The sequence below is a fragment of the Arcobacter acticola genome (assembly GCF_013177675.1).
In the GTDB taxonomy this organism is placed as follows: Bacteria; Campylobacterota; Campylobacteria; order Campylobacterales; family Arcobacteraceae; genus Aliarcobacter; species Aliarcobacter acticola.
On sequence record NZ_CP042652.1, the window covers coordinates 519,042 to 576,340 of the forward strand.

Below are 57,299 nucleotides of genomic sequence, written 5' to 3' on the forward strand. Positions count from 1 at the left end.
ATCCCATTTCATGTGTTACACAAACCATCGTAATACCTTCATCAGCTAGTTCTGTCATTACATCTAGAACTTCACCAATCATTTCAGGGTCAAGTGCAGATGTTGGTTCATCAAATAGCATAATATCAGGATTAATACATAAACATCTTGCTATTGCCACCCTTTGTTGTTGTCCACCTGATAACTGATTTGGATATTTATCAGCTTGATCTGCAATTTTTACTCTTTCAAGATAATACATTGCAGTTTCAATCGCTTTTTTTCTTGGAATTTTTCCTACCCAAGTTGGAGCTAGGATTAAATTTTCTAAAATTGAAAGGTGTGGAAAAAGATTAAAATGCTGAAAAACCATACCAACATGAGTTCTAATTTCTCTAATTCTTTTTACATCTTCTGTCATTTCTAAACCAGAAACATATAATTCACCTTCTTGGAAAGGTTCTAGTCTGTTCATACATCTAATTGTTGTAGATTTTCCAGAACCAGAAGGTCCGCAAATAACAATCTTCTCACCTTTTTTTACTCTTAAGTTAACATCTTTTAGTACGTGGAAATCTCCATACCATTTATTAACGTTTGTCATCTCTATCATATAATCTAAATTTTTCATTATTATTCCTATTTTCTATTTGTGTTCTGTATTAAATCTTTTTTCTACTGACTGTGCATATTTAGACATACTAAAGCAAATTATCCAGTAAATAATAGTTACAAAAACATAACCCTCTGTTGCGAAACCTAACCAATTTGGATCTGTTGTTGTAAGGTTTACCATTGCTAAAACATCAAATAAACCAATAATCAATACCAATGTTGTATCTTTAAATAATGCAACAAATGATCCAACAATATTTGGAATGGAGATTTTAAGGGCTTGCGGTAAAATAACTAATCCCATGGCTTGCCAATATGAAAGTCCTATTGAATCACATGCTTCATATTGACCTTTTGGAATAGCTTGTAATCCACCTCTTATAACTTCAGCTATATATGCTGCTTGAAATAAAGTAACTCCTATTAAAGCTCTTAATAGTTTATCAAAAGTCATTCCTTCTGGAAAAAATAAAGGAAGGATAACTGATGCCATAAATAAAAGTGTAATTAAAGGAACACCTCTAATAAATTCAATATAAACAACACTGATTGTTTTTATAATTGGCATCTTAGATTGTCTTCCTAGAGCAAATAATATACCAATTGGAAATGATACTACGATTCCAACAGCAGCAACAACAACTGTAAGAAGTAATCCTCCCCAATTTGAAGTTGGAACTATTTCTAAACCAAATCCACCATAAAGTAATATAAACGATACGATAGGAAATAAAATAAGAATTACTGCTCTTGCTTTAACATGTTTGAATTTTTTAAAGGCAATTATAGATACTACAAAAAAAACAAAAATTAAATTTGGTCTCCAATATAATTCTTCTGGATAAAAACCATAAATAAACTGATTGAATTTTTCATAAATAAAAATCCATCTTGCTCCATCTTTTGTGATCTCTTCTTTTGTACCACTCCAAGTTGCATCAAAAACCATCCAATCTAACAAAGGAGGAAGAGTGTTATAGATTAACAATAGTGATAAAATAGTTAAAATTGAACTAGTCACTGATGGAAAAAGATTCTCTCTTATCCATTTTATAGGGCCTTTAGTATTTGAAGGAGCAGGTTTTGCTTCTAATTTTTTATAAATAGCCATTATCTCTCCTTAATTTGCATTTTTGCATTAATAATATTCATAACTATTGATATAGATATACTAATAGCTAAATAAACAGCCATTGTCATTAGAATAATTTCAATTGCTTGACCAACTTGATTTAATGCTGTTCCTGCAAATAGTGTTACAAGTTCTGGGTAACCAATTGCTGTTGCAAGTGATGAGTTTTTCATTAAGTTTAGATATTGGTTAATAACAGGAGGAATAATAACTCTTAAAGCTTGTGGTAATACAACTTTTTTCAAAATTACACTCTCTTTTAATCCAAGAGCACTTGCTGCTTCTTTTTGACCTTTTGGAACAGCTTCAATTCCAGCTCTAACAGCTTCAGCTATATAAGTAGCTGGATAAATACTAAGAGCAAAAGCTAGGGCTAAAAATTCAGGAGTTAAAGTCCACCCACCAACAAAGTTAAAACCTTTAAGTTCAGCATATTCAAGTGATGCAGGTGTACCATTTAAAAAATAAACTAATGTAGGACCAGCTATTAAAATAGCTAGAGAAACCCAAAATACGGGAAATTCTTCACCTGTGTCATCATGTCTTTTTTTAGCCCATTTAGTAAGATAGAAAATACCTGCTATGGCAATAAAAAAAGCAATAATAACAGAAATAAAACCACTTTCTAAGATAGGTCTTGGAATATATAGACCTCTGTTGTTTAAGAAAAATGCATCCAAATAAGATAAGGACTGTCTAGGTCCAGGTAGTGCGGCTAATACAACATTATACCAAAATAGTATTTGCAATAATATAGGGATATTTCTAAATGTTTCTACGTAAATTAAAGAAAGTTTAGAAATCATATAATTTTTTGATAATCTTCCAATACCAATTAATAATCCAATGATTGTAGCAAAGAATATACTAATTACTGATACTAAAAGTGTATTTAATATACCAATTATAAATACCCTATAATATGAATCTGATTCTGTATAAGAAATTAGTGATTGTATAATACCAAATCCTGCTTCACTATTTAGGAAACCAAATCCTGTATTAATCCCACGGTTTTCAATATTTGTAAACATATTATCTAAAATAAAATATGTGAATACAGCAATAACTAAAATAGCAATTACTTGATAAATTATGGCTCTATTGTCAGGATTGTTATAAAAAGCAACGGAGTCATGAGCTTTTTTTTTGTGTTCTTTCATTTTTTTGACCTTATTATAAAAAAGAGAGATTTTAATCTCTCTTTTTTAAATTAAATATTTGTACTAATTTAAAATATTTTGTTATCTAATTGGTGCACCGTATTGTAATCCACCATTTATCCATAGAGCATTTAATCCTCTTTCAATTCCAAGTGGTGAACCTTTACCAACATTTGCTTCAAATGATTCTCCATAGTTTCCAACTTGTTTGATAATGTTATATGCCCATTTTGGATCTAATCCCATATTTTTACCAATATCACCTGTTACACCTAATAATCTTTGGATATCTGGATTTGGACTTTTTAACATTTCATCAACATTTTTAGAATTTACACCTAACTCTTCAGCATTTAACATTGCAATTTGAGTCCATTTAACAATACTAAACCATTTATCATCACCTTGTCTAACTGCAGGGCCTAATGGCTCTTTAGAGATAATCTCTGGTAATACCATTGCTGAATTTGGGTCTTTTAAAGTTGTTTTTAATGCATATAATTGAGAAGCATCAGAAGTTAAAGCATCACATCTTCCACTTTCGAAAGCTTCGATTGTTTGAGCTGATGTATCATAAGTAATAGGTTTATATTCCATTTTATTAGCTTTGAAGTAATCAGTTAAGTTAAGTTCAGTTGTAGTTCCTGCTTGGATACAAAAAGTTGCTCCATTTAATTCTTTAGCTGATTTAACACCAAGTTTTTTTGATATTAAAAAACCTTGACCATCATAATAATTTACACCTGTAAAATTTAATCCTAAAGATGTATCTCTTGTAGCTGTCCAAGTTGTATTTCTTGATAATACGTCAATTTCACCACTTTGAAGTGCTGTAAATCTTTCTTTTGCATTTAAATGAGCATATTTAACTTTAGAAGCATCACCTAAAACAGCTGCTGCTACTGCTCTACAAACATCAACATCTATTCCTGTCCATACCCCAGCTGAATCAGGAGAAGCAAAACCTGGAAGTCCTGTATTTAATCCACAACTTAATTGACCGTTTTTAATAGTATTTTCCAGTGTATCTGCTGATGCCATAGTAGATGCAAGAGCAAGAGTTGCTACACTTAATGATATTGTCTTTAATAGTTTCATGTAATTTCCTTTTGTTAAATTAAAATCTAATAAAAGTATATATGGTAATCGTAACAATAGAATAGCAAAATTGATTATTTTTTAACCAATTTAAAAAAAAGTGTAATTTATTTGTAATTAATGTAAAACTTAAGTGGTATTATTTTAATTAGATTAAAATTTAATTTAATCTAATTATATGTTACTTTTCGAGTAGGTTCGTTTGAGTCTTTTTTTATCTTATCATATAATAATTGGTGCTTTACTTTATCTTGAAATGAAATTGGTGTTCTTATTGATTTATATTCAATTAAAACATCATTTTTAAACACACCTGATATTTCAGCATAAACCCAATAAAAGCCTTGGTCTTTTCTAATGTTTTTTACAACACCACTCCAAGAACCTTTTGTTTGAATATCATTCCAAAGTTGTTCAAATATAGATTTTGGCATATCAGGATGTCTTACAATATTGTGAGCTTTCCCAATAAGTTCATCTACTTCATATCCTGAGATTTCTGCAAATGTATCATTTGCATAAGTTATGATTCCTTTTAAATCTGTTCTTGAAACAATTAATTCCCCACTTGGTACAATTGTTTCGCATAAAAAGTTACCTGATGTATATTCCATGTTATCTTCCTGTATTATCAAATGTTTTTGCAAAACCTTCTAAATCTTTTTTCTTTAAATCACCATTATAAACAATATCTTCTGGTTTAATATCTTTTTCATTTAAAACTTTTGGCACTGCATCAGCATTTGCTAATACTTCTAAATGAGCACTTAGCTCTTCTTCACTATATGCCATTTGCATATCAGCACTCATTACATGAGGAATAGCTTCAATTACTTTTAGTTTTTTTAATTCTTCAGCAACTCCAGCACCTTCGATTGTAATTATGATTCTTCCTAATTCATCATGCATATGATAATCACATACATCACAGTTTTTTAAAGACTCAACAACTTCCTCTAGGTATTTTGGTAAAGTTTGTACAACTATGCTTGAAATATTCATTTATAATCCTTTTAATTTAATCAATTTTATAATAGTTTATTTGTTTATCATCACTTGTTACAATTATTTCATTTTCATTTAAAAATAAGATATTTGATAAAGTAGCTTTATTTTGTGTTAGCTTATATAAGTTTGCTTGACTTGATGTATCAAAAATAGTTACATTGTTTTCTTCATCACTAGCAACCGCTGCTAATTTTGTACTAGGACTTAGTGCTGCTGCATATACTAAAAATGAGTACTCTTTATAATAAGCATTCTTTGTATCAAGATTATAAACAGCTGCTCGTCTATCTTGTCCTGCTGTTAGTATTAAATTATCTTTAATATCTACTTGAAAAACATTATCTAAGTTTTGATATCTAAAAGTTTTAATAATATCGAAATTTTTTGAATCAAGCATATTTATTACTCCACTTTCATCACAAACTACTAATTTAGTTTTATCTTGTGTTAATTTAAAGTTTGAAAATTTTGATTGAGATACTTGAATTTCCTTTATGATTTTTTTATTTTTAATATCATAAAGATATATTTGATTTGAAAGTAAACCATAAATTATATGATTTTCATCCAAAAATTTAGCACGAGCTATAAATTGTCTTTGAGTATCTTTTATAATACTTTCAAATTTACCATCTTTGTAAATATCAAGATTTCTTCCACCTTTTTCACCTTGAGAAAGAATTAAAATATTATCATTTAATATATCAACACTATAGATTTTTGAATCAATAATATCTCCTAAAAAATCCTTTATTTTAGGCATTTTTATAGAATCAATTTTTTCTTGAGTTTTTATATCAAAGATATCTACACTCGAAGCTGCTGTTGATACATAAAGCTTGTCATTATTTAAAACTAAATCTATTACTCCTCCACTTGCTATTAGTGAACTACTAGGTGTTAAATCTTTTGCATTTATATTTGAAATAAATAAATTTAAAATAAAAAAAATATATAAAAAGTCTTTAAGTAATTTCATTTTTTTTCCTTTTTACGAAACTATTTTTATAGCATTTGTTGGACAGGTTTTTATACAAAATCCACAAGATGTACAGTTGTTGTTTATACTTGGTCTAAACATACCTAAAAAATCAATAGCATCATCAAAACATGGATCTTTACAAGAAAAACACATTGTTTGATTCCATGCTAAACATGATAGTACATCAATCTCTATTTTAGCATTTATATGTTTTTTATATTCTAATTTTAGAACCTCATTTGGACAAGCATTTGCACATTCATCACAATATGTACACCCACTTGAAGTAAAATCAAGTTTAGGAGTAAGATCTTCTTGTATTACAATAATATTTTCTTCGCAAGCTGTACTACATAACCCATCACAAGATATACAGTTTGAAAAGAAAATAGTTTCATCTTGAAAATATGGAGGTCTTAAAATTATCTCTTGCTTCTCTTTTTTAGAAAAAGATGAAGAAAGAGAACTAAAAAGTTCTCTTCGTTTCATTATTTTTTCTTTACTGTATCTAAATCGTCAGTTAAAACTTCATCCCAAGTTGAATGGTTTTTCCCATCTTCTCTTGTGTAGTTAGCTTCAAAAGTATTTTCAACAGCTAAATCTCCTGTACTTTGAGGAGCATGACAAGTCGTACAATTGTATCTTGCATTAGACATTGTATCTATTGGTTTTATTGAAGTTTCATTTTTCATATTATCAACTTCTTTTATAAAATTACCATCTTTAACTATATTTTTTGGTCTAAAATCAATATAGTGTGATTTTGGAATTGGAGTTGCTCCCATAGATTCAGCAACAGCTGGTTCATGACATCCCATACACGCATTATTATTAGGTGTAATTTCTAATAAACCTTCAACATCATGGGGAATCATAGGAGGTGCATTTTGATATGCTCTTTCTATTTTATATCCACTCATTGGCTGAGAAGTTCCATATTTTGTTTCAGCTGGAGCAGCTTTCTCTTCTGACATTAAGTCCACTTTTCTTAAACCAAGTGAATCTTCATCTATTTTTTTTGGCTCACTAGCAGCAAATAAAACTGTGGCAGTTATTGTTGCTATAAAAGTTAATATACCTAATTTACCTAACTTCATTTTGTTCTCCCTTTTTTAAGTTTTTTATTGAAAAATTAAGAGCATCATCATCACATACTTCCACACATCTTCCACAATTTGTACATTCTCCTGATAATACAGGAATAGAAGTTTTTGTAACCATATGTAAAACTTGGTTTTCAGGACAAACTTCTTTACATTTCATACAAGCTGTACAGTTAGGTGCATTATGATGAACTCTTATTAAACTAAATTTTCCCACTAGTGAATAAAATCCACCAAGAGGACATATATGACCACACCAGCCATTTTTTAAAACAAACAAATCAAAAAGAAAAATTATAAGTATCGCAGCCCATCCAAAACCTAAGCCAAAAATGATTCCTCTATGAACCATTGAAATAGGCGAGATTAGTTCAAAAGCTGCAACTCCCATAAAAAAAGAGATAATAAAACTAATCGCAATTACCCAATATCTTATATTTCTTGAAGCTGGTTGTTTTTTCTGAATTTGATTAAATCCAAATTTTCTTCGTAAATAGTTTGCTAAATCTGTAATCATATTTACAGGACAAACCCAAGAACAAAAAGCACGACCACCAACAATCATATAAAAAATTGTAATAAAAAAAGCTCCCAAAAGAATGTCAAATGATAAAGCAGCACCTGCAAATAGCATTTGCATAACTGCGTATGGATCACTTAAAGGAATAGTATTTAATACTAATGATGAACTTAAATTTCCCATTAAAAAATTTATTCCATAGACATTTGCAATAATATATAAAACCATTATAGAAATTTGTGTAATTCTTCTTGCGATTAAGAATCTATATTTTTTGTAAATATTACTTATCATTTTAATAAATCCTCCATATCACTACTACTATTCAAAGAATTAACAGCACTATCTTTACTAAGTTCTGTTTTAGTTGTTTTACTAGTTGCATGTTCTAATCTTTCTTCATCACCTTTATCCCAGCCTTTGATGTAATAATCTCCTGCTCTTCCAAGAGCAACTTCTCTTGGTAATACAAAAATAGCCGCTTTTTCAGTAACACAAGCTTTTTCACATAAACCACATCCTGTACAAACATCTGCATGTACAATAGGTTTTAAAAATGCGTGTTTACCTGTTCTTTCATTTTTTGTATATTCAACTGTTATAGCTTTTCCTAAAAGTGGACATGCTCTATAACATGCATCACATTGGATTCCCCAAAAAGCGATACAAGAATTATCATCAACAACTGCTACACCCATTTGGGCTTTGTTTATATCTAATTTTTTTTCTTTATTTTGTACAGATAAAATATCAAGTGCATCTGTAGGACAAACAGGAACACATGGAATATCTATACACATATAACAAGGAATATCTCTTGGCTCAAAAAATGGAGTTCCAAGAGGTTTGTTATCCCCTGGTTTTGCTAATTTTAATGTATCAAAAGGACATGCTTCTACACACAATCCACATTTAATACAAGTAGCTAAAAAATCATCTTCTTTTAGAGCACCAGGTGGTCGCAATATTAATGAACTAGCTTTTACTTCATCAACAAATGCACTCCATGTTAAACCACCAAGAACAGCTAAACCTGCTGCTCTTGCTATCGTTAGAAAGAATTTTCTTCTTTCATTTGTTGTTTGGTTTCCTGATGTACTCATCTTTTTCTCTTTTCTTTCTTGAGGATTAATATTGCTCAAAACAATATACCCTCCTTAATTAAGCTTGGTAAATTTTTACCGCACATTTTTTAAAGTCTGTTTGTCCAGATTGTGGACAAGTTGCATCTAAACAAACTTTATTAATAAATACTTTTTCATCGAACCAAGGTACAAATACTAAACCTCTTGAAGGTCTATTTCTTCCTCTTGTTTCAACTCTAGCTTTTACTTTTCCACGTCTAGATTCAACCCAACAAAGTGCACCTTGTTTTACACCATATGCTTTTGCGTCTTCAGGATGCATATAACATAGTGCTTCAGGTACTGCTCTATAAAGTTCAGGTACTCTCATAGTCATAGTTCCTGAATGCCAGTGCTCTAAAACTCTTCCTGTACATAACCAAACTGGATACTCTTCACTTGGCACTTCCGGTGGATCCATATATGGTCTTGCAAATATTTTTGCTTTGTTTTTTAAAGATTTTTTAGTTTTATCATTAATTCCTAATAAATCTCCTTGAGCTAATTCTTTTGCTAATGTTCCGTAGAATGCAAAATCACCATTTGGATTTGCTTTTTTAGCATAAGGGTCATATTTAGTATTAAATCTCCATTGAGTTTCTTTACCATCTACAACTGGCCATTTTAATCCTCTTACTCTATGGTAAGTGTCAAAATCAGCTAAATCGTGTCCATGACCTCTTCCAAAGTCAGCATACTCTTCAAATAAATATTTTTGAATAAAGAATCCATAACCATTAAATACTTTTCCATCAGATCCAATAACTTTTCTTGAATCTCCTGAACCCTCTGTATTATCATATCCAGCTTGAATTGGATCTTTTGGATCTAATTTATAAGATTTTGCTTTTTCATTTGCAAATAAGATTTCATACATAGTTGTATCTTCTTTATATCCCATTGCCTTTGCAGCTTCAATTACATCAGGTAGTTTTGTTTCACCTTTTGTACTTGCAAGTGATTGTTCACCCCATAAATCTTTTACTGTAAATCTTTTTGAAAGTTCAACCCATTGCCATGTATCAGACATTGCATCACCAACTGGTAATACTTGTTGTCTCCAATGTTGAGTTCTTCTTTCAGCATTTCCATAAGCTCCCCATTTTTCATAAATCATAGCAGATGGTAAAATTAAATCTGATACTTTTGCAGAAATTCCTGGATATCCATCTGAAGTTACAATGAAGTTATCCATTTCTCTTGCTGCTTTAATCCAATGTGTAGCACTTGCTGTATCTTGGTATGGATTACAAACATTTACCCATGCAAATTTGATATTCCCATCTTCAATATCTCTATGAATTTTCATAATATGTTGATGACCTTTTGGATTAATAGTTCCAGCAGGAACTTTCCAAGATTTTTCTGTTATTTCTCTATCTTTTGGATTAGCAACCATCATATCAGCTGGTAATCTATGACAGAATGTTCCAACTTCTCTTGCAGTTCCACAAGCAGATGGTTGACCTGTTAATGAGAAAGCGCCAGAACCTGGTTTAGCTTGTTTATTTAATAAGAAGTGAACGTTATATGATAAAGTATTTACCCATGTTCCTCTTGTGTGTTGATTCATTCCCATTGTCCAGAAAGAAACCACTTTTCTATTTTGTTCAATATATAAATCAGCTAAAGCTTGTAATTTTTTCTTAAATTCTTCAATATCTTCATCAGGGTTACCTTTTGATATTTTAGCAACATAATCAAGAGTATATGGCTCTAATGATTTTTTGTATTCTTCAAATGATATTTCCCAGTGCGCAAGACCTGTATTTTTGTTTACCATTTTATCACCAGCTTTATATCCATAAGGAGCTAGTGCTGGAGCTTCATTTTCAGAAACAATTTTTTCCATTTCTTTTGAAATAGTTTCCATTTCTTTTGCAGTATATTTACCATCTACGATTGATTTTTCATCAGATCTTCTCATTCCATAACCCAGATTTACTGGACTTGCTGCAAATATGATGTTTTCTTTAATAAAAGGCCAATCAATAGATTCAGGATGATTATAAACAATTTCTCTTGCAATATAATTCCATAATGCTAAGTCAGTATTTGGAGTAAAAATAATCTCAATATCAGCAATATCAGAAGTTCTATGTCTATATGTAGAAATATTTACAAGTTTAACTTTATCCGGATCTGATAATTTTCTATCAGTTACCCTAGACCATAAAATTGGGTGCATTTCTGCCATATTTGAACCCCATGTTACAACTGTATCAGTAAGTTCGATATCATCATAACAACCAGATGGCTCATCTATACCAAATGTTTGGTAGAATCCAACAACCGCAGATGCCATACAATGTCTAGCATTTGGATCAAAAGCGTTTGATCTAAATCCAGCTTTCATCATTTTTAAAGCTGCATATCCTTCCATAACTGTATATTGTCCAGATGCAAAAACTCCAACACCTTCAGGACCTTTTTCTTTTAATGCAATTTTAATATGTTTTTCCATCTCATCAAAAGCTCTTTGCCATGAAATAGGTGCAAAATCACCTTGTTTGTCAAATTCACCTTTTGCATTCATTCTTAATAATGGTTGTTTTAATCTATCTGCACCATACATTATTTTAGCATTAAAATAACCTTTAATACAGTTAAGACCTCTATTAACAGGAGCTGCTGGATCCCCTTTAACTGCTACTATTTTACCTTCTTTAGTAGCTAGCATAATCCCACAACCAGTACCACAGAAACGACAAGCTGCCTTGTCCCATCTCCATCCACCTTCAGCGGCTTGAGCTTGTGCTTGTAAATCAGCTGGTACAGTCATACCAATTGCTGCTGCTGCACTTGCTGCTGCTGAACTTTTTAGGAAGTCTCTTCTTGAAAGCGACATATTTTCTCCTTTTATGAAATATATAATTGTTTTAACATGGTAATTGTAACAAGTATAAATTACAAATTGGTTGACCCAAGTCAAGTAACTTAAGTTTAAATTAAGATAGAATTTGTCTTATTTAAAGATATGGAGAGTAAAATGGGGTTTCATAGTTATATCAGAGCAGTTGGCACAGGTCCTAAATCAAATAGAGAATTAACAAAAATAGAAACAATTGATGCAATTGAGTCGATTTTGAATCAAAATGTTCACTCTGAGCAAATTGCAGCTTTTTTATTAGGTTGGAGAGTTAAACTTGAAACAATAGAGGAATTAAAAACTACTTTTGAAGTTTGTGATAAATATATAAAAAGAGTAAAAATACCAAACTCTATAGAGTTAGGTTATCCATTTGATGGGAAAGCTGATAATCCTTATTTATTACCTTTGATTGCAAAATATCTAAAAAAATTCGATTTAAATTTAGTTGTTAGTGGAGATGAACTTCAACCTGCAAAAAAAGGTTTAACACTAAAAAATCTTTATGAAAATATTGATTTTGATGATAATATCTACTATTTTGATAGAGCTGATTATTTCAAAGAATTAAGTGCTTTAACAAAAATTAGAAATATTTTGGGTTTAAGAACAGCTTTTAATACAATTGAAAAACTGTTAAACCCAGGAACTTCAGACTATGCAGTAAATGCAGCTTTTCATAAGCCTTATGTATCTAAATATAATCATCTTTTTGGTGAAAACTACAAAAATCTAATAATTGTAAAAGGAAATGAAGGAACACCTGAAATCTTTTCAAAGTGTAAATATTGGCAAACAATTGATGGCAAAATAACAGAGTATACGATTGATCCTGAATATTTTGGAATAAACTACAAAAAATCAACAGATATTATCTCTTTTGAAGAGTCACTAAATATGACAAAAAATCCAAGCGATGATTTAGAAAGATTAGCAAAATTAAATGCTGCAATGTTTTTAATCGCAGCTCAGAAGGCTGATGATATTAAAACAGCTTTTGAGATGATTGAATAATATATTTTAATTTAAAGAATTGGAAAAATCTAAGTTGTCGTAAATATTACGACAACTTAAATAAGGTAAAATTATTAATTTAATTCAACCGGAACATATTTTATACATCTCGCAGTAAAAAATTCTCTATTATAATTTGGAGAAGATAACATATGGTTTTCAAGTGTCCATTCGTTTGATTTTTCAATCGTTACACTTTGTGAAACTTTTCTTACAGCTCTGTTTTCACATATAATTTTCCCATTGTTATTGAAAGTATTTTCAACTTCATAAATACGGCTTGTTGTTACAAAATAGTGCATTCCAATAAAAATTCCAAGTATAATAAATACTATTGGTATTGATTTTTTCCAAGTGCCATCTTTTACAAAACTTCTTGAACTAACTATTATTGTAATAGCTAATATGAAAAGGGCAATTCCTAAATAACCAGCTTCAAGTTTTAAAAATAATTCCATGATATTAATTCCTTTTTAATTTAGATATTTTTCTTCCCAATCTTTAAATTCATCACAAAAATATTTAATTCTTACTTTTTTAAATTCTCTCGATGAATAAAGTGGCATATTTGATTTATATTCAATTTCATTTGCGATGTTATTGATTACTTCTTGGGTGTCTTCTTTTGTTTTCCCATGTATCATTGTAAATAAATTATAGTTCCACGTTGGATATTTAGGTCTTAAATAGCAGTGAGAAACAGCAGAAAAAGAAGCAGCGATTTTTCCTATTTCTTCACCTTTACTTCCTTCTTCAATATCCCAAGCAACCATAGCATTTGCACCAAAACCTGCATGTCTATGATTTAAAATAGAAGCAAATCTTCTCATAACACCTGTTTCTTGAAACTCTTCTAATACTGAAAAAAACTCATCATAAGAGATATTTAGTTTTTCAACTATTTCTTTAAAAGGCTCTTGTGTTATTTCTATATCGTTTTGAGCTTCTTTAATTATATTGTAATGATAATCATTAAGTTCCATACCTTTAAAATCAGTACGAGCAACTTTCTCTTTTTTTTCAGCTTGATTTGTAGTATCAAGTTTTACTGATATTTTAAAAAGTTTTAAGGTAGGTAAAATAATATAATCTTTTGCTTTTGTTAGTTTTGCTAAAGTAGCAATTGTGTCTTCTAAGGTAGATTTAGAATTTGGAGCAATTGCTAGAGTAAACCAAATATTATAAGTATGATTTCTTTCATAATTATGTGAAATTCCAGGATGAGAATTTAGTATAATTACTGCATCATCAATATCTTCTGCTGCTATTTCAAAAGCCACTAGAGATGAGGTATATCCTAGTTTTTTTGTATCAAATATTGCTGATGTTTGTCTTATGATTTTATTTTCTTTTTCTTTTTGTAAGATTTTTAATACTTCATCTTCACTTATATTTAACTCTTTTGCAATTTGTTCAAAAGGTCTTTTCACAAGAGGGAAGCTTTTTTGTATTCTATATAGTATCTCATCTTTCATATTTTTCTCCAAGAGCAAATTTTCAAAAAGTATAACAACTAAATTTTTTTTATGCCTTGACATGAAACAACTTATTTACTTGATATGAATTAAGAGTTTTATTTTTTAATTTAAATATAATTGTTTTTAATATATTGAAGGAAAAACCATGAGAAAAAAATTATTAGTACTTGCTTTTTTTGTAATATTTATGTTTTTAGGAATTATGGCTTTAAAAGATTCCATGCCAGAACCTAAAAATGAAAGAGTTTATACAATCTTACAAAAACACATGCCTTATACCTTAGAAAAAAGAGTAGGGGGATATTCAATCGTTAGTAATGAAACGGGTGTAAAAGAAAAACCACCTGCAAAAGATTTATTTCTAAGACTTGAACAACTTGAACAACAATGGGGAAAAGAGTTTTTGAAATTAGAAAATAACACTTTGATTATATTGGACAAAGATAAAAATAAAGTGGATAAAATAGATTTAAAAACTAATGAAGAGATAAATTGGGTAAAAGAGTATTTTAGCTTTTGATGCTTCACTTAACACGAGTCAAGAAATTAGAAATTTATTTTAATTATAATCAAAAATAGAAAACTAGGAGTTTAGATGAAAAACAAATTAAAAGAGATGTATTTATTTAAGGACTTATGCGATGAAACCTTAAATAGAATAAATGAATTTACTACATTTTTAAAATTGTCAAAAGATAATATCTTATTTTATGAAGGAGAAGAATCAGAATATCTTTATTTATTAACAAAAGGTATTGTAAAACTTTATAAAACTTCATCAAATGATAAAGAAATAATTCTAAAATATTTTCATGCAAACGAATTAATAGCAGAAGTTGCAAATTTTGAACATATTCCTTATCCTGCAACTGCTCAATCTTTTACGGATACAGAAGTTTTACGAATAAATTTTGCAAGTTTAAAAGATATAATCTATTCAGACCCTAAATTGTCTTTTTTAATCCAAACCTCACTTATAAAAAAAATAAGAAATCTTGAAAATCTTGTATCTTTGCATGTAGTCCTAGACTCAAAAGAGCGAATAGCGAAATATTTATGTGACCATACAGAAGAGTTTTTTAATACAAAAAATATAATTGTTGCAGAAATTCTAAATATTTCCCCCGAAACATTATCAAGAATGCTAAGAGTATTTAAAAATGATGGCTTAATAGATAATAAAAATAAAACAGTTGACAAAGAAAGATTAAGCGCTCTTTTTTTATAAAAGAGTTCTTATGTCTGTATATATTACAAAGTATAGGGGATTATTATACAAAATTCTGCCCCTTTATACTCTTTTTTTAAATAAGTATATTTTACATTTTGAACAGTAATTTCTGATTTTAGATGTTTAGTAATTATTTGATTACTCATATATAAACCAATTCCTGTACCTTGCTCTTTATGTTTTGTTGTAAAGTAAGGTTCAAATATTTTATCGATGTATTCTTCATTTACGCCATTTGCATTATCTTTTATTTTTATAATATAAAAATCTTTTTCTTTTTTTAAAGAAATAAAAACATACTTATCCAAAGATTTATTTTCAAGTTTATTTAGAGCATCTTTTGCATTATTTAAAATATTTATTATTGCTTGGATAAAAATATTTTCATTGTAAAGTAAAGAGGTATCTTCATCTAAATTTTGAATTATTTTTATATTTGAACTTTTGTAAGCATCTTTTACTAAAGAAAAAGCTTTTTTTAAACTATCTTTTAAATTTATTTTATTCTTTATATAATCATTAGAGGAAAAGAAATCTCTAAAATCATCAATAGTTGAAGATAAATATTGAGTATGATTGTTTATTTTTTCCATATTATCAATAAATTCTTTATCATCTAGTATATTTAATTCTTTTTTTAATTTTGCACCAGTTGCAATAGTTGAAATTATAGATAAAGGCTGTCTCCATTGATGGGCAATATTTCCTAACATTTCTCCAAGTGATGCAATTTTTGATTGATGATATAGTAGTTCTTGATTATGTATTTGATCTGAAATATCTGTTAGATTACCTATAAAATGAGTTATCTCTCCTTGGTCATTTTTTTGAATGGCAGTGTAATCAAGAACCCATTTTAATTGTTTGTTTTTTGTAATTATTCTATATGGTTCATGTTTAAAATAGCTTTTATTCTCTTTTATTGCTGTTTCAACTTCATATAAAACTCTTGGAATATCATCTTTATAAATATAATCAATAAAGGGAATATTTGCTGTGATAAATTCGTTTCTTGAATAATCAAAAAGTTTTTCTATACTTAATGAAACATATTCAATTGGCCAGTCTTTCCCATTTTTCCATTTAAATAAGGTAGAATCTCCCTTATCAAAAAGAGATAATAGAACTTGTTGTGATTTTGTTAATGATAATGTTAGTTCATTTAATTTCTTTAACTCTTCTTCTTTTTTTTCTCTTAGTGTTATATCATGTCCAATCCCAAGTATTCCTATTATTTCACCATCAAGATTTTCCATTGAAATTTTTGCTGTGTCAAAAATAAATTTTTTATTAGTTGTTTTATCACTTATTGACTCTTCTGTTCTAACAATTTTTTTTGTTTCCATGGCAATTTTATCGTTTATAATAAATTGATCTGCTGTTTCTTTATCTACAAAATCATAATCTGTTTTCCCAATAATTTCAGATTCTTTTTTATTAACAAATTTTTCAAATTCAGAATTACATCTTAAATAGATTCCATTTTTATCTTTTAACCAAACTATATCAGGTATTGTATTTAGAATGTTTTCTAATAAGAGAGTTTTTTCTTCTAATTCTTTTGTATTTTTTTGAATAATTTCTGAGTATCTATTTTTCTCGATGGCTTTTGCCACAACATTAGCATAGGTTTCAATTAAATTTAACATAAATGTATTAGGTGCTTTGACTACATTATTATAAATAGCGAAGGTTCCTAGTACTTCATTTTGTGAAGAAATAATTGGTTGAGACCAACAAGCATGTAAATTTGCTTTTTGAGTCAAATCTAAATAATCTTGCCAGTTTTCATGTGTATTTATATTTTCTACAATTACTCTTTCTTTTTTGTAAGCTGCACTTGCACAAGACCCAATTTTCTCACCAATTTTTAAACCATTAACAGCATCATTATAAAATTTTGGTAAAGAAGGAGCAGAGCCTGTAAGTAAGTGTTGTTTTGTTTCATCTAAAAGTAAAATAGAACAAGTTATTTCAGGATTTCTTTTTTCAACTAGATTTACAATTTTATCTAATACTTTTTGTAATGAGTTTTCAATAGCTATATATTCTAATAAATTTTTGTTATCATTATAGATAATTTCATATTGCTTTTTTTCTGTAATATCTTCAATAATACCCCAAACAACTTTTTTATTATTGCTATCTGTAAAAGAAAATCCACTAATTATTATAGGATATCTTGTCCCATCTTTTTTAATATATTCTTTTTCATTTGGACCAAATTTCCCTGTGCTTTCTAAATCTTTTATTTGTTGTTTCTCTTGTTCTTCATATTCATTTGGAGTAATATCGTAAAAACTAAGTGAGAGGAATTCTTCTTTTGAGTAGTTTAATGAGTTTAATAGTGATTGATTAACTTCAAGAAATTTACCTGTTTTATGCTCTATCATGGCCATTCCTAAAGGAGATAGCTCAAAAAGTATTCTAAATTTCTCGTCTGAAGGTTCTATTTTTGGTATATTTTCAATCACTATTTCTTATCCTTTACAAAATATAAATATTATTACATATTCTACTACGATATGCATAAAAGTCATATCTTATAAGGATATTTGAGTGTTATTTAAACCACTTAACTTTATCTCTTAATGTCACAACTTCCCCTACAACTATAATAGCAGGTGTTGGCATATCTTTTGAAAGTTCAACGATAGTTTCTAAAGTTCCTACAACAACTTCTTGCTCAGGAGTACTTCCTTTTGAAATTACAGCACATGGATAATCTCTTCTTTTCCCTAAGTTCATTAGTTTTCTAGTTATAAGTTTGATATTATGGAATCCCATTAAAAATACTATTGTCTCATCGTTTAAAAAAGTTTGCCATTCTATTTGAGAGATTTTCTTTTTTGGTGTTTCATGTCCAGTTACTACTCTAAATGAAGTTGTAATCCCCCTATGAGTCACTGGAATTCCTGCATATGCAGGTACTGATATAGCAGAGCTAATCCCTGGAATTATTTCAAATTTAATATCTCTATCATAAAGATAAATAGCTTCTTCTCCACCTCGTCCAAAGACAAAAGGATCACCACCTTTTAGTCTTACTACATTTTCGTACTTTAGTGCTGCTTGGTAAATGATTTCATTTATTTCATCTTGAGGAACTGAGTGTTTACCATCTTGTTTCCCCACATAAATCATTTCACAATTTTCTTTTGCCATATTTAAAATATCTGGATTTGCTAATCTATCATATATTAATACATCAGCTTCTTTTACAACTCGTGCTGCTTTTAGCGTCATTAATTCAATATCTCCAGGACCAGCTCCTGTTAAATATACTTTTGCCATAATTACTTTCCATCCTCATATAAAAATATTCCTGAAGGTTTTTTAACATTAAATATTTCTCTATTTAAAAACCATTCTTCTGTGTGTATAACTGCTATTTTGTTAGTATCATTTACAGAAACATAAAGCTGAGGTGAAGTCTCAGACCATCTTACATGTAAAACTTTTCCATCAAAATTAAATGTATGTATAATTTCTAAAGTTTGTGTATCAACAATTTGAATTGTTGGAAAGTCTTTTCCAGAGTAAGTAACTGCTAAATATTTTTTATCAGGACTTAAACTTGTAAATACTGGAAGACCTTGAGTTTGTATGTTTTTTACAAATTTAAAATCATTATCATAAACTAAAACTTTATTGTCTCCAACTGCGGGAACAAATATTTTATCTCCACCAATTGACCAAAATCCGAAATGTGGAACTTTTAAAACCATTTGTCTATTTTCATCTAAGAAAACATCAACTTTTTTGTATTCCATTTTTTCTAAATCAACAACTCCGAAGAATTTTGAAGTAAAAAATCCAACTATATATTTCTCATCTTTTATCATTGCATCAAAAGGAAGTTCACCTACATCTTTAAATTCTTTATGTAATTTAAAGTTTGGATTGCCTTTTCCTGCGTTCATATCTTTGAAAACAGAGATTATATCATTATCCATCTGTGAAAATATAAGGTAGTCTGTATATATTTTAATCCCTACGTTTTTTGAGTTAGTTTCTATTTTATCTATTGGTTTTAAATCTCTATCTAATATATCTACACTTTTATCATCATAATTTGCAACTGCAACATAATTTGCTCCAATTACAAAACCAATTGCTGATTTTGAAGTTTTGTATTCTGCTAATATTTTTTCAGAAATAGGATCAAATTTTACAACATAACCATCCCTTGAAATAACATATCCATCTTTTCCATCAAACTTCACAACACCATGGTTCATATTGTGCATACCTTCTATATTGGTTCTTTTTAAACCGTCATAAATAGTAGCTAATGATTCACTTTCTCTCTCCACAACAAAAAACTTCTCTTTAGCCCAAGCAGAACTCATTGCAATTGATGCAATTAATAATATATTTAATAGTTTCATTTTTCTCTCCTAATTTCTTCGTTTGTTAAATAACATGATGGATCTTCTTCCCATAAATCACCACTAATTGCAAAGGCACGTGAGCGTGAGCCACCATTGCAAATTTCTATATATTTACATTGGGCACATTTTCCTTTAATTTGTCGTGGATGTTCTCTTAATTTATTTAAAATATCATTTTTAGTAGAAGTCCAAACTTCATCAAAAGGTGTTTGTAAATAGTTTCCAACAATAAAAGGAAAAAATGGGTCAGGTTTTACATTTCCAGCCCAATCCATATTTCCAAGTCTATAACCAGCTGAATTTCCACCCCAAGCTTTTAGTTTTTTCTCTAAAGTTTCTACAAATTCTGGATACTCTTTTTTAAATCTATTTAGAAGCATGATTGCATCCATTTCCATATTTCCAGTTACCAAATCAATGTTATTGCCATTTTTATAATATTCAAAAGCTTTATCAATGATAAATTCAACATACTGCTTTCTTTGCTCTTTTGAAATATCTATTTCTAGGTTATCTTTTCCTCGACCTGAATAAACAAGGTGAGAAATGTAAAGTTTATCAACATTTAACTCTTCACATAAATCAAACATGGCATAAAAACTATCTTGTGTTTCTTTTGTGATTGTAAATCTAATTCCAGCATTTCCACCATGAGCTTGAATTAGTTTAATGGCTTCAATTGATTTTTTATAAGCACCTTTTTGACCTCTAAATTGATCATGTACTTCCTCAATTCCGTCGATTGAAATTCCAATATAATTAAAAGTGCTTATTATTTGATCTACGTTTTTAGGACTTACATAAATTCCATTTGTAGATAAATATGTCATGATATTATGTTCTTTCATAACCCTTGCAATATCAAAAATATCTTTTCTTAAAAGTGGTTCACCCCCTGAAAATATTACAAAATTAACTCCGCCTGCTTTTAATTTTGAAATAGTTTGTTCAATTTCTTCAAAAGTTAAAGTATCTTTTTCATTTGCATCAGCTTTGCTATAACAATGGTGACAAAGAAGATTACATCTATTTGTAAAATTCCAAATCATTATTGAACCATTTAATGTTCTTGATTTTTGATCTTCAAGAGTTGTTTTAATTAAGTTTGATAATCGAAACATTTCTTTAATCCTTTTTTGATTTGAATGACATTATGAAATTTGTAATTGCATCAAGTTGCTCTTGTGAAAGTTCATCTTTAAAACTTGGCATTACAGATCTTTTATGACCTAATTGTTTGTACATAGATTTGGGAGCTATTATATGCCCTTGAATTTCTGCAACTGTTCTTCTGTTTGCAATCTCTTCAAAAGAAGGCCCAAAGGCAACAGAGGTTTGATGATGACATCCCCAACAATATTGTTTAAACACTTTTTCTCCATCTTCTGTTGAAGCATTTAAAGAATTGAGAAAAAATATTAGTACAAGAGGTAAAATAAATCTAATACTCAATTTGTACTCCTTTTTTTAATATAGGTAAATCTTAACATAAAGGGGGAAGTAAAGGCTTGATAGGTATCAATAAATTTTGAATAAAAATGGGTAAAATTAAAGATATATTTACAAAGGAAAAATGATGAAAAAATTTTTATTTTCAATGGCATGGGTTAGCTTATTATTTGGAAGTGATTATGATGTTGGTTTAGATGCTTATAAAAATAAAGAGTATAAACAAGCCTATGAATATTTTCTAAAAAGTGCAAATACAGGAAACTCACAAGCTGCCCATAATATATCAATTATGTATAATAATGGGGATGGGGTAGAAAAAGATATAAAACAATCAATATTATGGTTACAAAAAGCAAGTGATGGGAAAAATCCTTATGCCATGACTCAATTAGGAAGTAATTATATGAATGGCTTTGGTGTAACTAAAGATTATAAAAAAGCTTTTGCTTTATTTACAGAAGCTGCACTTTTAGATAACTCACAAGCAGCTTATAATTTAGGATATATGTATACAGTAGGACTTGGTGTTGGTATTAATAATAAAGAAGCTATTTCATGGTATGAAAAATCTGCAAGTTTGGGAAATGAAGATGCATTAATAAACTTAGGGTTTATGTATATTTCTGCGCAAGGTGTTCCAAAAGATATGAAAAAAGCTGCTATGTATATTAAAAAAGCTAAAGATAATGGAAATGAAAAAGCTACTTCTTTGTGGGAACAATTTGAATTAGAAAAAGAATTATAGGATTTAAAAATGGAAATTGTTATGTCTTTAGTATTTGCAAGTGTTCTTTTGGTTTTTATGATTTATCCAGCTATTAAAATTGTGGAATTTCTAGAAATAAAAATGACAATTACAGATAAAATGTATAATATTTTAACTGTCTCAATTACAATACTTTTAGCACTTATAGTGGGTGCTGGTTTATACTTTATTTAATATTTATAGATTTTAAAATATCTATAAACTCTTCTTTTGATTTAAAATCATAAATAGGGTGGGTTAAAAATGACTCATCCTTATATGATGCAAAAAATATACTTGGAAAATTTGTTGTATAAAATAGCTCTATTGGATATGAAGTTTTGTGTTCTACAGTTATTAAAACACTTATAAAGTTTGTATTTAAATAGTTTATATAATCTTGATTTTGGAAGTGCTTTCTTAATATTTCATTTGAGTTTTTATCTTTACTTGAAGCTATAAAAAGCATCATATTCTTTTTTTCTTTTTGAGCAATTTCTAGGGCTTTATCGTAAGAGCTGTACCATGAAATATTATTTTGTATATTGTTTGAAAATAGGTTTGAAAGAAGTAAGATTAAAATTAAGATTATTTTATACATAAGATAAAAAATACCCATCTTAAATAGATGGGTATTTAATTTTTCCTAATTAAGCACCAGGAATATGTTGTCTGTGTTCAACAGAGTATGTGAATGTAGGAGTTGTTAAGTTGTTAATATATTTAACAAATTTACCACTATCTGATTCATAAATACCAATTCTTCCAGTAGTCCACTCTGAAATCATAGTCCATTTACCGTGATTTGCAGGCTCTGCGTGTAAAAGTCTAGGTTGAACAGGTTCTGCAACTTTTTCACCAACTTTATCAGTATATTCTACAATTTTATCTTTTCCAATTTTTGGATTAGATTCAGGGAATGTTACAGTTTTATATTGTGTTGCATCCCAAGTTTGTAATACTTTTTTAGTTTTAGCATCAATTAACTGACCTTCAGTTTTACCAACTTTAACGATTTTATCAGTTTCTAAAGTTTCTTTGTTAATTAAGTAAACTTCATTATAAGTTTCAGGAGATCCTAAAACTGTATCAGCCCAAATATATGGAGTATCATGTGCAGTTCCAACAAATAATCCACCACCTGAAGTTTCAACTTTTTTAACAATTTCCCAATTTGAATCCCAAATTACAACAGAACCAATGTTCATAGAAACAGTTGCGTGTAATTGTTTTCCCATTTTTTTGTTAAACCATGAAGATCCTTGACCTGGATGCGGTTTAGATTTTTCACCTGTATAAACTTTTGCAGCTAAATTTTTCTCTTTAAAGTCAACGATACCCATTACGTCACTTCCTTGAGAAGCAATCATATAATATCTACCAAAATCTTCACCTTCATCTTCATTTAAGAATGCATCATGAAGAACTTTACCAATATTAGGAACATCTCCTACAATTGGGAAACCTGGTTTTGAATAATCAATTAAATATACTCTACCTGCATCTTTTAATGCCATAGCAAAATAAGGACCATAAGGAGTATCAGCTAAAGATGCAACCCTTGATGCTTCAATTTGTCCATCTATATTAATAACAGCTGATGTATCATAAGCTTTTAATGGTTCTAAAGTCATAGCATCACATAAAACTGCTCCACCTGGAGTATAGTTTCCTGCAATTACATATTTACCATCTGGAGAAACTGCAAGTCCTCTTGATTCAAATCCAACTTGAACAGATGCAATTGCTGGTTGACCAGGAGCTGCAATATCAAACATTGTTAATCTTCCAGATCTTGAAATTGAGTATGCATATCTTGGATTTTGTTTATTTGTAACAGTAACGTGAACAGCAAATCCAGCTTTATGTCTTGATAATACTTTTCCGTTAGTTGAGTCAATAAAGTCAACTAAAGATGCATCTCTTTCTGTTGCAAATGTAATATCAAGTACTGATTTTGTATCAACTGCATTTGGATATTTTTTAGCTAATTCTTCTCTATCTGTTAGTTTTGTCCAAGTACCTTTGATTTCTTCTAAATTTAATTTAAAGTTTGTATTATCTTTCCAATCCATTAACCAGTCAACCATACCATCAGCATCATCTTTGCTGAACATATGTTGCCATTGAGGCATTGCTGTATTTGGAACACCATTCATAATAGCATCTCTTAATACATGTCTTTCTTTTTTCTTTAATGCATCTGGTCTTAAATCAGAACCAACTCCACCTTGGTGAATTGGACCATGACAACCTTGACACTCTTTTTCATATACGTTTGGAAAATTCATAGTTGAACTTCCCGCAAATAAAGAACTTGCCGCTAATACTGAACACGCTGTTAAACTTAATACTCTACCTAATTTCATAATGTCTCCCTTACCTTTTTTTAATGTAAATTCATACCTTATTACCTATAAATAGTCTCTTTAAAACACCACAGTTTGGCTATTTATTCCTACCTACCTGAATCAAGAGCCTTAGCTCTTAATTCTTATTTTTGTTCGTCTTCTAATCTTTTTTTCTCTTGTTTATAAATCCAAAACATTGGAAGTACAATAAACGTGTGAAGAAATAAAGTTAATGTTAATGGACCTTGATTTAATGTTGCAAAAAAACTAGGTACCAAATCTGTCATTGGTTCAAACATAATATTCTCCTTATTTTTCGTGAATTGGATTTTTTGAAGTAGTTAATAAATCTTTAACTAAATATATAAATCCAACAAATGTCATAATCCCAGTTGCAAGTCTCCATCCTAGACCTTGAACAAACCATACCATATCTTGAGATACAAAGAACGCTTCCCAAGTTGCTCCCATTTGAGCTCTTTCAACTAGTACTTGACCATATCCAGCTATTGTTAAAGAAACAGTCATACCTAAAACACCAAATGTGATTAAGAAAATTGCCATTTTAGAATCAAATGTTGCTTTCATAACTTTAATACCATTTTTACCTTGAACACCCATATAGAACATACCAATTAAAATTGTTGCATAAGCCCCAAAGAATGCTAAGTGACCATGTGCTGACGTAAACTGCGTACCATGTGTATAAATATTAACTTGTGGTAATGTATGGAAGAATCCCCAAACACCAGCACCCAGGAAGTTACCAAAAGCATTTGTTACAAACCATGCAAAAGCAGGAGAGTTATTCATAACTTTTGCATCTGAATGACCTTCACCTTCTTTAATTCCAGTTTCTTTTCCCCAGTCATAAACAACGTGAACAAACATAGCAATTAAAGGAACAGGCTCAAGTGCTGAGAATAATGCTCCAATTTCCCACCAGTACTCAGGAGTACCAATCCAGAAATAGTGATGTCCAAGACCTAAGATTCCAGAACCAAATAACATTGAAACTTCAATCCATAGCCACATTTCAACTACTTCTCTTCTAGCACCAATGATTTTAATTAATCCATAAGATAATAAACAACCAACAAATACTTCCCATGTAGCTTCAACCCATAAGTGAATTACCCACCACCACCAGTATTGATCAACAGAAATATTATCTGTCCAGAACATACCTGCTAAATATAAACCAGCAAGTGCTAAAACGTCAGCCATTAATACTGTAACAATACCTGTTTGTTTACCTTTCATTGCAGTTGCAAAAAGATTGAAAACAAATACTAAAACAACAACAACAATACCAATATCAGCCCATCTTGGAGCTTCAATATATTCTCTACCTTCATTAATTAACCAAATAGTTGATTCAGTTGCAGGCCCAATTTGAACTAAAATATATACTAAAACAACAACAGTAACTGCAGCAGTTAAAACATAAAATGCTAATTTAGCTAATTTGATTCCAACTGTTTCAATACCTGTTTCTTCAGGTAATAAATAGTAAACAGAACCAATCATTGCATATAACATCCAAACAACTAAAGCATTAATATGCACCATTCTAGCTACAGAGAAATCAAAGATTTCAAAAAGAAAACTTGGATATAAAAACTGAGTAGCAGCAATAAGACCCATTACTAACTGAGCACCAAATAAAATAGCCGCAACTGTAAAATAGTTAATCGCTAATTTTTGAGATTCAAATTTTAGATTATTTACCATGAATTGCTCCTGTTACACCATCTGTTGACATTCTTGCAAAGTTTCTTGGGAAACCATTTGTATCAATTGATGACATATGTTTTAAAAATGCTACAAGCCCCATAGCTTCTTTTTCTGTAATACCAAGATTTGGCATCATTCTTTGATGTGTTGGGTATTGTGATGGATTTTGTAAAAATTTAGACATAGCTTCTTCTTTCGTAGCAGAATTAGTCATTCCTAAATATGAACCATTTGGTCCCCATGCTGGATCTAACCAAGATTTAGTTAAATCTGGAGCATAATAAGCACCATTTCCAAGTAATGTATGACAATTCATACAGTTTTTAGCTTGAGAACCTAATTTACCTAAGTGTAGAAGTTCTGCAGCTTCTTCTTCAGTCCAATCATCTCTACCAAAAAATTTCTCTTTTTCACCAATAACTGGCACCTCATGACCTCTTTTTGTATCCATTTCGTAAGTAATTTTATAATTAATTACCGTTGGACCTGGTACTCTTTTTGTAACACCAGCCTTAAGATCTGCATCTGTCCCCATACTAATTTGATCCATTGAATCAAATGTTAACCAAATTAGTAATATTGAAGCAAAACCAGTTACCCACGCAGCTGATCTTCTCCAAAATGGAATACTAGTCCATACTGAAACAACTTTTTTTGACACCTGTTCCTCCTAAAATTTATTGTTCATATCTTTGCTCAGATCTTATATTCAAATAATAATATAAGTGTGGAAGAATCAAATAACACACCATTGTTACCATTAAAGCTTTAATAGTAAAATCATTACTTTGAATTTTGTCTGCAACAAAATACATACAATATGTTTGTAAAGCCCAAAAAATGTATGCAAAAGGCATATACACTTTTTTTAATCTTTCCATTTTTACTAGCGTATAAATAGCTACATAAAACAGTCCAAACAGTAAAACAAAAGATGAAGATAAAAAGATAGGTAAGAAATCGTCAAGGGCAATTTCAGGTCTTATGATTAAGATAGGTTCCATTTTTTTCTCCTTTTTTTGTTCATACTAGAACTATGGAAAAATTTTAGTCTAAACCTTAGAAGAAAAAAATGATATATATCAATATTGAAAGAAGTATAAAGAGTATTTAGAAAATAGGAGCCTAAATAGGAAAAATCTTATTTAGGTTTGCAAGAATTAAGTAATTTATCAAGCTCATTTTTTAAATCTTGTAGTTTTTTAGTGGTTTTAATTAAGTCTTCTTGTGTTTGAATAACTATACCTTCGCTTTTATCAATTTGTCTTGATACTTCAGCTGAATTATTCAATTCATGAATGATTGTATTAAATTCATCATTTATCTCTTCAAGTTTAATTGAAGCATTTTTTGATTGTTCTACTGCGTTTGTTGAGTACGTCATTGCTGAGTTTATTTTATTTATAAAACAGTTTATTGTATCAGTTGCTTCTTCTATTTCTTTTTCAGCTTCAATTTTTATAGGTTCAAGGATTTGGTTATCTGAATTCTCTGCAAGTTTTTTTGAGTATTCAAAGAATTTCTTTACATTTGCTTCCATGGCTTTTAGTTGAGAAAAACTATAGATTATTAAAAGAAGGATAATAATAGTAAATGAATATTGAATAGATCTTATATAGTCAGTCTTTTTTTCATTATAAACTGTATACATAGATACTAGAATATCAACTTCATTTAACAGGGTATTATTTGTTTTATAAATGGAATGAACAGTGTTTTTTAAAAGATCTTCATTTGATAAATCTCTTTTAATAGTAATCTCTTTAAATTTACTTATATTTGAATAAAAATTATTCCATAATATTTCAACTTTAGAAATTTGATTTGCAATTTCATCATTTGGTGCACTAAACACACCTATTAAATCATTTCCATTTTTTAGTGAGTTAAGATTATAAATAAATTCAATAGTAGCTTCATCTAGTTCATTTTGTGATTCATTATTATGATAAAGATAAAATATATTTTTAGCAATTTTTTGAGTTAACATTCTTTGCTTTCCAGCTATATTTATAACAAGAGAATCTTTTTTATTTTTTTCATTTAAGTAAATAGTTGAAATAATAATACTAATCATTAAAATAATGAAAAATATACCTATTGATTTGATTTTATTGCTTATTGTATTTTCTTTCATACTCCAACTCCTTTAAAAATCGAAATTAACGCATCTTTATTGATAATTATTACATCACCATTTTCCACTAGGATTACACCATTTCTTGTTAATCTTTTTAAAACTCTTGAAAGAGTCTCCGGTTGGATATGAAGCATAAATGATACCTCTTGTCTTTTTAACTTATTAAACATATCTACATCTTGGTTTAACATAAAAGCAACTTTTGCAGTTGCATCAAAAACTAATTCCCTATTAACAATACATTGTAATTGATGAGTTTTTTCTAAAAGAATTTCTAACAATTCCATAGTTAAAATATTTTTTGATAAAAAATGTTCTTTGAATTTATCAAAATTTATTGATAAAATTGTTGAATCTTCTATAATTTCTGCATTTGAAAAACAGTAAATTTCATTCTGTTTTATAGAAGTTAATTCACTAATCATAGAGTTTTTATAAATATGGTATAAGAAGATTTCATTATCAAACTTATCAATTTTATATATCTTTATTAGACCATCAACTAGGAATAAAAGATTGTTGTTCTCGTCGCTTTCATAATATAAAATTGAATTACTTGAGTATGTAGATTCACTAGAAATTGATGCTATTAAATCAATTTGTTCATCATTTAGATTATTAAAAAAACTTATTTTTCTAATGCTTTGCTGAATAGACACGGCTCTCCTTAGTAATTGTTTTATTTAAGCAATTGTATATTATGCTTGTAGAAATATAAATTAAACGATAGAAATAAGGTAAATTAATGAGCTTTAAAAAATATATAAAAGCAGTTGGAACAGGGCCTAAGGGTAATAGAGAATTAGAAGAATCTGAAGTAATAGATGCAATTGAAGCTATTTTAGAAAATAGAGTTACACAAGCGCAAATTGGGGCATTTTTAATTGGATGGCGAACAAAACTTGAAACAGATGGTGAATTAACGGCAGCTGTAAAAGCTTTAAAAAAATATATGAAATTCTCAAAAGTAGAAAATTCACTAGAACTTGGATATTCTTTTGATGGAAGAGTAAATAATCCATTTTTATTTCCACTTTATGAAGAAATCTTAAAAAATTTCCATGAAAAAAATAAAGATATCACACCTTTACATCTGGTGATTTCAGGAGATTTAGTTCAACCTGCAAAAAATGGACTAACTACAAAAGAAATTTTTGACTCGCTTGACGTGGGTCAATATGTGCACTATTTTGATAGGGTAGAATACTTGAAAGAGTTAAGTTTATTAACACCACTTAGACATGAGCTTGGATTAAGAACAGTTTTTAATACTGTTGAAAAACTTTTAAATCCAGGATTAAGTGAATATGGTGTTACAACGGCTTTTCATAAACCATATGTGAAAAAATATTTAACAATGTTTAAAGAATACTACAAAGAAGTTTTAGTAGTAAAAGCAGCTGAGGGAAGTCCTGAAGTTTTTGGAAATGGTAAGTATTGGAAAGAAGTAGATGGAGAAATTACAGAAGTTTCATTTTCAATAAATGATTTTGGTATCACATATGATAAAACTTATGAAGATATCTCTTTAGAAGAAGCTTTAGAAATAGTTAAAAATCCATCTGATGAGGTTTTAAAACTAGCAAAATTTAATATTGCCTTATATTTAGTATTTGCATCTCGTGTAGATAATTTAGAAGATGCTTGGAAAAGGTTAAATTAATTTTACCTTTTTAAGTTAGGTTATACTATTCTAAGAGCTATAAAAAATAGGAATAAAATATGTTAATAGATGGATTTGGAAGAAAACACGATTACTTAAGAGTTTCAGTTACTGAAAGATGTAATTTTAGATGCCAGTATTGTATGCCTGAAAAACCTTTTTCATGGGTACCAAAAGAGAATTTACTTTCTTATGAAGATTTATTTAAATTTATAAGTGCTTCAATAGATGAAGGTATAAAAAAAGTTAGAATTACAGGTGGTGAACCTCTTTTAAGAGAAGGTTTAGATGTATTTGTAAAAATGATTTTTGATTATAAAAATGATATTGATTTAGCTTTGACTACAAATGGATTTTTACTACCAAAAGCAGCTCAAAAATTAAAAGATGCAGGTTTAAAAAGAATTAATATTTCATTAGATTCTTTAAACCCTGCAACTGCTGCTAAAATTGCTCAAAAAGATGTTTTATCTACAGTTTTAGAAGGAATTCAAGCAGCAGATACAGCTGGTCTTAAAATCAAAATAAACTGTGTTCCAATTAAAGGAATAAATGACGTTGATGTTGTAGAAGTTTTAGATTTTTGTAAAGAAAAAGGTTATGTTGTTAGATTTATCGAATTTATGGAAAACCACCATGCAAAAGATGGTGCAAAAGGATTAAATTCAGATGAAATAAAAGCCTTAGTTGCTAAAAAATATCCAAACTTTAAAGCAGTCCCAAGGGATACTAGCTCACCTGCTCAATATTATGAGCTTGAAGATGGATTTCAATTTGGAATTATTGAACCACATAAAGATGATTTTTGTGCTGCTTGTAATCGAATTAGATTAACAGCAGAAGGGTTTTTAATACCTTGTTTATATTTTGAAGATGCAATGAGTATAAAAGATGCTATTCAAAATAATAACGTAGATGAAGCGGTTGCAATATTGAAAAAAGTATTAGCTGGAAAACCAGAGAAAAACAAATGGTCAGTGCAAGATGATAATGAAGTTTCATCAAGAGCATTTTATCAAACAGGGGGATGAGTTCCCTTGTTATGGACTTATTACTTAAGATTAATAAAACATTAACTTTCTATTGGATAGCATTCGCAAATTATAATATAAGACTTTTAACTTAATATAATTTAATTTTTTATTAGGAGTTATTGTTATGAGTGTTGATTTAATAATGCAAAATATTCTTAACCCGCCAATATTATTCTTTTTTTTAGGAATGCTGGCAGTATTTTTAAAATCTGATTTATCTATTCCTCAACCACTACCTAAATTCTTTTCCCTTTATCTTTTAATCGCTATTGGTTTACATGGTGGATATGAATTATCTAAAAGTGGTTTAACACTTGATGTTATGAAAGCTTTATTATTAGCTGTATTTATGGCTATAATAGTGCCTATTTATAGTTTTTTCATTCTAAAAATAAAACTTGATGTCCATAATGCAATTGCAGTTGCTGCAACTTATGGTTCAATTTCTGCTGTTACTTTTATAACAGGAATTACTTATTTACAATCTTTAGGTGTTGAATATGGTGGATATATGGTAGCAGCCATGACACTTATGGAATCACCTGCTATTATCATAGCTTTAGTATTTGTTGCAATTTTTTCTAAAAAAGATAGCACAAAAGATAATGCTAAAAATGAGCCAAGTCATACCTCTTGGAAAGAAATACTAAGAGAAGCTTTTTTAAATCCTTCAGTATTTTTATTAATGGGAGCCTTGTTAATAGGAATTTTAACAGGTGACAAAGGTTGGACTTCAATGGAGCCATTATTTGGAGCTTTATTTAAAGGAATGTTAGCTTTTTTCTTACTTGATATGGGACTTGTTGCTGCAAAAAGAATATATGAACTTAAAAAACTAGGTTCCTTTTTAATATTTTTTGCAATATTAATGCCTATATTTAATGCAAGTATTGCAATGATGCTTGCATATTTCTTTGGTTTATCAAAAGGAGATGCATTTTTACTAGCACTTTTAAGTGGAAGTGCTTCATATATTGCAGTTCCTGCAGCCATGAGACTATCTGTTCCTGAAGCAAATCCAAGTATTTACCTACCTCTAAGTCTTGCAATTACCTTTCCATTTAATATATCATTGGGAATACCGTTGTACTACTTTGTAATCAATAGTTTATGGAGTTAATATGAAAAATATGAAAAAAATAGAGATTATTATCGAATCAATTTATCTAAATAGATTAATTGAATTATTTGATAGAAAAGAAATTACAGGTTATACAATAATAAGAGATGTTGAAGGAAAAGGTATAACGGGAATAAAATCAGCAGATGAAATAACTGACGTATTTTCAAATAATTATGTTTTCACAGTATGTGATGAAGATAAACTAATGAATATCGTTGAAGATATTAGAAGATTTATAAAAAAGTATGGCGGAAGATGTATTGTTTCTGATGTTTCATGGGTTTTATAATTTTAATGCAAAATATTTTAGAGGAGAAATTTATATATGAATAAAACTTTTAATTATTCTACTATGAAAGTAGGAATAATAGGAGGTGGACAATTAGGTAAGATTATGGCTCAAAAAGCTAAAAAAATGGGATTTCATGTAACTATACTAGATCCTACACTTAATTGCCCAGCTGCACAAGTTTCTGATAAACAAATAATTGGTGGTTTTCATGATCCAGAGAAACTAGCCCAATTAGTAAATGAAAATGATGTTACAACTTTTGAGTTAGAGCATGTTGATACTAGCATTTTGAAAAAAATGTTTGATGAGGGAAAAAATATTTATCCATCACCATATTTAATAGAACTAATTCAAGATAAATATAAACAAAAAGAGTTATTAGATAAAAAAGGTATTCCAGTACCTGCTTATAAAAAAGTTGATACAAAAGCTTGCCTTGAGAGTTTTGGTTTTCCTGTTATTCAAAAAGCTAGAAAAGGTGGATATGATGGGAAAGGTGTTGTTTTATTAAAAACAAAAGATGACTTATCAAAAGCTATTGAAGCTGAATCTTTTATTGAAGAGTTAGTTGATATTCAAAAAGAAATAGCTGTAATGGTTGCTAGAAACATTGAAGGTGAAATTTCTTGTTATCCAGTTGTTGAAATGCTTTTTGATGAAAGAGTTAATATCTGCGATATTGTAATTGCACCTGCAAGAATTGAAGAGAGTCTTAGAAAAGAAATAGAAGATATTTCTATAAAATGTATTGAAGCTTTAGATGGTGTAGGAATTTTTGGAGTTGAATTATTTTTAACAAAAGATAATAAAATCTTAGTAAATGAAATAGCACCAAGACCTCATAACTCAGGACACTATACAATTGAATCATGCTTAACTTCACAATTTGAACAATTAATTAGAGCAGTTACAAACTTACCATTAGGTTCAACAAAATTAATATCTCCTTCTGCTATGGTTAATCTTCTTGGAGAAGAGGGATATAACGGTGAGCCTGTTATTGAAGGAATTCATGAAGCACTGGAAATTCCAGGATTATCTTTTCATTTTTATGGTAAAAAAGAAACTTCACCATTTAGAAAAATGGGACATATAACAGTTTTAGATGAGAGTTTAGAAGAAGCATTAAAAAAAGCGCAAATAGCAAAAGAAATTTTAAAAGTAAAAGGGAGTGTAAAATTATGAAAAAGCCATTAGTTGGGATTATTATGGGGAGTGATTCAGATCTTCCTATTATGCAAGAAGCCGCAAAAATTTTAGAATTTTTTGAAATCGAATTTGAAGTTACAGTTGTATCAGCACATAGAACGCCAGAGCGATTATTTAAGTATTCAAAAGAGGCTGAAAAAAGAGGAATTAGAGTTATAATCGCTGGAGCAGGAGGTGCAGCTCACTTACCTGGTATGGTAGCATCAATTACACCACTGCCAGTTATTGGAGTTCCTGTAAAATCTGCATCTTTAGAAGGAATGGATTCTTTATTATCAATAGTTCAAATGCCAGGAGGAATTCCAGTTGCAACGGTTGCTATTAATGGAGCAAAAAATGCAGGAATTTTAGCAGCAGAAATTTTAGGTGTAAAATATAAAGAAATAAGACAAAAAATAAAAGCCTTTAAAAAAGAGTTAAGAGCAGAAGTAGAGCAAAAAGCAGAAAATTTAGAGAATTTAGAGTACAAAGAATATTTAAAAATAATGGCAAAAAAATAAATAAAAGATAGCTTATTTAAACAAATATAAAGCAATTTTTAACTAAAATTCGCATCCACTTTATCTTAAGTGAGAATAACATATACCTATTAGGAGGTCAACATGGCTTTAGATCAGGAAGTAAAAGCAGCTTTAGTAGCAAAATTCGGTAAAAAAGAGGGTGACACTGGTTCATCAGAAGTTCAAATTGCATTATTAACAGAGCAAATTAAAATATTAACAGAACACTTAAAAGTTTTCAAAAAAGACCATTCATCAAGATTAGGTCTATTAAAAATGGTTGGTAAAAGAAAAAGATTATTAAAATACTTAAGAGCAAAAGATTATGCTTCTTTCGTAGAATTAGTAGCTACATTAGGAATCAGAGCTAAATAATTTTAGTTTTCCTAGTTTTAGAAAAAGGGTCACAGTTTATGCTGTGACCCTTTTTTTTTGATTAAAAATTCCAATTAATCCATTTTAATAACGAATATTAATAATAGTTCTTGTAGAATATAAACAAAAATTGGAAAAATATAATATGTTATTAACAAAAAAGAGTGAATATGCTTTATTATCTTTGATTTCAATTGCTAAAAGCAGTGAACCAAAGAATGTAGATGAGTTATCAAGAGAACTAAATATTTCAAAATCATTTTTAGCAAAAATTATGCAAAATCTAGCAAAACAAAATCTTGTTATATCTCACAGAGGTGTAAATGGAGGATTTGCTTTAAATAAATCTTGGGAAAATATTACAATCTTAGAAATTGTAGTTGCAGCAGAAGAGAAAACACCATCTGTTTTTGAGTGCTCACCTTCACCTGATAATTGTCCAAATCAAGTGGCTATGCTTTGTACTATTTGGCCATTATTAAATAATTTGCAACTAAAAATTAATGATTTCTTAGAAAAATTAACTTTAAAAGATATAGCTTAATGAAATTGTTTCATATTTCCCATACGGATCTAGATGGATATGGTTGTCAATTAATCACAAAAGAGTATTTTAAAGAAGGTTCTTTTTATAATGCAAATTATGGAATAGAAGTTAAATTAACAGTAAAAAAAGTATTAGAAGAAATTCTTGACTTCAAAGAAGAAGAAATTCTTTTTTTAATAAGTGATTTAAATTTAACATTTCAAGAATCAAAAGATTTGGATAAAGATATTTTAAAACTAATTGAAGATGGATATAAAATTAAACTTCAATTGTTAGATCATCATATCAGTGGTAAAAAAAGTGCGGATGCATTTTATTGGTATTATTTAGATGATAAAAGATGTGCTACTAAAATAGTATATGATTATATGTTTGAAGAATATGATGGTTTTGATTTTACTGTTTCTTCATGGCTAGAACCTTTAGTAAATACAATAAATGCTGTTGATATTTGGCTTGATTATGATATTAAGAATTTTGAGTTTGGAAAAGTTGTGATGTCTATGATTTCAAAAGTTAGAGAAGTGAATAGTATTTTATTTGCAGATTTAAATAGAGAATTTAGATTATATTTATTAAAAGAATCTGCAAAATTTTTAGATCAAATTGATGGACATATAAAACTTGATAATGAAGTTCATTTTCTAAAAAAAGAGTTTTTAAAATTAGATCATAAAGATGATACTTTAGATAACTTATCAGCTTCATACTTAGTAAAATCTTTAATTGATGTAAAAGATGATTTAACAGTGGTTTTTAATGCTCACAAAGGACTTTTAACATATTGTTTAGGTTCAATATCAATTCCTGCAAATGCATTTTTAAAAGCAAATACTGATTATGATTTTTTTATAGATGTTAATAAAAAAGGAAATGCTTCATTTAGAGCAGATGGAAAAGTTGATGTTTCACTAATGGCTGCAAAAATTGCAGCTGGGGGAGGACATGTAAATGCAAGTGGTGGAAGATTTGAAGATTTTAAAGAAAGCATTGATTACAATGAAGTAAAAAACTATGTGCAAAATAAATTAGATAAAATCTAATTTATTTTTATATATAAAATCTTACTCAACTTTCGCACATAAAACCAAGTTGCTTTTTGGTATGAATGCGTAAAACATTGATAATAAGCTCTAAATCTTTATTTCTCTTGACAATTTCTGTAGTTTGGAGCAAGTTTTCTAATATTTTTAGGAATAGTTCCATTGAAATAGCAAGGGTTTCAAGCTGACACTCTAAGTCTTTGAATAAGTTTCCTAAAGTTTGTGGTTCATTATTGATACGATTGATATAGCTTGTTAAATTGTATGCAAGGAATGATAGAGTGATTCTAGCTATTAGGGCTTCATAAATGCGGTTTTCCTCTTTACCGAATTGAAAGTATTCCCTTAGGTCTTTATATCCTTGCTCAATATTCCACCGTTTTTTGTATGTATTTATAATCTCTAAATCTGATAAATGTATATTGGTTGAAAATATTGGTATTAGATTTTCTTTGGTTCTTATAAATACAATCTTTACTCTTCCAAGTGTTTTATGTGTAGTGATAGTTGAAACATAGGAGTATTTGATGGAGTTATAGTTACCAAGTTTTGAAGTTTTATTTTGTTTTTCATGATTATATAGAGCTTCAAGTGTTTTATATTTCCCACTAAACTGCCAGATTCTATTGCTTTTTGCAACCCTTGCAATCGTATCCAAACCATTATCTCTAACCTCTTTGATAAAATTTGGTTTTGCATACCAGCTATCGACAAGTAGATAGTCTGCATATATTCCTGAACTTAAAGCTCGTTTTAGCATATTTATTGCTTGGATATTTTTACCGTTTCTCCCTTCAATTCTTCGTTTATAGGCATTGCTTCTATGGTGATATTTATTATCAATAGAATCTATAATTTGATTTTTATTATAGTTCATGGAAAAATCTAGCATCATATCGGTATGAGTATCACTATAGTTTAGTGATACAATATTTAAACCCTTAACTACTCTTTTATCTTTATTGCTCCATAAATTCTTACAACTGCCTTCTATATATTTTCCACGCTTAATTTCAACTGTGTCATCAATGATAAATACTTTTGTATCAGTTGGCTTTTGCAATGATGAAAGTTTATTGATTAAGTTCACGGATGTGAGCAACAATAATTTTCTCCAGTTGTATTTACTATTTTTTAGTAATCTATAATAAACATCTTTCTTAAAACTGTCATTACTATATTTCATAAAGGATGAGATCTTTTTATTAATAAGGAACATATATAAAAATTGTAAGATCACCATATACGGCGGCACACCTACATCACGCTTGATAAAATTACTTTGTTTTAAAATACTGCTAAAATTTATATCTCTTAAAACTAAAACTATAGGATTCTTTAACACACTCTTCATAGCAGTTTCGATAAAATTGTCAATACCCATAAAAAGCCCTTATATATTAATGTTTGTGGTGAACAATTATAGCTAAAAGTGTCTATTTATGGGGTTTAATGAAGCTTTTGAATATAGTGAGTTTATGATTTTCTATGTGCGAAAGTTGAGTAATTTAATTTAATAGTAATAATTTGACCATAAAAACCTTTTAAGCCACCATAGTTTTTGAATTCTGGTGATAATACTTGTATTTTTTTATTTTGGTTTTCATCACATAAATCTGCAGTTTTATAATACATATATGTACTTCTTTTTTTCTGGATACTACAATATAAATCTTTCAATAAACTTGCAAACTAATTTTTTATCTTAAGAGTACTTTAATGGTATTTTCTAGTTAAAAGGCTATTTTAAGCAATAATAATTAATAATACAAATATATAATAAATTATAAAGGACAAAATATGGATTGTGAATTTCCAACAGTAAATTCAAAAAGTGAAGAGATAATAGAAATTTTTAAAAATACAAAAACAATAGCAATAGCAGGTCTTTCTCCAGATGCTTCAAAAGCTTCAAATATGGTGGCTGTTTATTTGCAAAATGCTGGATTTAAAATAGTTCCTGTGTATCCAAAAGAAGATACAATTTTAGGAGAAAAGGTTTATAGAACTATTTCAGAAATTCCATTTAAAATAGATATGGTTGATATTTTTAGAAAACCAGATGCAATTGCTGCCATTGTAGATGAAGTAATAGCAAGAGGTGATGTTGATACAGTATGGACACAATTAGGTCTTGTAAATAATGAAGCTGCTTTAAAAGCAAAAGAAGCAGGATTAAAAGTTGTTCAAAATAAATGTACTAAGATAGAACATAGAAATTTATTCTAATCTATAGCTTTTGATGTGTTGTTAAGTACAAGCTTAGCAATACATCCAGTTTTCCCATCATTTCTATTTTCTAATGTTATTTTAGCTCTTAATGCATCAGCAGCATTTTTAGCAAGAAATAATCCAAGTCCAACTCCACTTTGATTTCCTATTCTTTTAAAAGGTGCAAATAAATCTACATTTTCGTTTATTCCAATACCTTCATCTGTAACAGTTATGATAATTTCATCTTTTGTTTTTTTAAGTCTAATTGCTATTGATTTCTCATTTGGAGTAAATTTTATTGCATTTTGTACAAAATTTTGTAAAATTTGATTGAATAATGTGAGTTGAATAGAAGTATTTAGATGATTCACATTTGAGAAAAATGTAATAATGATATTTTTTTGAGCACTTAGCATTCTGTAATCATTTGCTTTTTTCTTTATATACTCAACTAAATCTAATTCAATATTTTGTTCAAATTGAGCACCTTCTGTTCTTCCTATATCTAAAATTGAAGAGATCATTATATTCATATCATCAATGGATTTTATAGTAAGTTTGAGAGTCTCTTCATACTTTTCTATTTCTCTTTTTTTCTTTAAAGTAACTTCATTTTTTAACTTCATTACTGCAAGTGGAGTTTTAAGTTCATGGGCAGCTCCAATAAATAGCTCTTTTTTAAACTTCACATAGGTTTCAATTCTATTTGTTAAAGAGTTAATAGAATTAGCAAGTGAATGAAATTCTATTGGTAAGTCTTTTTTATCAATTTGTGTTAATGAATTCTCATCCATATTTGAAAGTTTTTTATTTATTTGAATAATTGGCTTTAATAGTGATTTTGAAACAGCTAATGAATATAAAAGCATTAAAAGAAATCCTGGAATTGCCAGTATAAAAAGATTTTTAAATATAACAGAATATAAAAGTTCTCGCTCTAAACTTATGTTTCTAATGATTTGTAAAAATTGTTTATTCTCTAAATCAAAAGGATATAGAAGTTTTATATAATAATCTCCACCACGTTGATAATTTTGAAATTGATAATTAAGTAAAATACTATTTGTTACTAGGTTTATAGTTAGATTATCATTTTCTACTGGTTCTAGATTTTTAGTAGATAAAGACGCTTTATAAAGTTGTTTTGCATGACTTAGCATATTTTGTTGAATATCGTCATAAACGGTACTTCTTGCATATTCATAGAAAATAAAGGATAGGGTAATAATGAAAAGTGAAGTAGCTATAATTAGTTTTGTGTAAAACTGTCTATATATACTTTTACTTTCCATCTTTTTATTAGCAGCTAATACTAGTTAGTTTTAGCTTTTGCATCTTCAACTGTATTTGGATAACAGAATCTATAACCTCTTCTTCTAATTGTTTCAATAGTAGAGATATTTAATGGTTTGTCCATTTTTTGTCTAATTTGGTTAATTGCAACTTCAATTACATTTGGAGTAACTAATTCAGGCTCTTCCCAAATTGCGTCTAATAATTGCTCTTTTGAAACAATTTGATCTCTATGTCTTGCTAAGTGTGTTAATACTTCAAAAGGTTTACCTTTTAATTCAATTTCAACACCTGCATATTCGATTTTTTCTTCATCAGGATTAATGATTAAGTCATCAATTTCAATTACATTTGTTCCACCAAATCTTAATCTTGCTTCAATTCTTGCAAGTAAGATATCAAAATCAAATGGTTTTTTAATAAAGTCATCAGCACCTGATTTAAGAGCTTCGATTTCACTTTCTTTATCATCTCTAGCAGAGATAATTACAACTGCTGTTCTTGAACTTCTGTTTTTTACGATTTTACATAATTCAATACCATCACCATCTGGTAACATCCAGTCTGTTAAAACTAAATCATAGTTTCTAATGTCAATAAAATATTCTGCGTCTTTATAGTTTTCAGCAGTATCTACTTGATATCCGAAGTCAGAAAGACCTTCTTGTAGTGTTCTATTTAGTGTTATTTCATCTTCAATAATCAATATTCTCATTTATATTCCTTAACTTTAAGTAAAGTTTAAATTTTGACGGAATTGTATCATAAAAATTCGAAAATTTAAAGTGTTTTTAAGCTAAATTTTTAAATTTATTAAATATGTAGTAAAAAAGGGAAAATTTATAGAAAAATTATCATTTTAAGCTCAGATATTATCCTTTTATTAACTATGAATGGATAGAATACGTCAAATAAAAAGTCAAGGAAAATTATGAAAAGAATAGTGTCAAGTTTAGTTGCTTCAATTGCTTTAGTGTCAACATTAAATGCTGCAGATTTTTATGCTTCGGTTGATGGTGAGAATATTACAAAAAAAGATATTACAATGGTTTTACAAGATCCAAGAATTGATTTTGATAAACTTCCAGATACTGCAAAAAAACAAGTTTTAGAACAAATTATTAATAGAAAACTTCTTTCAAAAAAAGCATTAGATGATGGTATTGATAAAGACCCTCAATATGTTGAAGCTATTAGTAAAATCAAAGAAGATTTAGCTTTCCAAGTATGGCAAAAAAATGAAGTTCAAAAAATTAAATTTACAGATGCTGAAAAACAAGATTTTTATAATAAAAACAAAGATAAATTTATAGTTCCTGAAAATTTAGAAGCCAGTCATATTTTAGTAAAAACTGAAGCAGAAGCTAAAGAGATTATTAAACAATTAGATAAAGCTACTAAAAAAGAAGATAAATTTAAAGAATTAGCAAAAACTAAATCACAAGATCCAGCTGGTAAAAATGGTGGATATTTAGGTAAATTCTCAGCAGACCAAATGGTTCCAGAATTTTCAGCAGCAGCTACAACAATGGCAAAAGGTTCTTATTCAAAAACTCCTGTTAAAACTCAATTTGGTTACCATGTAATTTACTTAAAAGATAAAATTGCTGGTAAATCATTATCATATGCAGAAGTTGAAAGTAACATTTCTCAAATTTTATTAGGAAATAGTTATAATAAAAAAGTAAAAGAAATTACTGACGAATTAAGAAAAGACGCAAAAATCGTAATTAAATAAGGAGATTAGTTTGGGTGTATTGGATGTAGTAAAACCTGGTGTTTTAACAGGTAGCGAAGCAAAAAAACTTTTTGCTTATGCTAAAGAAAATAGTTTTGCAATTCCAGCAGTTAACGTTGTAGGAACAGATTCAGTTAATGCTGTACTTGAAGTTGCTGCTAAAGTTAATTCACCAATTATAATTCAGTTTTCAAATGGTGGTGCTGGTTTTTATGCTGGAAAAGGTTTAAAAACTTCTGATGCTGCAGTTCTTGGTGGAATCAGTGGTGCAAATCATGTTCATACTATGGCTGCTGCTTATGGTGTACCTGTTATTTTACATACAGACCATGCTGCAAAAAAACTTTTGCCTTGGATTGATGGATTATTAGATGCAGGAAAAAAACATTTTGAGCAAACAGGAAGACCTTTATTTACTTCTCATATGTTAGATTTAAGTGAAGAGCCTTTAGAAGAGAATATTGAAATCTGTGTTGAGTACTTCAAAAAAATGAATGCACTTGATATGATGATTGAGATTGAACTTGGAATTACAGGTGGAGAAGAAGATGGTGTTGATAACTCAGATGTTGACAACGCGTTACTTTATACTCAACCTGAAGAAGTTTGCTATGCTCATGAAGAGTTAAGTAAAGTTGGACCTAACTTTACAATAGCAGCATCTTTTGGAAATGTTCATGGTGTTTATAAGCCAGGAAATGTTCAATTAAGTCCAAAAATCTTAGATAATTCTCAAAAATTTATCCAAGAAAAACTAGGAACTGCAACAGCTCAACCTGTTGATTTTGTATTCCATGGTGGGTCTGGTTCATTACTTGAAGAAATAAGAGAAGCTATCACTTATGGTGTTATTAAAATGAATATCGATACAGATACTCAATGGGCAGCATGGGATGGTGTAAGAGCTTATGAAACTAAATATCATGGATATTTACAAGGACAAATCGGAAACCCTGAGGGTGATGATAAGCCAAATAAAAACTACTATGATCCTAGAAAATGGTTAAGAGCAGGTCAAGAATCTATGATTGCTAGACTTGAAGTGGCATTTTCAGATCTTTGTGCTTTAAACAAAAACTAATTAAAAGAAAAAAGAGTAGATAAATTATATTATTTACTCTTTTTTTGAATAAAGATTTATATTAAAACTATATAATATATTCAAAGGAATATCCAATGAATATAACTCTAAATCAACAAAAAATCAATGAAACTCAATCTTCACTTGAAATAGTAATTTTAAATAAAATTAAATATCTTCCAATAGAATTAAAAGAACTTTTAAATAATATTAATTTTTTTAAAAAATCTTTTAATACTCATTATGATATAAAAAACAATAAATTATATGTTTCATGTTTAAAATTAAAAGATGAAGAACTTAAAACAGCATTTGCAAGTGCTATAAGATTTTTTAAAAATCTAAATATACAAGATATAAAAATTGATATTATACAATCAAAAAAAGAGCTAAGTATTCAAACTATTGTTGAGGGATTAGTTTTAGGAAATTATGAATTTTTAAAATATAAATCTTCAAATAAAATAGATAAAAATAGCTTAATTGAAATATTTATTGAAAATTCTTTCAAGAGTAAAAAAAAGCTTGAATCAGAGCTAAAAAAAGCCCTAATTATTTCCAATAGTGTTAATTACACCAAAGATATTGTAAATAGTTCACCTGAGGATTATTATCCACAAATTATGGCAGAAGATGCCATGCAAATTGCAAAAAGTAAAAATATCACATGTAAAATATTTGGTGAAGATTATTTAAAAGAAAAAAATATGAATGCCATGTACAGTGTAGGAATTGCTTCTCCCCATGAAAGTAAATTGATTCATTTAACATATAAAGCAAAAAATCCAATAGCAAAAATTATTCTTGTTGGAAAAGGTGTAACTTATGATACGGGTGGAATGAGTTTAAAGCGTGGTGATGGAATGGTTTCAATGAAATGTGATAAAGGTGGAGGTGCAAGTGTTATGGGTGTTATACATGCTCTTAGCTCTCTTAATTTGCCTTTTGAAGTTCATGGAATCGTGGGTGCTGTTGAAAATATGATTGGTGGTGATGCTTATAAACCAGGAGATATTTTAACGGCTTCAAATAATAAAACAATAGAAGTAACAAATACAGATGCTGAAGGGCGTTTAGTTTTGGCTGATTGTTTACATTATGCTCAAGAAAATATAAAAGATTTTGATTATATTTTTGATTTAGCAACACTAACAGGAGCAAGTATTGGAGCTTTTGGTGGATATACAACAGCTGTTATGGGATATAGTGAAAAATTAAAAAAGAAGATTTCAAAAGCTTCAAAAAAATCGGGTGAACTTGTAGGCTTTTTACCTTTTAATGATTATTTAGAAAAACTTTTAGAAAGCCAAGTAGCTGATTTTGTAAACACAAGTCCAAATAAAAATGGAGCAGCAATTACTGCATCACTTTTTTTAAGTAAATTTATAAAAGATAAAAATAAGAAAAAATGGCTTCATTTTGATATAGCAGGACCATCATATAGAAAAGAAGTTTGGGCTTATAACTCTTATGGAGCAACGGGAGTTGCTGTTAGATTACTTATTAAATTTATGGAAGATTTGAAATAATTATTTCAAATCTTTTTCATATGAGGGATATAGATTTATAACTGATCTTTCAAACTCTTCTTCAAACATAGTAAAACTTTTAAACTCTTTTGGAATTGGTTTACTTAGTATTTCAAAAATATCTAATCCCTCTTTTGCTGCTTTTTTTAAAGTATTGTCTAAATATTCTAAATAAGCAATATTCTCTTTTGTAGGCTCTTTTGTTGTTGAGCTAATTCCATGTCCAGGAACTAATATAGAATAATCTATTTTTTCAAGTTCTTTTAAAGATTTAATCCAATTATCCATATTTGCATGTGGCGTAGAAGGAGTTCTTTTATAAAAAACTAAATCAGAGGTATAAAGAATTTTTGTATTTTCATCATAAATCACAATGTCACTTGAAGTGTGTCCATCAAGATAAAATATTTTTAACTTATAGCCATCAAAATCTAAACTCTTATCTGTCAAAATTTGATTTGGTGCTTTTATTTTTGTTTTATCCATAGCTTCATGAATAATATTTACTAAATTTACTATATATAAATCACCATTTGTTTCTATTTCGTTTTTTGTAAATTCAGATGCGTAGATATCACCAGAAGAAAAGGCACTATTTCCCAAAAAGTGATCAGGATGATGGTGTGTATTTAGAATGTATTTTATAGGTTTATTTGTAATTTTTCTTATCTCTTCTTTTACTTGTTTCCCATATTGTTGTGAGCTTCCTGTATCTATTAAAATTACAGATTTTTCTGTAATTATAAAAGAACTATTTGCAATATCACCACCATTTTCTTTTGAGAAGTATTCTTCTTTCCCATAAAAATAGTAACTGTTTTCAGCTAATTTTATAGGCTTTAATTTATAATCAAAATCATTTGAAAATCCATATGAGATTAAACAAAAGAAAAAGATTAGAGATTTCATTTTATGTCCATATTAAATTTGTTTCCATCGATATCAAAAAACTCTATTTTATAGTTTTGAGATTCAAGTGTTGTTTCAAATATAAACCTTGGATTTTCACTAATAGATGAATAAGCATCAATATTTGCTAATACTTTATCATCAGCTTTTATAGTGATTTTATTTATATAAAACTCACTATTTCCAAATACAAGACCTGTTTCCATTGGATGAAAAATAGAAGCTTTTAGTCTAATTGAATCAGGGGTTTTAAATACATTTCCCTTTGCTTTTCCAAGAAGCTTATCAAAGTTTGTATCAGTGGATGCAACACTAGAGACTGAACATCCTCCTCCAAAACTTTTGATATTGTTACTTCCTATATGCCAAAGTCCCTTATCATCTAAAATTAAAGCACGAATTGGTGTTTCTTGAGCAACTTTTATATTTAATGATACTATTGGAAGAAGATTTACCAAATCCATATCTATTATTTTTTCTATTGGGTTTAGGTCTGCAAATAAAATTAATCTTTTAGCATTTTTAATAGCTTTTGCATCTACAAAAATAGGAACTTGTACTGGATTATCGGCAAATAAGGGAACTTTTATATTGATATTTTTATCATCAAATATATATTTATCGTCTTGTATGATTCTTTTTAAAATATCGTCAAAAGTGGGAGACTCAACAGGGTTATTTGCATAAGTGTTTTGTGCAAATAAAAAGTATATTAATAAAAAAAATATATATTTCATGATTTCTCCTTATTGTGTTTTTGCTATAGGAGGTAAATATTCAACTCCAAAACTTTCAAAGATTTTTTTAATCTCACCATCTTTATAAGCTTCATCTAATACCCCATCCACATGGTAAGATAAGTCTCTATAAGAACTTGATACGGCAGTTGCCAAATCCCATTGAGATTTCATTTGTGGAATGTCTTGAGATAAGTAGTATTTATCTTTATTGTTTTTATAATCAATTAGATATTCTATTTGTGATTTTAATCCAGCAATTGCATCAAGTTTTCCACTTTTAAAATCATTTACAGCATCTTGAAAATTTGTATAGTGTTTAATATTTCTTTGCAATAAACCTCTAGCAAATCCACTTAAATGCAAATCAGGAAGCATATCTATTTCTACACCAATAGTTTGATAAGCAAATATTGCTAGAGTTTTTATTTGAGGTATTACTTCTTTATTTGTAGCAATTATCCATTTTTCACTTTGATATGGACCTTTAATTGTTACTCTTTCATTTTCTAATTCACCTGTAGAAATATCAGTCATTCTTAGATAATCATAATCGTATGGGATTCTAAACATAATATCAGCTTTTGTTTTATGTATTAGATTCCCTCTCCAAATTGTGTTTCTTAAATCACCTGCAAGATTTTCATCAAAGCCTGTAAAATACCATAGGGGTTTTACATTTAATGAGGCTGCGACCTTTTTACCAAGCTCGATGTCAATCCCTTTTTCTACACCATCTTCAATATATGAGTAAGGTGGAAAGTTTTCATAAACAGCAATTACTATTTCTCCACTTGCTTTTATATCATCAATACTTCTTGCAAATAAATTTATTGCTAGAATTAGTGTTAGAGCAGATAATTTAAGAATATTTTTCATATAAATACTTTATTATTCTTTTGGTAAAGATACTAAATAAGCTCTAATAGCCCACATTGCTTCTTGATTTAACACACCTTCAAATGGAGGCATATAAACATTTCCATTTCTAACAGCTCCACCTCTTGCTCTTTCCATATACCACTCATCACCATCAATACCATCATCTAATGCTCTTAAATCAGGTGCAATCCCACCAGAAACAGCATCTAATCCATGACATCTAGCACAGTTTTCACTATATGCATACTTACCAAGTTTAATGGCAGCTTCATCACCTTTATAAGGATTTTCTTCTAACCATTCAGCTCCAAGTGGTTTTAAATTTTTAGTATCAATAGCTTGAGGAGTAACACTTCCGTGTCCAAAAGCTAATACAGTTGTAGCAAGTAATGCTAGTGTAATTTTTCTCATTTCTCGTCCTTTTGTTTTTGTGTAATGGAAGTATAAACAAATTTTATAGCCTAATTATAGCGACCCAGATTATTAGCAAATGGCTATAATTGGGCTATAAAACTTATATACAATTGCTCTATTAAATATATAGAGGTAAAAAAATGATACATAAATTAATTTCAATTTTATTATTAAGCATAATAAGTTTACAGGCTCAAGAAAATTTACGAATAGGTGTTTTAGCCTTTGGAACTGTAAATTGGGAGTTAGATGTTTTGAAACATCATAACTTAGATAAGAAATATGGTTTTGATTTAGATGTAGTAGAACTAGCTTCTAAAAATGCTCAATTAGTATCTTTGCAATCAAAAGATGTAAATATGATTGTAAATGATTGGATTTGGGTAAATACACAAAAAGCAAAGGGAAAGAATTTTAGTTTTTACCCTTACTCAAAAGCAACAGGTACTTTACTTGTAAATGAAAATAGCAATATCAATACTTTACTTGATTTAAAAGGTAAGCATTTAGGAATTGCAGGTGGTGTTTATGATAAAACATGGCTGTTATTTAGAGCATATAGTAAAAGTAAATATGATATAGATTTAAAAGATATTGTAAATCCTTTATTTGCATCTGCTCCAATTTTATATAAAAAAATGCAAGATGATTCTTTGCAAGCAGCAATTAATTTTTGGCATTTTAACGCAAAATTAGAATCAAAAAATATCAAAGCACTAATAGAAATAAGTGAAATATTAAAAGAGTTAGATATTCAAAAAGATGTTTCTTTTGTGGGATGGACTTTTGATACAAAATTTGCAAATGAAAATAAAGATTTAATAAATGCATTTTTAAAAGCTTCAAAAGAGAGTAAAGAAATACTAAAAAACAGTGATGAAGAGTGGAATAGAATAAAAGAGCAAATGAGTGTGAAAAATGATAAAGAGTTTGAAGCTTTGAAAAATGGTTATAAAAAAGGAATTATTGAAGAGTTTGATGAAAACAGTATAGGTGATTTACAAAAGGTATTTAAAATACTTTTAAAAGAGGGTGGAGAAAAATTTGTTGAAGATAGTACTTCTTTAGATAATAGTATATTTTGGAATTTTGATTCAAAATAGTTTAAAAAAATATCATGAATAATTCTAATAAATTTTTATCAATACTTATATTTATAATATTGTGGCAATCAATTTCTATATTAGCAAATACAGATGTATTTCCATCTGTTGTGGATATATTAAGAAGTTTTTTTAATCATCTTTTAAATAAAGATTTGATTTTTCATGTATCTATTACTTTACAAAGAGTATTTATAGCTTTTATAATTGCTATGATTATTGGAGTTTTTTTTGGAATTATTATGGGATTATTTCCAAAAATTGACTCTTTATTAGATATTTTTTTGATAATTGGATTAAATATGCCAGCGCTTGTGACAATTATAATTTGTTATATTTGGTTTGGATTAACAGATTTTTCTGCAATATTAGCTGTTATTATAAATAAAGTTCCAATAATAATTGTAAATATTAGAGAGGGAATAAAATCTATGGATAAAAAGTATTTAGATTTGGCCAAAATTTATGAAATCCCTAAAAAAGATATTATAAGAAAAATATATTTACCACAAATTTATCCATATATAATGGCAACAACAAGACTTACTATCTCATTGGTTTGGAAGATAGTTTTAGTAGTAGAGTTATTAGGAAGAAGTGATGGAGTTGGTTTTCAAATTGCTCTGTTTTTCCAAGATTTTGATATTACTTCTATTTTTGCATACTCTTTTGCTTTTATTTTTATTGTGATTTTAATAGAAAAAATACTTTTAAATCCATTAGAAATAAAAATGAGAAGATGGAGATAATATGATAAATATACATATAAAAGATAAGTTTTATCAAGATAAAAAAATATTAGAAAATATCAACATCAGGGTTAATGAAGGTGAGTTTTTATCTATTATTGGGCCATCAGGTTGTGGGAAAACTACACTTTTAAATATAGCTTCTTCTTTGGATAAAGATTTTAATGGAAAAGTTACTATCTCATCTTCAAATATAGGTTTTATTTTTCAAGACCATAGGCTAATTCCTTGGCTTACTGTAAAAGAAAATCTTTTGATAATCTCAAAAGAAAAAGATATAAATCAAATAAATGAATTATTGAATATTGTAGGATTAAATGATATTTTAGATATTTATCCAAAAAACTTATCAGGTGGAATGGCAAGACGAGTATCATTTGTAAGAGCATTTATAAATAAACCAAAGGTGATATTTCTAGATGAGCCTTTTATCTCACTTGATTATCCAACTGCAACTTCACTTAAAAAAGATTTTTTAAATTTGTGTAAAAAATTTAATACAACAGTTATTCTTGTAACTCACGATTTAAGTGAAGCTATTTATTTATCAAATAGAATTTTGTTTTTTAGTAAAAATCCTGCAAATCAAATTCTTGAATATAAAAATCTTAATAATCAAGAGTTTAATCTAAAAAAAATAGATGAAATAAAAAATGAAATTTTAGAAAAACACCCACATATATTAGAAGGATTCCTATGAAAAAAATTGTTTTAAGCGCACTACTTACTGTGTCTTTATATTCACAAAATCAAATTATGGAAGTATATAAACCAATAACAAGCACTTGTCCACAATCTTGGTTAGATGATATTAATAAAGAAGTTGATGAGGTAAAAATTGTTTCACTAACAGATGTAAAAGGTTTAAAACAACAAATAGGAATTCCCCACGAAATACAATCATGTAATACTTCAATATTAAATGAATATGTATTTGAAGGAAATGTTCCAAGTCTTGCTATAAAAGATTTTTTTAAAAATATTCCAAAAAATGCAATTGGATTATCTCTTCCTGCTTATGAAAATGAAAAAGAAGAAAAACAAGTATTTATTATGTTTGAGGATAAAACATATAAGGAGTTTGGGAAATATCATTAAAAATCCTTGAATAAAATAATTTTTATGAAGTGCTATTCTCAGGCTATATAAACGCTATAAATATGCTATTTAAGGGCTATTTGTAAGCTATAAGCAGTTGATATAATAACGAATACGGAATTTGTTTTTAAGTAAATTCTAGTAAAAAATTATTTAAGGACTGAAGATGAAAAAATTAGGTTTATTGAGTTTAGCTGCATCCCTTGCACTTACATCTGCAATGGCAGGAAATGTTGAATTAGTATCGGATTTGAAAATTTATGGTGACGCTGATGTTAGAGGAATATCTGTTAAAGGTGATACTGATACTGTAAAAAAAGATAAACAAGTAATAGACTCAAAAATCAGAGTTAATTTAGATTTTACAACATTAGAAAATGTTGTTGTTCACACAAGGATTGAGCTTAAAAATGATGCTTGGGGAAACAATGATGATGATACATTTACATGGGATGAAGCAACTGTCTTAGTACCTTTTCATGAGAACAAATTTTTATTAGCTGGACGAGTAAATGATACTTATGGTACGCCTTTTTATGGTTCAAATGGGGATAAAATCGATTTAGCTTTTTTAGGTTATACACCTATTGAAAATACTTTATTATATGCCTTTGATTTTAAAGCGGTTGAAGGCTCTAATGAAGACCAAAATACATTTTTAGGTGCAAATTCAAGCGGAACAGGAACAGGTGACTTTGATGCTTATGGTTTAGGTGGACAAGTTACAATTGATAAACTATTAGTTGGTGGAAGATATGTTTATTTACAAAATAATACAGAAACAGCTACATCTTCAGGAATTTTCAATGATGCAACAAGTCATATGTTTAATGCCTTTGCAATGGGTGAAGTTGCAGGTTTAGATATTCAAACACAAATAGAAAAAAGAGTAGGTGATAGAAGTAATTCAACAGCAGGTCAAATTGATGAAAAAATGTTAGGAGCTTATTTAAAAGTTGCTAAACAAATAGATAATCTAAATATTGGATTTGCTGCACTTACTACAAAAGATGGATATGTTTCAGGTGCAGATTTACCAGTTACATATTTAACAAATGATGATTATGGAACAGCTTCTCCTGACTTTCTCATATGGACACACACTTTTTAACTATTTTTAATTGCATTATAAACTTGTTGTTGAATTTCATCAAATTTCAAGTAGACTAATTTTCCATTTGTTCTAAGTGCAAACATATGTTTAATTATATCTCTTAAAAGTTTTTGTGAGAATTTAAATTTAATATTATTTTCTTTAAGTTTTGAATCAAACTCTTTATAAATTGAGTATGATACAAATGAAATAAGAATATGAGCCTTTATTCTGGTTTCTAGCCTATGGTATATGGGTCTGATTTTAAGATCAGTTTTTGATATTCTAAATGCTTGTTCTACTGCATATTGATTATTATAGTGTTCTATAATTTCACTTGGTGTTAGTGTAAAATCATTTGTAATAAAACCTTTTATACCATCTAATTTTGAATCATTATCAACTTTTTGATTATTGATATTAAAAGTGATATCACATTTATGATCATCGATGTTAAGATATTTAGCATAGTATGATAGTTTTAAATCTTTTTTTGTGATAGATTTTGAGAATTCAATTTTTTTCTTTAATCTTTCAAGTGCTTTATCTCTATTATGTTTATCTTTCTTAGCTCTTGCCGTTGAATATGAAAGAACTAACCTTTGATTGATATTTATGGATTGTTTATTGTCATTCTCATCAGTATATGGTATATCTTTATTAAATTTAAGTGTATGAGTTACTCCATCATTTAAAAATATCAAGTTTGATATTTGCTCTTTTAAATCATTTGATATATTTTTTATTTTGGCTGCAAGGATATATTTATATCCATTATTTTCAAGATATACTAGATTATTATTGTTTAGCATTCCTCTATCAGCTACAACTACAGGTTTATTTTTTAATTGAAATTTATTTTGAAACTTTTTAAGTACATCAACTAAAGTATGTCCCTCATATTTATTACCCTCATAAACCTCAAAGCTTAATGGATATCCTTGTAGTGTTGTAAACAATCCCAGTTGTATCTGAGGACGTGCTAATTTACCCTCTTTACTAAATCCAATACGTCTAAGATCGTCTTCACTCTCAGATTCAAAGTACAGGGTTGTAACATCATAAAATGTAAATGCAATAGTTTGGTTCATTTTTGCATAAGTATGATCAAATACACATTTTTCAATTTGTAGTTTTAAATTCTCTTCATAAAGTGTATCTAAAAATCTATAGATAGCATTTTTATCTACACTCTCTTTTTTAAAATATTCAAGATAATCAATCAAATATAATTTACTACCAGGATACAGTAATCTTGATACAACAAGATTTTTAAACATCTGAAGTCTTTTACAATCCAAATCTACACTAGAACATCCCAATCGTTCAAATAATTTTCCATAGATTAATTCATCACCTATTGGTATTAAATCATTATTTCCAAGTTCTATGAATATTAACTCTTCATTTTTATTTTCATCAAATAAAGTAGGATACATTTGTTGACGCAGTTCTTCTAAACGTTTATTTGCAACATCTAAATAAATTTGTAAATCTAAATCATTTTTTACACAAGCAATAGTTTCTATAACCTTATATTTCCTATGAACTCTATCGATAATCTGAATACTGATTGTTCCACTACTATTTTTCTTCTGTCTAATATGTAAACTCATACTAAAATTGTAGCAGGTTTTAGACTATAGGACACACACTTTTATGAATTTTATAGTCTATAAAGCCCTTTAATAAGGGATATCACTTTTAGAAAAATTGATTTTTGATAAAAATGAGAAAGTCAGGAATAATACAGAAACAGCTACATCTTCAGGAATTTTCAATGATGCAACAAGTCATATGTTTAATGCCTTTGCAATGGGTGAAGTTGCAGGTTTAGATATTCAAACACAAATAGAAAAAAGAGTAGGTGATAGAAGTAATTCAACAGCAGGTCAAATTGATGAAAAAATGTTAGGAGCTTATTTAAAAGTTGCTAAACAAATAGATAATCTAAATATTGGATTTGCTGCACTTACTACAAAAGATGGATATGTTTCAGGTGCAGATTTACCAGTTACATATTTAACAAATGATGATTATGGAACAGCTTCTCTTGATAGAGTTGGTAAATATGGAGATACTACAATTGTAGCTTTAAATTTAGAATATGATTTAACAAATGATTTAACACTAGAATCAAATTTAGCTCAGCATATTATTAAAGATGCAACATTTAGTAGTATCAACAAAGATTTAAAAATCACAGAATATGATGCAGGATTATCTTACAAACTTAATAAAAGTGCTGAACTTAGCTTAAGATATGCTCTAGGTACTTTTGATGAAAGTTCTTTAGAAGATATGCATACAGTAGTAGCTGCAGTTGAAATTAATTTCTAAAAAATAAAAGACCCAAAATATTTGGGTCTTTTTATTGATTTGTATATTTTCATAAATTTCTTAAAAAGCTGACAGAAAGTAAGATATTCTCCACATTAAGAGAATTTTTATTTTGAGAAAGTCTTAATATAAAATCAAATTATCAATAAATTTAAAATCTTTTTTGTTGTAGGTTAATAGTGGCAAATTAATTTTTAAAGCAGTTGAAGCTATTAGACTATCCGGAATATCCAAAGAGTGACTCTTCGCATATTTGTATACTAATTCTTTAGCAATACTTGAAATGCTTTCGTCAATAGGAATTATATTGAATAATTCAATGAATTTTTTTAGTTTTTGAAGTTCCATTTTATTAAAAGCACCATAAAAAAGCTCCATAGCTGTAATTACACTGATATAGTGAATATCATATTCTTCTACTTCTTTTATGGTTTGTTTATTGTTTTTTAATATTTCAATTAAAATATTTGTATCTAAAATTATTTCCAAGCTTTTTCTCTGATAGTTTGTAAATCTATATTTTTATTTTCCCATAATCCTGCAAATTCATTAAATTTGTCTTTTTTAGAATTAGGCTGTTTTTCTTCTTCTTGAGATTTTATTTCAATATAATCCAATGTAGATAAAAAATTTAAAAAACTCTCTTTTTTGCTTTCATTTTTAATATCAAGTGTTATTAGCATTTTTTACTCCTTAAAACTAGTTAATTTATTATACTGAATTTACACTTTTTATAAGTAAATTATATAAAACTTAAAGATAAATTTTAGAAGTAGCTTTATTTAAGGCTAGATACTTTCCAAAATATCACTCAAACCAAACTTTCGAAATCAGCTCATAAGATTTTATTCTATCTTCTGGATTATGTACCATACAATTTATCATTATTTCATTTGCGCCAGTTCTATCAATTAAACTTTCAAGTCTTTCTTTGACAACTTGTGGAGTTCCCCATATTGATTCTCTTGTTTTATGTCTTATGCTTTTTTCTTCCCAATTTTCCCATAAACTATTCATATCTTTTGTTGGCTTTTGTAATTGTTTATCATCACCTCTATGTAAATAAAGAAACTTTTGAAGTTCACTTGTGGCTAAATATTGAGCTTCTTCATTTGTTTGAGCACATATTACATTTATGCAAATCATTACATAAGGCTCTTTTAGTTGTTTTGATGGCTTGAAGTTCGCATAATATATTTTTACTGCATCATCCATTGAATCAGGTGCAAAATGCGAGGCAAAAACAAAAGGTAAACCTTTTTGTGCAGCTAAGGAAGCACTAAAAGTGCTAGAACCAAGTAGCCAAATTGGTATTTCTAAGCCATATCCAGGTATTGCTTTTACTCCTTTACTTCCTGCTTCATTTGATAAATAGTATTGTAAATACTTAAGCATCATAGGAAAGTCTGAGCCGTCATTATTTGGATCTCGTCTTAAAGCCAGCATTGTTTGTCTATTGGTTCCTGGCGCTCTTCCTAAACCTAAATCTATTCTATTTGGATATAAAGACTCCAATGTTCCAAATTGTTCAGCAATAACCAATGGTGCATGATTAGGAAGCATGATTCCACCTGAACCAATTCTGATTTTATTGGTTTTTGCTCCAATATAACTTAAAATTACAGAAGTTGCAGCACTTGCTATTCCACTAAAATTGTGATGTTCAGCAACCCAATATCTAGTAAATCCAAACTCTTCAACAGCCCGAGCTAGTTTTGTACTATTTTCTATGGCTTGTGATATTGAGAAACCATCTGCTACTGGAACTAAATCTAATACGGATAGTGGTATGTTTTTGTTATTCATATTTATCTCCATTTAAAATCACAGTGTATAGAAATTTCTTTTATTCTACACTTTTTTAAAAGAATTTGCTAACTACCTTTTTATCTAATTTCTAATTAAATATTTTTTATATCTCTTGGAGAGTAGGTAAATAGTCTTTTAAACTCTCTACTAAATTGAGCAGAATTTGTATAGCCTGATTCAAAAGCTGCATTACTTGCATTATATCCAGACATTAGTAGTGAATGTGCATTATGTAGACGTAATTGTTTTATAAATTGTATTGGTGATAAAGATGTAGCTTTTTTAAAATTTTTGTGCAGAGTTGCTACACTCATACTTGCAAATTTTGCTATTTCATCTATTGTAATATCATTTTGAAAATTTTGCTCCAAATATTTTATCGTAGGTACCATTTCATGTACTTTAGTATGATGTTGAACACTATTTCTTAATATATGTCCTTGTGGAGTTTTTAATATTTCATAAAAAAATTCTCTAATAAATGATTTACTTAATACTTTTATATCCATTTGATTACTTGATATATTTAGTAGCCTTTCTAAAGAGTTTTCAATAGCCTTATTCATAGGTGAAATAGTGATTATTTGTTTACTTTTTTTTTCATATTGCCAATCTTTAAGTTCATCAAAAATTTTTAGAAGTTCAGTGATGATATTTACATCAAGATTAATAATTATTCCAAGACAAGGGTTTTCAGGAGAACTATTAATAAGTTCTGATTTTACAGGCATCTTTATAGTACCTATTAGATAAGAGTTTTCATTGTAAGTATATTTTTCTTCCCCTAAATATAGATTTTTACTTCCTTGAGAGATAATGCAAATAGATGCTGGTAAAATGGTGTTAATTTTAGAAAAGGCAGTGGATATTTTAAATATTTCAATACCTTGGATTCCAGTTTTATTTATTCCTTCATTTATCCCAAGTTCTTTTATTCTATCTTTTAACATAAAATCTCCTTATTTAGATAATTATAACAATTAAATCCAATTATAATATATAAAACTAATTCAATTGATATTTTTGTGCAAGCTTTTAAGATAAATGATATATCTATAGATTTTATTACTTGTTAGAATTTAAGAATAATATTTTAAAGGAATTAAATGAGTAAAATAGAGGCGAATATATTTGGGAAAGAGGGATGGACACCCAAACGTTTATGTTCATTAAAGGGTAAAACTTACTTGATTACTGGAGCAAATACAGGTGCAGGTTTTGAAGCAACAAAAGTTTTAATTTCAAAAGGTGCAAAAGTTGTTATACTTTCAAGAAATGCTAAAAAAGTGAATGATGCAATTCATCAAATTAAACTACAATTTAAAGATGCAGATATTGAGTTTATTAAGATAGATCTTGCCTCTTTAGAATCAGTAAGGAGTGCAGCTAATATTATTAATAATAGTATAGAAAAAATAGATGCACTAATTTGTAATGCCGCAATTGCACAAGTTTCAAAACAAGTGTTTACAAGCGATGGCTTTGAGAGTCAAATAGCTGTTAATCATTATGGACATTTTCTTTTATGTGGCTTATTATTTGATAAAATAAATAATTCAAATGGAAGAATTGTAGTTGTGAGTAGCCTAGGATATAAAATGGGATTAAAAACCATTAAATTTGAAGATATGAATTGGAATAAGAATTATCATCCTAATAATACTTATTGTCATAGTAAACTAGCACAAATGATTTTTGCCTATGAATTACAAAATCGAATAAAAGAAGCGAATGCAAATGTAAAAGTTTATGTTTGTCATCCAGGAGCTTCTAAAACATCACTTATTAATGAAAATGTCAATTCAATTACAAGGTTTGTGTGGTCATTGATGGTATTGACACCAATGGTACAAACAGCATTAAAAGGCGCTTATCCAGAATTAATGTGTGCCACAGAAGAGTGTCTTAATGAGCAGGCTTTTTATGGTCCTACGGGAAGAATGAATTGGATTGGGCCAGTGGGAGAATGTAAAGTAGAATCATTTGTTTTTGATAGAAAAATTGCTTTAAAGTTATGGGATATTTCTGAAAAAAATACAGGAATTAAATGGCTTATGTAAAATAAACTTAATTAAAATGTAATGAAGAATAGTTTTAAATGAAGCATATTAAAAACTTTTATTCTACACTTTTTATAATCAAGTTTTTTAATGTTTCATTGATTTTGTTAGCTATTTGGTCATCTTTTTTAAAGGGTTTATAAAATTTATAAGAGATAAAATTTTTATTATCTTTTTCATATATTGAAATAGCAAGTGGACAGTAGTTTATATTATGAAAATTCTCTTCCACCATTTGTAAAGTAAAGCTACTTTTACAAATACCTAGATTTATTCCCTCTTTTAAAATACCTTTTTTTTCAAGAATCTGAGCCACTTCATTTGTGGCT

General features: G+C 28.4%; 66 protein-coding genes (2 of these 66 cut by a window edge). 25 read left to right on the forward strand and 41 right to left on the reverse strand.

Annotation, left to right across the window (positions count from 1 at the left end):
- From AACT_RS02695 to napA, 12 genes are all read right to left on the reverse strand, one after another.
- Window positions 1-610 carry the 5' portion of an amino acid ABC transporter ATP-binding protein gene (locus AACT_RS02695; RefSeq protein WP_283241285.1) on the reverse strand. 137 nt of this gene lie to the left of the window's left edge, so the window shows 610 of its 747 coding nt (coding positions 1-610); the start codon lies at window positions 608-610; its stop codon lies off the left edge, out of view.
- 15 nt (window positions 611-625) lie between these two features.
- Complete coding sequence (locus tag AACT_RS02700) at window positions 626-1,705, reverse strand: amino acid ABC transporter permease (protein WP_172124746.1); 1,080 nt, start codon at window positions 1,703-1,705, stop codon at window positions 626-628.
- Window positions 1,705-2,889: an amino acid ABC transporter permease gene (locus AACT_RS02705; RefSeq protein ID WP_172124748.1), complete on the reverse strand. Its 1,185-nt coding sequence runs from the start codon at window positions 2,887-2,889 to the stop codon at window positions 1,705-1,707. Before AACT_RS02705 ends, AACT_RS02700 begins: the two co-directional genes overlap by 1 nt.
- An 81-nt stretch (window positions 2,890-2,970) precedes the next feature.
- Window positions 2,971-3,987 carry an amino acid ABC transporter substrate-binding protein gene (locus AACT_RS02710; RefSeq protein ID WP_172124750.1) on the reverse strand — a complete coding sequence of 339 codons (1,017 nt, stop codon included), beginning with the start codon at window positions 3,985-3,987 and terminating at the stop codon, window positions 2,971-2,973.
- Between the two features lie 170 nt (window positions 3,988-4,157).
- The gene (locus AACT_RS02715) at window positions 4,158-4,601 is read right to left on the reverse strand and encodes a PAS domain-containing protein (protein WP_172124752.1); all 444 of its coding nucleotides are present in this window, start codon (window positions 4,599-4,601) and stop codon (window positions 4,158-4,160) included.
- A 1-nt stretch (window position 4,602) separates the two neighbouring features.
- Complete coding sequence (locus AACT_RS02720; protein ID WP_172124754.1) at window positions 4,603-4,989, reverse strand: chaperone NapD; 387 nt, start codon at window positions 4,987-4,989, stop codon at window positions 4,603-4,605.
- A 16-nt stretch (window positions 4,990-5,005) separates the two neighbouring features.
- A complete protein-coding gene (locus tag AACT_RS02725; protein WP_172124756.1) occupies window positions 5,006-5,974 on the reverse strand; it encodes a WD40 repeat domain-containing protein in 969 nt (322 codons plus the stop codon).
- Window positions 5,975-5,986: 12 nt separating this feature from the next.
- On the reverse strand, window positions 5,987-6,466 hold the full coding sequence (locus AACT_RS02730; protein ID WP_172124758.1) for a ferredoxin-type protein NapF: 480 nt from the start codon (window positions 6,464-6,466) through the stop codon (window positions 5,987-5,989).
- Entirely contained in the window at window positions 6,466-7,074 is a 609-nt protein-coding gene (locus AACT_RS02735) for a nitrate reductase cytochrome c-type subunit (protein WP_172124760.1), read from the reverse strand. The genes AACT_RS02730 and AACT_RS02735 overlap by 1 nt, the downstream gene beginning before the upstream one ends.
- Window positions 7,061-7,882: a quinol dehydrogenase ferredoxin subunit NapH gene (napH, locus tag AACT_RS02740; protein ID WP_172128499.1), complete on the reverse strand. Its 822-nt coding sequence runs from the start codon at window positions 7,880-7,882 to the stop codon at window positions 7,061-7,063. The genes AACT_RS02735 and napH overlap by 14 nt, the downstream gene beginning before the upstream one ends.
- 8 nt (window positions 7,883-7,890) lie before the next feature.
- On the reverse strand, window positions 7,891-8,703 hold the full coding sequence (napG, locus tag AACT_RS02745) for a ferredoxin-type protein NapG (protein ID WP_172128501.1): 813 nt from the start codon (window positions 8,701-8,703) through the stop codon (window positions 7,891-7,893).
- Window positions 8,704-8,761: 58 nt separating this feature from the next.
- Window positions 8,762-11,572, reverse strand: a complete 2,811-nt coding sequence (gene napA / locus AACT_RS02750) for a nitrate reductase catalytic subunit NapA (protein WP_172124762.1) — start codon at window positions 11,570-11,572, stop codon at window positions 8,762-8,764.
- Window positions 11,573-11,713: 141 nt separating this feature from the next.
- Between napA and AACT_RS02755 the strand changes: the two genes are divergently transcribed.
- Window positions 11,714-12,607: a glycosyl transferase gene (locus tag AACT_RS02755; protein WP_172124764.1), complete on the forward strand. Its 894-nt coding sequence runs from the start codon at window positions 11,714-11,716 to the stop codon at window positions 12,605-12,607.
- A gap of 74 nt (window positions 12,608-12,681) precedes the next feature.
- Here the strand turns inward: AACT_RS02755 and AACT_RS02760 are convergent, their stop codons facing one another.
- Together AACT_RS02760 and ahbA are read right to left on the reverse strand one after the other, a co-directional pair.
- Entirely contained in the window at window positions 12,682-13,065 is a 384-nt protein-coding gene (locus AACT_RS02760; protein WP_172124766.1) for a hypothetical protein, read from the reverse strand.
- Between the two features lie 15 nt (window positions 13,066-13,080).
- Complete coding sequence (gene ahbA, locus AACT_RS02765; protein ID WP_172124768.1) at window positions 13,081-14,082, reverse strand: siroheme decarboxylase subunit alpha; 1,002 nt, start codon at window positions 14,080-14,082, stop codon at window positions 13,081-13,083.
- Window positions 14,083-14,230: 148 nt separating this feature from the next.
- Here ahbA and AACT_RS02770 point away from each other — a divergent pair, with 148 nt between their 5' ends.
- Both AACT_RS02770 and AACT_RS02775 read left to right on the forward strand, forming a co-directional pair.
- Window positions 14,231-14,605 carry a hypothetical protein gene (locus tag AACT_RS02770; RefSeq protein ID WP_172124770.1) on the forward strand — a complete coding sequence of 125 codons (375 nt, stop codon included), beginning with the start codon at window positions 14,231-14,233 and terminating at the stop codon, window positions 14,603-14,605.
- 75 nt (window positions 14,606-14,680) lie between these two features.
- Entirely contained in the window at window positions 14,681-15,313 is a 633-nt protein-coding gene (locus AACT_RS02775) for a Crp/Fnr family transcriptional regulator (protein ID WP_172124772.1), read from the forward strand.
- Window positions 15,314-15,336: 23 nt separating this feature from the next.
- Here AACT_RS02775 and AACT_RS02780 read toward each other — a convergent pair whose 3' ends face one another.
- From AACT_RS02780 to AACT_RS02800, 5 genes are all read right to left on the reverse strand, one after another.
- A complete protein-coding gene (locus tag AACT_RS02780) occupies window positions 15,337-17,790 on the reverse strand; it encodes a PAS domain S-box protein (protein ID WP_172124774.1) in 2,454 nt (817 codons plus the stop codon).
- Between the two features lie 88 nt (window positions 17,791-17,878).
- On the reverse strand, window positions 17,879-18,610 hold the full coding sequence (gene cobA / locus AACT_RS02785; protein WP_172124776.1) for a uroporphyrinogen-III C-methyltransferase: 732 nt from the start codon (window positions 18,608-18,610) through the stop codon (window positions 17,879-17,881).
- A gap of 2 nt (window positions 18,611-18,612) precedes the next feature.
- Window positions 18,613-19,707, reverse strand: a complete 1,095-nt coding sequence (locus tag AACT_RS02790) for a cytochrome D1 domain-containing protein (RefSeq protein WP_172124778.1) — start codon at window positions 19,705-19,707, stop codon at window positions 18,613-18,615.
- On the reverse strand, window positions 19,704-20,831 hold the full coding sequence (locus AACT_RS02795) for a radical SAM/SPASM domain-containing protein (protein ID WP_172124780.1): 1,128 nt from the start codon (window positions 20,829-20,831) through the stop codon (window positions 19,704-19,706). Before AACT_RS02795 ends, AACT_RS02790 begins: the two co-directional genes overlap by 4 nt.
- A gap of 4 nt (window positions 20,832-20,835) precedes the next feature.
- Complete coding sequence (locus AACT_RS02800; RefSeq protein ID WP_228720523.1) at window positions 20,836-21,162, reverse strand: c-type cytochrome; 327 nt, start codon at window positions 21,160-21,162, stop codon at window positions 20,836-20,838.
- A 124-nt stretch (window positions 21,163-21,286) separates the two neighbouring features.
- Here AACT_RS02800 and AACT_RS02805 point away from each other — a divergent pair, with 124 nt between their 5' ends.
- Together AACT_RS02805 and AACT_RS02810 are read left to right on the forward strand one after the other, a co-directional pair.
- Window positions 21,287-21,907, forward strand: a complete 621-nt coding sequence (locus tag AACT_RS02805) for a tetratricopeptide repeat protein (protein ID WP_172124782.1) — start codon at window positions 21,287-21,289, stop codon at window positions 21,905-21,907.
- Window positions 21,908-21,916: 9 nt separating this feature from the next.
- Window positions 21,917-22,102, forward strand: a complete 186-nt coding sequence (locus tag AACT_RS02810) for a hypothetical protein (RefSeq protein ID WP_172124784.1) — start codon at window positions 21,917-21,919, stop codon at window positions 22,100-22,102.
- Here AACT_RS02810 and AACT_RS02815 read toward each other — a convergent pair.
- The 8 genes from AACT_RS02815 to AACT_RS02850 form a co-directional block, all read right to left on the reverse strand.
- On the reverse strand, window positions 22,095-22,508 hold the full coding sequence (locus tag AACT_RS02815; RefSeq protein WP_172124786.1) for a DUF255 domain-containing protein: 414 nt from the start codon (window positions 22,506-22,508) through the stop codon (window positions 22,095-22,097). The genes AACT_RS02810 and AACT_RS02815 overlap by 8 nt on opposite strands.
- 49 nt (window positions 22,509-22,557) lie before the next feature.
- Window positions 22,558-24,276, reverse strand: coding sequence for a nitrite reductase (locus AACT_RS02820; RefSeq protein WP_172124788.1), 1,719 nt, complete (start codon window positions 24,274-24,276; stop codon window positions 22,558-22,560).
- 125 nt (window positions 24,277-24,401) lie between these two features.
- Window positions 24,402-24,557, reverse strand: a complete 156-nt coding sequence (locus AACT_RS02825; RefSeq protein ID WP_172124790.1) for a hypothetical protein — start codon at window positions 24,555-24,557, stop codon at window positions 24,402-24,404.
- Between the two features lie 10 nt (window positions 24,558-24,567).
- Entirely contained in the window at window positions 24,568-25,992 is a 1,425-nt protein-coding gene (locus AACT_RS02830) for a cbb3-type cytochrome c oxidase subunit I (protein WP_172124792.1), read from the reverse strand.
- Window positions 25,982-26,656, reverse strand: coding sequence for a c-type cytochrome (locus AACT_RS02835; RefSeq protein WP_172124794.1), 675 nt, complete (start codon window positions 26,654-26,656; stop codon window positions 25,982-25,984). The genes AACT_RS02830 and AACT_RS02835 overlap by 11 nt, the downstream gene beginning before the upstream one ends.
- 16 nt (window positions 26,657-26,672) lie before the next feature.
- Window positions 26,673-26,999 carry a hypothetical protein gene (locus AACT_RS02840; RefSeq protein WP_172124796.1) on the reverse strand — a complete coding sequence of 109 codons (327 nt, stop codon included), beginning with the start codon at window positions 26,997-26,999 and terminating at the stop codon, window positions 26,673-26,675.
- Between the two features lie 137 nt (window positions 27,000-27,136).
- Window positions 27,137-28,132, reverse strand: coding sequence for a type IV pili methyl-accepting chemotaxis transducer N-terminal domain-containing protein (locus tag AACT_RS02845; RefSeq protein ID WP_172124798.1), 996 nt, complete (start codon window positions 28,130-28,132; stop codon window positions 27,137-27,139).
- On the reverse strand, window positions 28,129-28,794 hold the full coding sequence (locus tag AACT_RS02850) for a Crp/Fnr family transcriptional regulator (protein ID WP_172124800.1): 666 nt from the start codon (window positions 28,792-28,794) through the stop codon (window positions 28,129-28,131). Before AACT_RS02850 ends, AACT_RS02845 begins: the two co-directional genes overlap by 4 nt.
- 86 nt (window positions 28,795-28,880) lie before the next feature.
- Here AACT_RS02850 and AACT_RS02855 point away from each other — a divergent pair, with 86 nt between their 5' ends.
- The 9 genes from AACT_RS02855 (at window position 28,881) to AACT_RS02895 (ending at window position 35,921) form a co-directional block, all read left to right on the forward strand.
- Window positions 28,881-29,798, forward strand: coding sequence for a glycosyl transferase (locus AACT_RS02855; RefSeq protein ID WP_172124802.1), 918 nt, complete (start codon window positions 28,881-28,883; stop codon window positions 29,796-29,798).
- 59 nt (window positions 29,799-29,857) lie between these two features.
- Entirely contained in the window at window positions 29,858-30,829 is a 972-nt protein-coding gene (gene moaA / locus AACT_RS02860; RefSeq protein ID WP_172124803.1) for a GTP 3',8-cyclase MoaA, read from the forward strand.
- Between the two features lie 127 nt (window positions 30,830-30,956).
- Complete coding sequence (locus AACT_RS02865; RefSeq protein ID WP_172124804.1) at window positions 30,957-31,952, forward strand: sodium-dependent bicarbonate transport family permease; 996 nt, start codon at window positions 30,957-30,959, stop codon at window positions 31,950-31,952.
- 1 nt (window position 31,953) lies between these two features.
- Window positions 31,954-32,244, forward strand: coding sequence for a P-II family nitrogen regulator (locus tag AACT_RS02870; RefSeq protein ID WP_172124805.1), 291 nt, complete (start codon window positions 31,954-31,956; stop codon window positions 32,242-32,244).
- A gap of 36 nt (window positions 32,245-32,280) precedes the next feature.
- Window positions 32,281-33,432 (forward strand): 5-(carboxyamino)imidazole ribonucleotide synthase, encoded by a 1,152-nt coding sequence (locus tag AACT_RS02875; protein WP_172124806.1) that lies wholly within the window; start codon window positions 32,281-32,283, stop codon window positions 33,430-33,432.
- Window positions 33,429-33,956 carry a 5-(carboxyamino)imidazole ribonucleotide mutase gene (gene purE / locus AACT_RS02880; protein WP_172124807.1) on the forward strand — a complete coding sequence of 176 codons (528 nt, stop codon included), beginning with the start codon at window positions 33,429-33,431 and terminating at the stop codon, window positions 33,954-33,956. Before AACT_RS02875 ends, purE begins: the two co-directional genes overlap by 4 nt.
- Window positions 33,957-34,058: 102 nt before the next feature.
- On the forward strand, window positions 34,059-34,331 hold the full coding sequence (gene rpsO, locus AACT_RS02885) for a 30S ribosomal protein S15 (protein WP_172124808.1): 273 nt from the start codon (window positions 34,059-34,061) through the stop codon (window positions 34,329-34,331).
- A gap of 145 nt (window positions 34,332-34,476) precedes the next feature.
- Window positions 34,477-34,875: an RrF2 family transcriptional regulator gene (locus AACT_RS02890; RefSeq protein WP_172124809.1), complete on the forward strand. Its 399-nt coding sequence runs from the start codon at window positions 34,477-34,479 to the stop codon at window positions 34,873-34,875.
- Window positions 34,875-35,921: a DHH family phosphoesterase gene (locus tag AACT_RS02895; protein ID WP_172124810.1), complete on the forward strand. Its 1,047-nt coding sequence runs from the start codon at window positions 34,875-34,877 to the stop codon at window positions 35,919-35,921. Before AACT_RS02890 ends, AACT_RS02895 begins: the two co-directional genes overlap by 1 nt.
- Window positions 35,922-35,946: 25 nt before the next feature.
- On the opposite strand, the gene AACT_RS02900 is transcribed toward AACT_RS02895, so the two are convergent.
- Window positions 35,947-37,305, reverse strand: coding sequence for an IS4 family transposase (locus AACT_RS02900; protein ID WP_172124157.1), 1,359 nt, complete (start codon window positions 37,303-37,305; stop codon window positions 35,947-35,949).
- 92 nt (window positions 37,306-37,397) lie between these two features.
- Window positions 37,398-37,556, reverse strand: a complete 159-nt coding sequence (locus AACT_RS02905; RefSeq protein WP_172124811.1) for an RraA family protein — start codon at window positions 37,554-37,556, stop codon at window positions 37,398-37,400.
- Between the two features lie 165 nt (window positions 37,557-37,721).
- On the opposite strand from AACT_RS02905, the gene AACT_RS02910 reads away from it, so the two are divergent.
- Window positions 37,722-38,150: a CoA-binding protein gene (locus tag AACT_RS02910; RefSeq protein ID WP_172124812.1), complete on the forward strand. Its 429-nt coding sequence runs from the start codon at window positions 37,722-37,724 to the stop codon at window positions 38,148-38,150.
- Here AACT_RS02910 and AACT_RS02915 read toward each other — a convergent pair.
- Window positions 38,147-39,427 carry a HAMP domain-containing sensor histidine kinase gene (locus tag AACT_RS02915; protein ID WP_172124813.1) on the reverse strand — a complete coding sequence of 427 codons (1,281 nt, stop codon included), beginning with the start codon at window positions 39,425-39,427 and terminating at the stop codon, window positions 38,147-38,149. The two genes, AACT_RS02910 and AACT_RS02915, sit on opposite strands and share 4 nt — an antisense overlap.
- Window positions 39,428-39,447: 20 nt before the next feature.
- Window positions 39,448-40,143, reverse strand: coding sequence for a homeostatic response regulator transcription factor HsrA (gene hsrA, locus AACT_RS02920; RefSeq protein ID WP_172124814.1), 696 nt, complete (start codon window positions 40,141-40,143; stop codon window positions 39,448-39,450).
- Between the two features lie 216 nt (window positions 40,144-40,359).
- Between hsrA and AACT_RS02925 the strand changes: the two genes are divergently transcribed.
- The 3 genes from AACT_RS02925 (at window position 40,360) to AACT_RS02935 (ending at window position 43,776) form a co-directional block, all read left to right on the forward strand.
- The gene (locus AACT_RS02925; protein WP_172124815.1) at window positions 40,360-41,166 is read left to right on the forward strand and encodes a peptidylprolyl isomerase; all 807 of its coding nucleotides are present in this window, start codon (window positions 40,360-40,362) and stop codon (window positions 41,164-41,166) included.
- A gap of 10 nt (window positions 41,167-41,176) precedes the next feature.
- The gene (fbaA, locus tag AACT_RS02930) at window positions 41,177-42,247 is read left to right on the forward strand and encodes a class II fructose-bisphosphate aldolase (protein WP_172124816.1); all 1,071 of its coding nucleotides are present in this window, start codon (window positions 41,177-41,179) and stop codon (window positions 42,245-42,247) included.
- A gap of 95 nt (window positions 42,248-42,342) precedes the next feature.
- Complete coding sequence (locus AACT_RS02935; protein WP_228720524.1) at window positions 42,343-43,776, forward strand: leucyl aminopeptidase; 1,434 nt, start codon at window positions 42,343-42,345, stop codon at window positions 43,774-43,776.
- Here the strand turns inward: AACT_RS02935 and AACT_RS02940 are convergent, their stop codons facing one another.
- From AACT_RS02940 to pedF, 4 genes are read right to left on the reverse strand one after another with little or no spacing between them, the layout of a single operon-like run.
- Window positions 43,777-44,685, reverse strand: coding sequence for a quinoprotein relay system zinc metallohydrolase 1 (locus AACT_RS02940; RefSeq protein WP_172124817.1), 909 nt, complete (start codon window positions 44,683-44,685; stop codon window positions 43,777-43,779). It abuts the gene before it with no gap.
- Window positions 44,682-45,422 (reverse strand): quinoprotein dehydrogenase-associated SoxYZ-like carrier, encoded by a 741-nt coding sequence (locus AACT_RS02945; RefSeq protein WP_172124818.1) that lies wholly within the window; start codon window positions 45,420-45,422, stop codon window positions 44,682-44,684. Before AACT_RS02945 ends, AACT_RS02940 begins: the two co-directional genes overlap by 4 nt.
- Before the next feature lie 9 nt (window positions 45,423-45,431).
- The gene (locus AACT_RS02950; RefSeq protein WP_172124819.1) at window positions 45,432-46,301 is read right to left on the reverse strand and encodes a substrate-binding periplasmic protein; all 870 of its coding nucleotides are present in this window, start codon (window positions 46,299-46,301) and stop codon (window positions 45,432-45,434) included.
- A 12-nt stretch (window positions 46,302-46,313) separates the two neighbouring features.
- Complete coding sequence (gene pedF / locus AACT_RS02955) at window positions 46,314-46,715, reverse strand: cytochrome c-550 PedF (protein WP_172124820.1); 402 nt, start codon at window positions 46,713-46,715, stop codon at window positions 46,314-46,316.
- A 143-nt stretch (window positions 46,716-46,858) separates the two neighbouring features.
- Here pedF and AACT_RS02960 point away from each other — a divergent pair, with 143 nt between their 5' ends.
- From AACT_RS02960 to AACT_RS02980, 5 genes are all read left to right on the forward strand, one after another.
- Window positions 46,859-47,821: an ABC transporter substrate-binding protein gene (locus tag AACT_RS02960; protein WP_172124821.1), complete on the forward strand. Its 963-nt coding sequence runs from the start codon at window positions 46,859-46,861 to the stop codon at window positions 47,819-47,821.
- A gap of 14 nt (window positions 47,822-47,835) precedes the next feature.
- Complete coding sequence (locus AACT_RS02965; protein WP_172124822.1) at window positions 47,836-48,570, forward strand: ABC transporter permease; 735 nt, start codon at window positions 47,836-47,838, stop codon at window positions 48,568-48,570.
- Between the two features lies 1 nt (window position 48,571).
- A complete protein-coding gene (locus AACT_RS02970) occupies window positions 48,572-49,270 on the forward strand; it encodes an ABC transporter ATP-binding protein (RefSeq protein WP_172124824.1) in 699 nt (232 codons plus the stop codon).
- The gene (locus tag AACT_RS02975; protein WP_172124826.1) at window positions 49,267-49,668 is read left to right on the forward strand and encodes a DUF411 domain-containing protein; all 402 of its coding nucleotides are present in this window, start codon (window positions 49,267-49,269) and stop codon (window positions 49,666-49,668) included. The genes AACT_RS02970 and AACT_RS02975 overlap by 4 nt, the downstream gene beginning before the upstream one ends.
- A gap of 166 nt (window positions 49,669-49,834) precedes the next feature.
- The gene (locus tag AACT_RS02980; protein WP_172124828.1) at window positions 49,835-50,779 is read left to right on the forward strand and encodes a hypothetical protein; all 945 of its coding nucleotides are present in this window, start codon (window positions 49,835-49,837) and stop codon (window positions 50,777-50,779) included.
- On the opposite strand, the gene AACT_RS02985 is transcribed toward AACT_RS02980, so the two are convergent.
- Complete coding sequence (locus AACT_RS02985; RefSeq protein WP_172124149.1) at window positions 50,776-52,377, reverse strand: IS1634 family transposase; 1,602 nt, start codon at window positions 52,375-52,377, stop codon at window positions 50,776-50,778. The genes AACT_RS02980 and AACT_RS02985 overlap by 4 nt on opposite strands.
- A 97-nt stretch (window positions 52,378-52,474) precedes the next feature.
- Here AACT_RS02985 and AACT_RS02990 point away from each other — a divergent pair, with 97 nt between their 5' ends.
- Window positions 52,475-53,101: a hypothetical protein gene (locus AACT_RS02990; protein ID WP_172124830.1), complete on the forward strand. Its 627-nt coding sequence runs from the start codon at window positions 52,475-52,477 to the stop codon at window positions 53,099-53,101.
- A gap of 123 nt (window positions 53,102-53,224) precedes the next feature.
- On the opposite strand, the gene AACT_RS02995 is transcribed toward AACT_RS02990, so the two are convergent.
- The 4 genes from AACT_RS02995 to AACT_RS03010 form a co-directional block, all read right to left on the reverse strand.
- Window positions 53,225-53,590, reverse strand: coding sequence for a type II toxin-antitoxin system VapC family toxin (locus tag AACT_RS02995; protein WP_172124832.1), 366 nt, complete (start codon window positions 53,588-53,590; stop codon window positions 53,225-53,227).
- Window positions 53,581-53,784, reverse strand: a complete 204-nt coding sequence (locus AACT_RS03000; RefSeq protein WP_172124834.1) for a hypothetical protein — start codon at window positions 53,782-53,784, stop codon at window positions 53,581-53,583. Before AACT_RS03000 ends, AACT_RS02995 begins: the two co-directional genes overlap by 10 nt.
- Before the next feature lie 124 nt (window positions 53,785-53,908).
- The gene (locus AACT_RS03005; protein WP_172124836.1) at window positions 53,909-54,907 is read right to left on the reverse strand and encodes an LLM class flavin-dependent oxidoreductase; all 999 of its coding nucleotides are present in this window, start codon (window positions 54,905-54,907) and stop codon (window positions 53,909-53,911) included.
- A 95-nt stretch (window positions 54,908-55,002) separates the two neighbouring features.
- On the reverse strand, window positions 55,003-55,860 hold the full coding sequence (locus AACT_RS03010) for an AraC family transcriptional regulator (RefSeq protein WP_172124838.1): 858 nt from the start codon (window positions 55,858-55,860) through the stop codon (window positions 55,003-55,005).
- A 156-nt stretch (window positions 55,861-56,016) separates the two neighbouring features.
- Here AACT_RS03010 and AACT_RS03015 point away from each other — a divergent pair, with 156 nt between their 5' ends.
- Window positions 56,017-56,970, forward strand: coding sequence for an SDR family oxidoreductase (locus tag AACT_RS03015; RefSeq protein ID WP_172124840.1), 954 nt, complete (start codon window positions 56,017-56,019; stop codon window positions 56,968-56,970).
- Window positions 56,971-57,028: 58 nt separating this feature from the next.
- Here the strand turns inward: AACT_RS03015 and AACT_RS03020 are convergent, their stop codons facing one another.
- A protein-coding gene (locus AACT_RS03020) for a DUF302 domain-containing protein (protein WP_172124842.1) crosses the window boundary here: on the reverse strand, window positions 57,029-57,299 show its 3' portion. Its footprint extends 188 nt past the window's final position; the window shows 271 of its 459 coding nt (coding positions 189-459); the start codon falls outside the window, past its right edge; its stop codon occupies window positions 57,029-57,031.

Excerpts from the sequence above, each read along its gene's own strand:
- AACT_RS02735 (WP_172124760.1), bottom strand. The coding sequence starts at position 7,074 with ATGAAGTTAGGTAAATTAGGTATATTAACTTTTATAGCAACAATAACT.
- AACT_RS02710 (WP_172124750.1), bottom strand. The coding sequence starts at position 3,987 with ATGAAACTATTAAAGACAATATCATTAAGTGTAGCAACTCTTGCTCTT.
- AACT_RS02905 (WP_172124811.1), bottom strand. The coding sequence starts at position 37,556 with ATGTATTATAAAACTGCAGATTTATGTGATGAAAACCAAAATAAAAAA.
- AACT_RS03010 (WP_172124838.1), bottom strand. The coding sequence starts at position 55,860 with ATGTTAAAAGATAGAATAAAAGAACTTGGGATAAATGAAGGAATAAAT.
- AACT_RS02805 (WP_172124782.1), top strand. The coding sequence starts at position 21,287 with ATGAAAAAATTTTTATTTTCAATGGCATGGGTTAGCTTATTATTTGGA.
- AACT_RS02705 (WP_172124748.1), bottom strand. The coding sequence starts at position 2,889 with ATGAAAGAACACAAAAAAAAAGCTCATGACTCCGTTGCTTTTTATAAC.
- AACT_RS02790 (WP_172124778.1), bottom strand. The coding sequence starts at position 19,707 with ATGAAACTATTAAATATATTATTAATTGCATCAATTGCAATGAGTTCT.
- AACT_RS03015 (WP_172124840.1), top strand. The coding sequence starts at position 56,017 with ATGAGTAAAATAGAGGCGAATATATTTGGGAAAGAGGGATGGACACCC.
- AACT_RS02980 (WP_172124828.1), top strand. The coding sequence starts at position 49,835 with ATGAAAAAATTAGGTTTATTGAGTTTAGCTGCATCCCTTGCACTTACA.
- AACT_RS02895 (WP_172124810.1), top strand. The coding sequence starts at position 34,875 with ATGAAATTGTTTCATATTTCCCATACGGATCTAGATGGATATGGTTGT.
- AACT_RS02700 (WP_172124746.1), bottom strand. The coding sequence starts at position 1,705 with ATGGCTATTTATAAAAAATTAGAAGCAAAACCTGCTCCTTCAAATACT.
- AACT_RS02715 (WP_172124752.1), bottom strand. The coding sequence starts at position 4,601 with ATGGAATATACATCAGGTAACTTTTTATGCGAAACAATTGTACCAAGT.
- AACT_RS02870 (WP_172124805.1), top strand. The coding sequence starts at position 31,954 with ATGAAAAATATGAAAAAAATAGAGATTATTATCGAATCAATTTATCTA.
- AACT_RS02840 (WP_172124796.1), bottom strand. The coding sequence starts at position 26,999 with ATGGAACCTATCTTAATCATAAGACCTGAAATTGCCCTTGACGATTTC.
- AACT_RS02830 (WP_172124792.1), bottom strand. The coding sequence starts at position 25,992 with ATGGTAAATAATCTAAAATTTGAATCTCAAAAATTAGCGATTAACTAT.
- AACT_RS02925 (WP_172124815.1), top strand. The coding sequence starts at position 40,360 with ATGAAAAGAATAGTGTCAAGTTTAGTTGCTTCAATTGCTTTAGTGTCA.
- AACT_RS03005 (WP_172124836.1), bottom strand. The coding sequence starts at position 54,907 with ATGAATAACAAAAACATACCACTATCCGTATTAGATTTAGTTCCAGTA.
- AACT_RS02845 (WP_172124798.1), bottom strand. The coding sequence starts at position 28,132 with ATGAAAGAAAATACAATAAGCAATAAAATCAAATCAATAGGTATATTT.
- AACT_RS02810 (WP_172124784.1), top strand. The coding sequence starts at position 21,917 with ATGGAAATTGTTATGTCTTTAGTATTTGCAAGTGTTCTTTTGGTTTTT.
- AACT_RS02910 (WP_172124812.1), top strand. The coding sequence starts at position 37,722 with ATGGATTGTGAATTTCCAACAGTAAATTCAAAAAGTGAAGAGATAATA.
- AACT_RS02965 (WP_172124822.1), top strand. The coding sequence starts at position 47,836 with ATGAATAATTCTAATAAATTTTTATCAATACTTATATTTATAATATTG.
- napA (WP_172124762.1), bottom strand. The coding sequence starts at position 11,572 with ATGTCGCTTTCAAGAAGAGACTTCCTAAAAAGTTCAGCAGCAGCAAGT.
- purE (WP_172124807.1), top strand. The coding sequence starts at position 33,429 with ATGAAAAAGCCATTAGTTGGGATTATTATGGGGAGTGATTCAGATCTT.
- hsrA (WP_172124814.1), bottom strand. The coding sequence starts at position 40,143 with ATGAGAATATTGATTATTGAAGATGAAATAACACTAAATAGAACACTA.
- AACT_RS02945 (WP_172124818.1), bottom strand. The coding sequence starts at position 45,422 with ATGAAATATATATTTTTTTTATTAATATACTTTTTATTTGCACAAAAC.
- AACT_RS02985 (WP_172124149.1), bottom strand. The coding sequence starts at position 52,377 with ATGAGTTTACATATTAGACAGAAGAAAAATAGTAGTGGAACAATCAGT.
- AACT_RS02725 (WP_172124756.1), bottom strand. The coding sequence starts at position 5,974 with ATGAAATTACTTAAAGACTTTTTATATATTTTTTTTATTTTAAATTTA.
- AACT_RS02890 (WP_172124809.1), top strand. The coding sequence starts at position 34,477 with ATGTTATTAACAAAAAAGAGTGAATATGCTTTATTATCTTTGATTTCA.
- AACT_RS02940 (WP_172124817.1), bottom strand. The coding sequence starts at position 44,685 with ATGAAATCTCTAATCTTTTTCTTTTGTTTAATCTCATATGGATTTTCA.
- AACT_RS02720 (WP_172124754.1), bottom strand. The coding sequence starts at position 4,989 with ATGAATATTTCAAGCATAGTTGTACAAACTTTACCAAAATACCTAGAG.
- AACT_RS02820 (WP_172124788.1), bottom strand. The coding sequence starts at position 24,276 with ATGAAATTAGGTAGAGTATTAAGTTTAACAGCGTGTTCAGTATTAGCG.
- AACT_RS02815 (WP_172124786.1), bottom strand. The coding sequence starts at position 22,508 with ATGTATAAAATAATCTTAATTTTAATCTTACTTCTTTCAAACCTATTT.
- AACT_RS02865 (WP_172124804.1), top strand. The coding sequence starts at position 30,957 with ATGAGTGTTGATTTAATAATGCAAAATATTCTTAACCCGCCAATATTA.
- AACT_RS02935 (WP_228720524.1), top strand. The coding sequence starts at position 42,343 with ATGAATATAACTCTAAATCAACAAAAAATCAATGAAACTCAATCTTCA.
- AACT_RS02775 (WP_172124772.1), top strand. The coding sequence starts at position 14,681 with ATGAAAAACAAATTAAAAGAGATGTATTTATTTAAGGACTTATGCGAT.
- pedF (WP_172124820.1), bottom strand. The coding sequence starts at position 46,715 with ATGAGAAAAATTACACTAGCATTACTTGCTACAACTGTATTAGCTTTT.
- AACT_RS02760 (WP_172124766.1), bottom strand. The coding sequence starts at position 13,065 with ATGGAATTATTTTTAAAACTTGAAGCTGGTTATTTAGGAATTGCCCTT.
- AACT_RS02755 (WP_172124764.1), top strand. The coding sequence starts at position 11,714 with ATGGGGTTTCATAGTTATATCAGAGCAGTTGGCACAGGTCCTAAATCA.
- AACT_RS02855 (WP_172124802.1), top strand. The coding sequence starts at position 28,881 with ATGAGCTTTAAAAAATATATAAAAGCAGTTGGAACAGGGCCTAAGGGT.
- AACT_RS02770 (WP_172124770.1), top strand. The coding sequence starts at position 14,231 with ATGAGAAAAAAATTATTAGTACTTGCTTTTTTTGTAATATTTATGTTT.
- AACT_RS02970 (WP_172124824.1), top strand. The coding sequence starts at position 48,572 with ATGATAAATATACATATAAAAGATAAGTTTTATCAAGATAAAAAAATA.
- AACT_RS02795 (WP_172124780.1), bottom strand. The coding sequence starts at position 20,831 with ATGTTTCGATTATCAAACTTAATTAAAACAACTCTTGAAGATCAAAAA.
- napG (WP_172128501.1), bottom strand. The coding sequence starts at position 8,703 with ATGAGTACATCAGGAAACCAAACAACAAATGAAAGAAGAAAATTCTTT.
- AACT_RS02950 (WP_172124819.1), bottom strand. The coding sequence starts at position 46,301 with ATGAAAAATATTCTTAAATTATCTGCTCTAACACTAATTCTAGCAATA.
- AACT_RS02825 (WP_172124790.1), bottom strand. The coding sequence starts at position 24,557 with ATGTTTGAACCAATGACAGATTTGGTACCTAGTTTTTTTGCAACATTA.
- AACT_RS02900 (WP_172124157.1), bottom strand. The coding sequence starts at position 37,305 with ATGGGTATTGACAATTTTATCGAAACTGCTATGAAGAGTGTGTTAAAG.
- cobA (WP_172124776.1), bottom strand. The coding sequence starts at position 18,610 with ATGGCAAAAGTATATTTAACAGGAGCTGGTCCTGGAGATATTGAATTA.
- AACT_RS02915 (WP_172124813.1), bottom strand. The coding sequence starts at position 39,427 with ATGGAAAGTAAAAGTATATATAGACAGTTTTACACAAAACTAATTATA.
- AACT_RS03000 (WP_172124834.1), bottom strand. The coding sequence starts at position 53,784 with ATGCTAATAACACTTGATATTAAAAATGAAAGCAAAAAAGAGAGTTTT.
- AACT_RS02875 (WP_172124806.1), top strand. The coding sequence starts at position 32,281 with ATGAATAAAACTTTTAATTATTCTACTATGAAAGTAGGAATAATAGGA.
- moaA (WP_172124803.1), top strand. The coding sequence starts at position 29,858 with ATGTTAATAGATGGATTTGGAAGAAAACACGATTACTTAAGAGTTTCA.
- rpsO (WP_172124808.1), top strand. The coding sequence starts at position 34,059 with ATGGCTTTAGATCAGGAAGTAAAAGCAGCTTTAGTAGCAAAATTCGGT.
- ahbA (WP_172124768.1), bottom strand. The coding sequence starts at position 14,082 with ATGAAAGATGAGATACTATATAGAATACAAAAAAGCTTCCCTCTTGTG.
- AACT_RS02960 (WP_172124821.1), top strand. The coding sequence starts at position 46,859 with ATGATACATAAATTAATTTCAATTTTATTATTAAGCATAATAAGTTTA.
- AACT_RS02975 (WP_172124826.1), top strand. The coding sequence starts at position 49,267 with ATGAAAAAAATTGTTTTAAGCGCACTACTTACTGTGTCTTTATATTCA.
- AACT_RS02730 (WP_172124758.1), bottom strand. The coding sequence starts at position 6,466 with ATGAAACGAAGAGAACTTTTTAGTTCTCTTTCTTCATCTTTTTCTAAA.